We start from the raw sequence: 53,982 nt of genomic DNA, 5'->3' as shown, positions 1-53,982 counted from the left end.
TTCCCCGCGCGGGGGGCGGGTCTCGCTAACGGGCCCTCCGCCCGGCGGGTCGTGCGACCTCCGGCGCTAGGCGCCTACGGCCGCACGACCCGTGACCCCGGCTGAGGCCTTGCCCAGGAAGCGCGAACGGGGGTGGGTTCCTGAATTGGACACATGGGGTGAACTGGGTCTTCCTGCTTGATCAGGCTGGTAGCTTCGGCGCATGACCGCCCGAGATCTTCCTGGCGCGCCGGCGTCGCAGCCGTCCGGCGAGGGGCCGCCGCCGGCCGCTGAGCCGAGCGCGCCCGGTGCGTCCGGTGCGCCCGGCGCACCCGGGACGGAGGACGCGGAGAACGCGACCTTCTGGGGCGGTACCGCCAGCGACGCCGGCGATACCGGGGACGAGGGCGAGCTGAAGCGGAAGCGCCGCTGGCCCCGGGTGCTGATCGCGATCGGCGTCTTCATCGTCCTCGTCGTGGCGGGGATCGGCGGGCTGGCGTGGCAGCGGCAGTCGTCCTACAACGGCAACATCGACCGGATCCCCGGCGTGATGCCGGACGACGGCGCGCAGCGCCCCGGCCCGAACATGAAGGGCACCGAGAACTGGCTGCTCGTCGGATCGGACTCGCGGGCCGACGCCGCCACGACCGGTGAGGGCAACCAGGTCTGGAAGCCGGGGCAGCAGCGCACGGACACGATCATGCTGCTGCACCTGCCGGCCGACCGGAAGAAGGCGTACATCGTCTCGTTCCCGCGCGACTCGTGGGTCGACATCCCCGGCTACGGCAACCAGAAGATCAACGCGGCGTTCTCGTTCGGCGGGCCGAAGCTGCTGATCGAGACGATCGAGAACCTCACCGGCGTCCGGGTCGACCACTACGGGGCGATCGACTTCGAGGGGTTCGAGTCGATGACGGACGCGCTAGGCGGCGTCACCGTCAACATCAAGCAGAGCGTGTACGACCCGGCCCGCAAGAAGCAGTGGACGGCCGGGAGGCAGAAGCTCAACGGCGAGGAGGCGCTGCTGTTCGTGCGCCAGCGCTACAACCTCCCGAACGGCGACTTCGACCGGATCAGGCGGCAGCAGGCGTTCCTCGGCGCCCTCGCCAAGCAGGCAGCGGACCGCGGGACGCTCACGAACCCGCTCAAGCTCGACCGGTTCCTGTCCGCGCTCACCAAGTCGATCAGCGTGGACGAAGGCGTCTCGGCGGGCGACCTGCGTTCGCTGGCGGTGAGCATGCGGAGCGTGCGCGCGTCGGACGTGATGTTCCTGACCGCCCCGCACAAGGGCACGGGCAGGCGCGGCAAGCAGAGCGTCGTCCTCCTCGACGGGACGAAGGCGCCCGCGCTGTTCGACGCCGTCAAGACCGCGCGCATGGCCGATTACGTGCGGCAGCACGGCGGCGGCAACAGCCTCGGCACGGTCTCCTGAACGCGGTGCCCTGATCGCCGGATTTCCATACGGGCATAACCTGGTCATTGGGAGGGCCCTCCTCGACCGGTGAAAAGGCCCGCCGGACAGGGGCCGTCGGACAAGGGGTTCGCAGAGTGCTTCGTCAGGCGTTGCTCGTCGCGTCGCGCAGCGGCGGCGCACGCAGGGTTATGGAGACCGCTCCGTTCACGGGCGATGTCGTCCGCCGGTTCATCGCCGGTGAGACGATCGAGGACGCGGCCCGCGTCACCACCGACCTCACCAGCGAAGGCTTGCTCGTGACCCTGGACGTCCTAGGCGAGGACACGCAAGACAAGGGCCACGCAGAAGCGAACGTCCAGAACTACGTCGAGCTACTGGAACGGCTTGGCGCGGCCAGTCTCGGTACACGCGCTGAGGTGTCGCTGAAGCTCTCCGCCATTGGCCAGACGTTCGGCGAAGACCTCGCCTTGGAGAACGCACGCCGCATCTGTGCCGCCGCCCGTTCAGCCAGTACGACGGTGACCCTCGACATGGAGGAGCACACCACCGTCGACTCGACGCTGAGAATCGTCCACGAACTGCGGCGCGATTTCCCCGACGTTGGGGCCGTCATCCAGGCGTACTTGCGGCGGGCAGAGGAACACTGCGCGGAACTGGCCTACGAGGGTTCGCGCGTAAGGCTGTGCAAGGGCGCCTACGGGGCACCCACCGCGGTCGCGTTCACCGACAAGGAAGAGATCGACAGGTCCTTCGTGCGGTGCATGAAAGTGCTGATGGCAGGCAAGGGCTACCCGATGCTCGCCACGCACGACCCACGGCTCATCGACATCGCCGGTGCGCTGTCCGTCCTGAACGAACGCGACGCGGACACGTTCGAGTACCAGATGCTTTACGGCATCCGTCCGCAGGAGCAGCGCAGGCTCGCGGCCCACGGCGCGCAGGTCCGCGTCTACGTCGCGTACGGCCGCGACTGGTACGAGTACTTCATGCGGCGCCTCGCGGAGCGTCCCGCCAACCTCCGCTTCTTCATGCGCTCCCTGGTCGGACGCTCCTGAACCGTCCCGCCTGGGCCGAGCCGTCCCGCCCACCACCACGGCTATAGGCTGGACGCGTCTTTGAATCCCCACGTCAAGGTATGTCGATGATCGCGATTCTGGGTGCCGGGAAGATGGGCGAGGCGCTGCTGTCCGGGGTGCTCCGGGCCGGCCGCCGCCCGTCCGAGCTGATGGCGACCGCGCGCCGGGAGGAGCGGGGCGCGCTGCTGCGCGAGCGGTACGGGATCGAGATCGTCCCGAACGCGGAGGCCGCCGCGACGGCCGGCACGCTGGTCCTCGCCGTGAAGCCCCAGGACATGGGCGTCCTGCTGGACGAGATCGGCCCGCACGTCCCGTCCGGCCGGCTGGTGATCTCGATGGCGGCGGGCATCACGACCGGGTTCATCGAGGCGCGGCTGCCCGAGGGCCTGCCGGTCGTGCGCGTCATGTCGAACACGCCCGTCCACGTGGACGAGGCGATGAGCGTGATCTCGCCCGGCTCGCACGCGGGCGAGGAGCACCTGAAGCTGACGGAGGAGCTGCTGTCCCCGGTCGGCAAGGTGCTGCGCATCCCCGAATCGCTGCAGGACGGCGCGACGGCCCTGTCCGGCAGCGGCCCCGCGTACTTCTACTACCTCGTCGAGGCGATGGTGGACGCGGGCATCCTGCTCGGCATGCCGCGCGCCGTCGCGCTGGAGATGGTCATCCAGTCGGCCGTGGGCGCGGCCGTCATGCTCCGCGACTCCGGTGAGCATCCGGTGCTGCTGCGCGAGGCCGTCACGTCCCCGGGCGGGACGACGATCTCCGCGATCCGCGAGCTGGAGCGGCACGGCGTCCGCGCCGCCGTCCTGGAGGCCATCGAGGCGGCCCGCAACCGGGGCAGCGAACTCGCGAGCGGCTAACCGGCCGAAAGTTCACCCTTGAACCATTGAGCCGATCCGGGGTCCCCACCCGTGTAGGAAGTATGGGACTCATACTCCGCCTGCTCGTCGCCGCCGGACTGGCGGCGGACGCCATCGTGCACTGGAGGTTCGCGCCCGAGATGGCCTTCGTCCAGGGCGGCTCCATCGACGGCGAACTGCTCTTCCGCGTCCAGGCGGCGGTCGCCGGCGTCGTCGCGGTCGTGATCCTCACCTACGCGACCCGCTGGGCGTACGCGCTGGCCTTCCTCGTGGCGGCCAGCGCGGTCGGCGCGATCGTCTTCTACTACTACGTCGACGCCGGCGCGCTCGGACCGCTGCCCGACATGCACGAACCCGTCTGGTACGCGGAGAAGACGATCAGCCTGGCAGGCGAGGGCATAGCGGCACTCGCCGCCCTAGCTGGCTTCGTCACCGCGTCACGCACGAAACGCGAGGACGAAGACGCCCGCACCCCGGAACCCGCGACCCGCCTCTGACCGAGCCGGTTTTGGCGGCCGCGATACCGTGAGGTCATGAGCAGCGCCGCGTCCTCCCCCCGGTCCGGTCCCGAGAACTGCGGGCTGGAGATCTTCTGGGACGAGCGGCTCATCTCCTACGACTTCGGTCCCGGGCATCCCATGAACCCGGTGCGCGTCGAGCTGACGATGGCGCTGGCGCGGGAGCTCGGCGTCCTGGACCGTCCCAACGTGACCGTGTCCGGGTTCGAGGCCGCGGACGACAAGCTGCTCGGGCTCGTCCACGAGGAGGGTTACATCGCGGCGGTCAAGCACGCCGGCGCGACCGGGACGCCCGACCCCCGGCACGGCCTCGGCACCCCCGACAACCCGGTGTTCCTCGGGATGCACGAGGCGTCGGCGCTGGTCGCGGGCGCGTCCGTCGCCGCGGCAGAGGCCGTCTGGACGGGACGCGCCGAGCACGCCGCCAACATCTCCGGCGGCCTGCACCACGCGCTCAGCGGCGGCGCCAGCGGGTTCTGCGTCTACAACGACCCGGCCATCGCGATCGCGTGGCTGCTGGACAACGGCGCCGAGCGCGTCGCGTACGTCGACATCGACGTCCATCACGGCGACGGCGTCCAGGCCGCCTTCTACGACGACCCGCGCGTCCTGACGATCAGCCTGCACGAGACGCCGCGGACGCTGTTCCCCGGCACCGGCTTCCCCGACGAGACGGGCGCGGACGGGACGTCCGTCAACATCTCCCTGCCGCCCGGCACCGGCGACGGCCCGTGGCTGCGCGCGTTCGACGCGATCATCCCGCCGCTGCTGCGCCGGTTCCGCCCGGAGGTCCTCGTCACGCAGCACGGCGCGGACGGCCACGCGCTCGACCCGCTCGCGCACCTGACCCTCAGCGTCGACGGCCAGCGCACCGCGTACGGCCTGCTGCACCGCCTCGCGCACGAGACCGCGGGCGGCCGCTGGATCGCCACCGGAGGCGGCGGCTACGAGCTGGTCCAGGTCGTGCCGAGGGCGTGGACGCACCTGCTCGCGGAGGCGGCGGGCGGGCCGATCCCGCCCGACACCCCGACGCCCGAGAGGTGGCGCGAGCTCGCCCGGCACAGAACCGAAGAGATCGCCCCCCTCCGCATGACCGACGGCACGGACGAGGTGCGGATCAGCAGATGGGGCGACGGCTACGACCCGGGAAGCCCCATCGACCAGGCGGTCCTGGCGACGCGGCGCGCGGTGTTCCCCGAGCACGGCCTCGACCCGATGACGGACGAGTGAGCGCGCACGTGAACCCGGCACCGACGCGGGACGAGCTGCGCGCCCACCTGGTGCGGACGATGATCGCCGGCGATGTCGCGACGCCGCGCCAGAACAACCTGCTGCACTACCGGCGGATGGCCGCCGGCCACCCGTACTACCAGTTCGGCCTTGAGCTCAAGCCCTCGTGGACGGAGCAGACCGTCCTGGAGATGATGGTCGAGCGCTGCGGCGTGGACGCCGACCCCCGGCACGTGTACGGGGACGACACCATCGACCCGGAGATCACGCTCGACACCCTGGAGGCGATGGGCGACCGCGTCGGCCTCGCCGCCCGCCGCCGGGAGAGCGTGGTCCTCGCGACCGGCCATCCGTCGACGCTGGCGCCGCTGTACCAGGCCGTCGCGCGGGCACTGGCCGAGGCGGGCTGCCGGCTCCTCACCCCCGCCGCCGGCTGGACGTACGAGATCGAGACCGGCTACGGCGGCTCCGACCTGCGCCGCATCGTCTACGCCGAGCCCGGCGTGGCGATGCTCGAAGGTGACGACCAGCGGACGCACCACACGCACGACTCCCGCCCGATGGAGACCATGCTCCGCGAGCTTGCCACTACCGCTTCAGCGGACTCTCCGGAGGCTAAACCTGATTTTTGGCCGGATCTGGCCATCGCCGATCACGGCTGGGCCGGAGCCGCCGGTCAGGCGGGCATCGACACCGTCGGTTTCGCGGACTGTAACGATCCCGCGCTGTTCGCCGGCGCCGCAGAAGGCAAGATCGACGTCGCCGTCCCGCTCGACGACGGCGTTGCTCCGCAGCACTACGCGCCCCTGACCGCCTACATCCTCGGCCGTGCGGGGCTCGGCCCGTCCGCCTGACCTTCCTCGTCCCGGGCCGCCCGGCCGTCCTTCCCCGCGTGCCGGGCCTTGTCGGGGCGTCCCTGCTGTCACTGCGTGTGACAGGGCGGCCGTAACGGGACGCATGGGCTTGCGCGACGCCATCGGGAGCATCGGAACCGCAGGTCAACACGGGGTTTCGGTTGACAACCGTTCGCCGCGCCACGCGTGGTGCCGTCAGCTCCACCCTCCGTAGGGGATTAGCACTGTGTCCTCCTGGTCAGGTCGGGATACGGAAATGTGCGGAACTCCCCTCTTGCGACTGCCGATACGCGATTTACGCTGGAGGAAGTACACGTGCGTGATCAAAGTCACCCGAAGGGCCGGTGCGCGGCACGTGTGGAAGAGGGCGTCCGATGACCTCAGGCGAGCGACCTCTGAGCGAGGTCAGGTTCCTGACCGTGGCCGAAGTGGCGGCGGTGATGCGGGTGTCCAAGATGACCGTCTACCGCCTCGTCCACTCGGGCGAGCTTCCCGCGATCCGCGTGGGCCGCTCGTTCCGGGTTCCCGAGCAGGCCGTTCACGATTACCTGCGCGACGCGTACATCGAAGCCGGATAACGGGTAAGGGCGGGGGATGACCTCGCCGCCTACTCCATACCCGGCCGTGCAGGGGGCGTCGGGACGGTTCCCAGGAACCGTCCCGAAGCTGGGGAAGCAAGACGAGGACCGGGACGACGGTCCGGACACCGGGCGGGACGGGCGGTGGCGCGTACAGCGGCCACCGGACCGCCCCGTCCGCGCGAAACGGTGCCCGGCGCCGCGCGACGCGCGGCGCCAGGCTCCGCACGCCAGGTGCTTGGCTCTGCACGCCCAAGGCGCGGGCCACCGGCGTGACCCGCCCCGTACAGCGGTACCCTTGGGCGGCGGACCGTGCGCGCACTTCGAGCGAAGCTCGCCGGCGGCACGCCCGCCTCCTGCACATCACCCGAAATGCCGAGCGAGGTCCCGTGGGCTCTGTCATCAAGAAGCGGCGCAAGAGGATGGCCAAGAAGAAGCACCGCAAGCTGCTGAAGAAGACGCGCATCCAGCGTCGCAACAAGAAGTAGTCGTCACGCCGGCCATTCAGCCGTAAGGGGTGGGGCGCACCATGTCCTCCATGCCCGCCGCCGCGGCCCGTGTCGTCCTCGTCACGGGCGTCTCCCGTTTCCTGGGGGCGCGGGTCGCGAACACCCTTCAAGCCGACCCCGGCATCGAACGCGTCATCGGCGTCGACACAGTGCCGCCGGACGCGTCGCTCGGCGTACCGCTCGGACGCACCGAGTTCGTCCGCGTGGACATCCGCACCCCGAGCATCGCGAACCTCATCGAGTCGGCCGGGGTCGACACCGTCGTGCACCTCCATCTCCTCACCTCCTCGTCCGCCCCGCGGGCGAAGGTGAAGGAGCTCAACGTCATCGGCACGATGCAGCTGCTCGCGGCCTGCCAGCGCTCGCCGGACATGCGCAAGCTCGTCGTGCGGTCCTCGGCCGCCGTGTACGGCTCCTCGCCGATGGACCCGGCCGTGTTCACCGAGCTGGACGAGCCCGTCGAGGGCCCGAAGTCCGGGTACGCCAAGGACGCCGTCGAGGTCGAGGGGTACGTGCGCGGGCTGACGCGGCGCCGGTCCGACCTGACGGTGTCGGTGCTGCGGTTCGCGAACGTCCTCGGGCCCGGCGTCGACTCGCCGCTGACCCGGTACCTGCGGCTGCCCGTCGTCCCGACGGTGCTCGGCTTCGACCCTCGGCTGCAGTTCGTCCACGAGGACGACGGCGTCGAGGTGCTGCGCCGCATGACCGTCGAGGACCATCCCGGCTGCTTCAACGTCGCGGGCGACGGCGTCCTGCTGCTCTCCCAGGCGCTCCGCCGCGCCGGACGCCCCTACGTGCCCGTCCCGTCGCCGTCCCTCTCGATGCTCGGCGACATGGGACGCCGCTTCGCCGGCCTGTCCGGCTTCTCGCCGGAACTGCTGCGCTGGCTGACGTACGGCCGCGTCATCGACACCACGGCACTGGCGGACGAGCTGTCCTGGCACCCGAAGTACAGCTCCGAGGCCGCCTTCGCCGACTTCGCCGCCGCCCAGGGCTTCGGCGCCAACCCGCTGATCGCGCTCTTGGGACGGCCCGGATGATGAACGCCCACCACAAGGACCACGAGGACCACGACGAAGGCGATGGCGACGGCGACCAGGACGCGCAGGTCATCCGCCTCGACACCGCCCGCCACCAAGACGACGACGATGCCACTGACGAACGCAGCCCCTTGGAACGAGGCATAGCCTCCGGCCTGGCATTTCTGCGCCGCCGCCTGGCCGGCGAGTACGAGGTGGACGAGTTCGGCTACGACCCGGAATTCAACTCCACGCTCCTCCTGCCGGCCGCCCGCGCCCTGTACGAGCACTGGTTCCGCGTCGAGCTCGCAGGCGTCGAGAACGTCCCGGACGGCGGCGCCCTCGTCGTAGCGAACCACTCCGGCGTCATCCCCCTCGACGCGCTCATGCTGTCGGTCGCCCTGCACGACCACGCCGACCGCCAGATCCGCCTGCTCGGGGCCGACCTCGTCTACCAGATCCCGATCCTCGGGCACCTGTCCCGCAAGGCCGGGCACACCCTCGCCTGCCAGGCCGACGCGGCCCGCCTCCTCGGCAAGGGCGAACTCGTCGGCGTGTTCCCCGAGGGCTTCAAGGGCGTCGGCAAGCCGTTCGCCGAGCGGTATCGGCTCCAGCGCTTCGGCCGCGGCGGCTTCGTCGGCACCGCGCTGCGCGCCGGGGTCCCGATCGTCCCGTGCGCCATCGTCGGCGCCGAGGAGATCTACCCGAAGATCGCCGACGTGAAGCCGCTGGCCCGCCTGCTCGGCCTCCCGTACTTCCCGATCACGCCGACGTTCCCGCTGCTCGGGCCCGCCGGGCTCGTTCCGCTGCCGTCCAAGTGGATGATCCAGTTCGGCGAGCCCATGACCCTGGACGAGTACGACGCCGACACCGCCGACGACCCCATGACGGTGTTCGACATCACCGACCACGTCCGCGAGAACGTCCAGCAAATGCTCTACGAGACACTCCTGCGCCGAGGCCCCGCCTTCCTCTGACGGCCACACCTCCGCCACCTTAGAGTGAGCGAATGAAGGCGTTCCGTAGCCGCATGGTCGCCCGCGACGTGGACGAGCCGCACCGCGCGTCCAGCCCGCTAGAACTGCTCTTCGACCTGACGTTCGTCGCGGCCGTCTCCCAGGCCGCCGGACGGCTGGCGCACGCCACCGAGGAAGGGCACGTGGGCGACGCCGTCCTGCCGTTCCTCATGGTGTTCTTCGCAATCTGGTGGGCGTGGATGAACTTCACCTGGTTCGCGTCCGCGTACGACGCCGACGACGTCCCGTACCGCGTCATGACGTTCGTGCAGATGGCGGGCGTCCTCGTCCTGGCGGCCGGGGTGCCGGACGCGTTCGACGGCGACTTCACCACCGTCACCATCGGCTACCTCGTCATGCGCGTCGGCCTGGTCGGCCTGTGGACACGGGCCGCGATCGCGCATCCGGAGACGCGCGCCACGACCGTCCGGTACGCGGTCGGGGTGTCGTTCGTCCAGGTGTTCTGGCTGTCGCGGCTCGCGCTCCCGGGCGACGGGCCGAGCTGGGTGTTCCCGCTGCTGGTGCTGCTCGAACTCTCCGTCCCGCAGATCGCCGAACGCGCGGGCGCGACGACCTGGCACCCGCACCACATCGCCGAACGGTACGGGCTGTTCACGATCATCCTGCTGGGGGAGAGCGTCCTCGCCTCGACCAACGCCGTCCAGGACGCCGTCGAGCATGGCCTCAGCACCGAACTGGTCACCATCGCGATCGCGGGCCTGGCCATCCTCTTCACCCTTTGGTGGATCTACTTCTCCGAACCTGCGGGCGAGGGGCTGGCCGCGCGCCGCGAATGGTCCTTCATCTGGGGCTACGGCCACTACGTGATCTTCGCGGCGCTGGCCGCCGTGGGCGCCGGGCTGGAGGTCGCGGTCATGTGGGCGGGCGACCACATCAAGGCGGACGAGAAGACCGTGATCGCCGCCGTCGCCGTCCCCATCGCCGTGGTGCTCGTCATGCTGTGGGCCCTGCACGCCCCGATGCGGCGCACGGCCGCCCGTCCCGAGCTCATCGGGATCACGGCCGTCCTGGCCCTGCTCACCACGTTCGCCGCTCCCGCCATCGGCGTTGCCGCGAGCCTGGTCGTCCTCGCAGCCCTCCTCGCCCTCCTCATCGCCGCCACGATCGTCACCAGGTCGATGGGAAGAGCCGGTGCTTGAGCAGGCGGTCGACCTGCGCGGCGGCCGCCCCGGCGTCTCCGCACAGGCACAGGTAGCCGTGCCGCCCGAACTGCGCCTCGTGGTAGCCCCACGTGCACCCAGAGGTGGCGAGGACGCTGACCACCATGCCGACGTCCTTGGTCGCGCGCGCGTGAACCCACAGCAGCGGCACGGGGACGGCGAACTCCTCGCGCCGGTAGAACTTCATGAACCGCCAGCCTTCCGGCGCGAGTTCGGCGGCGAGATCGTCCAGGTAGCGCACCGCCGTCTCGCGTCCCCAGCGCGTCCGCAGGCGCAGCAGCCGCCGCTCGGCCCGGACGGCTAGATCCCGCACTTCGCCCACGCCACCTTCCCTCCCTCCACCAGCGGCCGGGTACCCCAGTCGCGCGCGAGGCAGGCCACCATCAGCAGCCCGCGCCCGCCGATGGCGGCGTGGTTCTCCACCTGGATGACCGGCTGCCCGTCGCCGCCGTCCCGGACCTCGATCATGGGCAGCCCGTCGCGCTCGTCCTGGAACACCCGCAGGACGATCGGCCCGTCCCCGTGCACCAGCGCATTCGTGACGAGCTCGGAGACGATGAGCCGCCCGTCGTAGTCGTCCGCGATGCCCCACTCGGCGAACCGCCCCGCCAGAAACCGCCGCGCCTCGGCCACTGCCTCCTCCGTGCGTTCGAGGACGCACTCACTCTCATCCCGCTCCTGAACGGCTTCTTTTGTGAATTCATACATCGCCACGCGCTATCCCTCCTGCCCGATTTGCGTTGGAGATGGCGAAAAGGCATTCCGCTTTGACCGATTCGGGGGGAACCGTCAAAACGATCGCCTCGAACATCGCGACCTCCATTTCCGCCATCCCTCTGGCCGAGCATCGCGCAAAGTGTCATGCTTATGAATGTGTACTCCACGTCATGAAGCAACCTCGGAGCATGGCCCGGAATCCACTGGTCGTCATGGGTCATGACTGGTCATCGGGAGGACGAAATGCCGCAGCCCCCAAAGCGCCTCACCCCGTCGAACAGCGCCCTCGACCTGTTCGGATCAGAAGTCCGCAGATACCGCGTGCTCGCGAATTACAGCATCAAGCAGCTCGCGGCCAAGATCCCCTACAGCCCGTCGTTCATCGGCGCGGTCGAACGCGCCGAATCGCACTGCGAACGCTCCTTCGCCGAACACTGCGACGCCGTCCTCGACACCAAGCAGGCCCTCGCCCACCTCCACGACGGCCTCTTCGGCAACAAGAAGGACGGCATCCCTGAGTGGTTCCGCAAGTGGCCCGGAGTCGAAGAGGAGTCGAGCACTCTCAAGGTGTACGAGCCCCAGGTCGTCTACGGTCTCCTCCAGACGGAGGAGTATGCCAGCACACTCCTTTTCGGTAATCGGGAGTCGGTCGAGGCTCGAATGGCTCGGCAAGCCATCCTTACGCGGACGGGTCCTAACCCTCCTCGCCTGGTGTACGTCCTGCCCGAGGTCGTACTCTGGTATGACGTTGGAGGGCCGAGTGTTATGCAAGCCCAGCTCAAACACCTTGCAGACTCCATCGGAGACCGCCTCAGTGTTCAGGTCATCCCGAACGGTGTTCCCCACCCCGGCAATGAGGGGGCATTTGTGGTGGCGACTCTTCCCGATGGGAAGGAGGTCGCCCTGGTTGAGACCGCCGCACGTGGGATCATGATGGACAGCCGAGAGGACATCTCCAGGCTCAAGGACACGTTCGATGCGATCGGCACACAGGCCCTCCCCACGCGCATGAGCGCCGACCTGATCAACCACACAGCCGAAGAGAAGTGGACAACATGAACCGAGAGCTCACCTGGCGTAAGTCGAGTCGTAGCGGCAGCTCCGGTGGCAACTGCGTTGAGTTGGCCAGCATGGACGAGAAGGTGGCCGTTCGGGACTCGAAGGACCCCCACGGGCCGGTCCTCTTCGTGACGCGCGCAGCGCTGCGTGCCGCCATCCGCTCGGCGCACGAGTGAGAATGCCATGCATCAGCTGACCTGGCGTAAGTCCAGCCGCAGTAGCAGCGACGGTGACATGTGTGTCGAGTTGGCCGGGCTTGAAGCCTCGATCGCGATTCGGGACTCGAAGGACCCGGACGGCACCGTCCTCGTCGTCCACTCGGCCACCTTGCGCGAGGCCATCCGGGCGGCGGACGGTATCAGTACCGGTTGAGGAGTTCGCTCGCCGCAAGGGCGTCCGGCCCGTGGAGTCGGTGGAGGACAAGGCCCAGGACGGGTCTTGAGTCGGACGAAGAACCGGCGTGCCCGTTTAGCGAACTGGGGTGGCGGGTGTGTCCAGCCAGAGGTGTTGGCCCTTGTCGGTGATGGTGATTCCGTAGCGGGTGCAGTCGGGCCTACCGGCGTTGATCCATCGTTGTTCGGTCTCGTGGATCACCGACTGTGGTAGGCGCTGGCTGCGGAGTGGCATGAATGATGCGGGGCCGATGAATTTGCCGGTCGCCGTGCCGTCTGAATGAACGGTCAGGCGGCACAGCGGCCAATCGGGGTGGAAGGTCGGCCCCCAGGGCACCACGATCAGGCCGCCGGGTTTGGTCTGGCGAACCCAGGCATAGGGGATTTGGTGGGCGGCGGCGGTCACGATGACGCGGTCGTAGGGTGCGTTCGGCGGGTGCCCCTGCGTCCCGTCAGCGACGACGAGGTGTACCGAATACCCGCCGTCGTGGAGTGCGGTGCGGGCGTGCGCGGCGATCGCTGGATCAATCTCGACGGTGGTGACGTTCTGGGCTCCGGCAATGGTCGCCAGGACGGCGGCGTTGTATCCGGTGCCAGTGCCGATCTCCAGAACACGCATGCCGGGGTGAACGTCAAGCGCGTTGAGCATGTCGGCCATGACTTCGGGTGAACTGCCCGACGATGTCGGCCACGTTCCCCGGTCGGTGGCCCCGTCATCCACCTGGGTGATGACGGCTTCGTCGTCAGCGCCGACGATGCGTTCCCAGTCGTCCGGCTGGTTCTGGCGAGTGATGGGAACCGCCCAGCCATCGTCTTGTCTGATCCATATCGTGTCGGGGACGAACAGCTCCCTCGGGACGGCGCGGCGAATGTCGTCTGGGTTCACCCCTGTTCCCCGCTGCCATTGCAGCCCGTGCACTGGACCTCTTGTTGCCGCCCCTTGCCGTTGGTTCCGGTCTTGATCTTTCCCGTGCCGTTGCACATGCCGCATTTTTCCTTCTTGCCGTGCTTGCCCATGGTCCGCGCCTCTCCGCTCGGGTCTAGTTGACGCTAGTGATTGGGCGTGCGTCGGATCTGCGGAGAATTACCGGCAGAAGGCTAACCTGTCGCGCCCGCCACCTGTTGCGGGCTGCACCCGCCCGTAGGTTGATCAGAAGTTGAGCCCTCCGGCCTGGATCCGGACGACGATCTCGTTCATGGCGGTACGGGAGACGTTCAGGTGACCGGCCTCCGGCGCCTGGCTGTCACGCACCCCGATGCCGACGCCCAGGTCCGCGACCTCGACGCACTGGGCCTTGTTGGTCTCGTCCTCGCTGTACGAGGACTTGCGCCATCCCTGTGTTGTCGGCGATCGGGCTGTGTTTGGCGACCTCGGCCAGCGTGCCTGGGTCGGTCATGGTCGTGCCCTGGAACATGAAGTCCCCGGTCTCGGGATCCACGAACACGGCCGGGGTGCCCAAAGGTGACATGCCGCCCACAACCTCACCGGGATGCCCGCACGGAGTTAAGGAAAGTAGCGTCAGCGCCTACGAAGACGCTCTACAACCCCGACCTATCGTGGTGATGCCCAGATGATCGTGAACGCGCACGGGTTCGGTTGCCGAGCGGTCAAGGAGTAGTGCAATGGCGCGTACTGAGTATTACGACGATCCGGCCGCGCCGGACGCGAATTCGATGGTGGTCGCCGCGTCGGCTGTCGTCCTCAACGAGCGCGGTGAGGTGCTGTTGCAGCGCCGGGCTGATTCGGGTCTTTGGGCGTTGCCGGGTGGGGGGATGAATCTGGACGAGTCCCTGCCGGGCACGGCCGTCCGGGAAGTCAAGGAAGAGACCGGGTACGACATCGCGGTCACGGGGCTTGTCGGTACCTATACCGACCCGCGCCACATCATCGCTTATTCAGATGGCGAGGTTCGTCGGCAGTTCAATGTCTGCTTCAGGGCTCGCCTGCTCGGAGGCGAACTCCAAGTGAGTGATGAGTCCCTGGAGGTCCGTTGGGTGCCGGTCGAGGAACTGGACGAACTGCCCATGCACCACACCCAGCGCTTGAGGTTAAGTCACTACCGCGAAGGGCGAGACACGCCCCACCTCGGTTGAGAGTCAGCGGCCTCGGAAGTACGGCGGACGAGCGCGGCTGGGATTCACCAGCTGTTTTGGAAGAAGGCTAGGAGGGCCGGGGTCGGGTCGGTTGCGGTGGTGATGTTTGCTACGGCGACGACGATTCCGGCCAGGGAAAGCAGGGCTGAGAGGGCGCCGAACGAGCTCAGGACTCGCCTTGTTCGTCTGGCTGACCGCTCCGTCTGTGTGAACCGCCTCCACAGGAGCGCGCTGAGGGCTATGAGGGCGGCCGCCGCGATTGTGGCGATTACGGCCATGGCCACGTGGTAGCGGGCGAAGTCGTCGGTCATCAATTGCAGGGCGGGTGCGGTGTGGCCGTCCGTGTCCAAGGAGTTGGCCAGTTGCAGTTTGATTTGATCGAGCGTGCCGGTGAGTTGGGCGTCGGGCGCGTCCGCTGTCAGCATCGGCAGCATGGAGGCGTAGGGGGCGACCATGCCCTGGAGGTTGGCCATCACCGCTACCAGTGAGAACAGCGCGAGCATGGTGATGAGAACGCCGGTCGAGGCCAGCGCGACGTTCTTTCCCGTCCCGAGACCGTCGGCCTTCGCGAATGTTTTCCAGACGCGGACGCCGAGTGCGACGAGCACGATCAGCAAGAGTGCGGCGATCGCTGCTTTGGCCAGGTGATAGCGGAACCAGTAGTCGACGACCCCTTCCAGGGTCGGGGACAGATCCCGGTCGCCAGAACTCCAGTATCCGGTGAACGACGTCCGGAGAGCTTCGACGAGGTCGTGCTCTCCGGTGAAGGCGCTGCCCGGCCCGATGCCCGCCAGGAAGCCAGGGGCGACGACGAAGGCGGCCGCCAGAGCCAAGGTGAGCACCGCAAGGGCGCGACCGGGAACCCTGGGCGGGCGCATCAGGGCTGTATGAGCTGACATGAGGTTCCTTAGGCGATAGCGGGTGGGACCTCCATGGAGCATGTCGTTTCGGGGACCGGCCCACATCGGTCCCCAGCGTGATCCGGCATCGGTGCCTGGTGTGATTTCTCAGGACCTGGTCGTCTCGCGGGCGGGGAGTGGGGCCGGGGTGGTCGGAGTCGTTGGGCGCATGGTCAGGACCAGGACGGCCAGGCCAGCGAAGATCACTGCGGCTATGGCGCCGGTGACGTGGAGGCTGGTGGTGAAGGCGTCCTGGGCGGTGTGCAGCAGTTCGGCGGCCTGGGCGGCGGGGAGGTGCTCGCTGGTGGCGACGGCGGCGGGTAGCGAGTCGGACGTGCCGTCCATCCGGTCGCGGTAGACCACGGTGGCGACCACGCCCAGCAGGGCGAAGCCGAGCGAGCCGCCGATATAGCTGCCCGTCTCCGACATCGACGCGGCCGACCCGGCGCGCTCCGGTGGCGCGGACCCGATGATCAGTCCGGTGCCCAGCGCGAACAGCGGGCCGGTGCCCAGTGCCAGGACCGTGATGCCGGTGATGACGAGCGGGAGGGCACGGCCGTCGTCCACGCCGATCAGCAGTAGGCCGCCGACCGCCGATGCCGCCAGCCCGGCGGCGATCGCGGACGTCTGCTTCATCCGGTGGGCGAGCAGGGGCGCGGTCAGGGTGCCCGCCGCCACGCCCAGGCCCATGGGGGCGAATAGCATCGCCGACGCGAACGGCGAATAGCCCAGCACGCCTTGCAGGTATTGCGTCACCAGCAGGCCCGTTCCGGCCATCGCGATGCCTGCGAAGACCAGCGCGACGAGCACGGCCGTGAACGGGCGGTTGCGGAGCAGCCGCAGGTCGAGAAGTGGGGTGTCCAGGCGCAGTTGGCGGCGTACGAACACCCATCCGATCGCGCCGCCGGTGACGAGAGCCACTGCGGGCAGGGCGCGGACGTCCTCGACGGTCAGCTGCTTGATGCCGTACACGATCAGCAGCATCGACGCCAGCGACAGCGCGACGCTCGCGGGGTCGAGCCGTCCTGCCTTCTCGCTTCGGAACTCCGGCAGCAGGACGGGCCCGGCGAGCACCAGCAGCAGCATCGCCGGGACGGCGGCCAGGAACACCGATCCCCACCAGAAGTGCTGGAGGAGGAGCCCGGCGAGGACGGGCCCGAGCGCGCCGCCGGTGAACTGGCAGGTGGCCCAGGCCGCGATTGCCTTCCCGCGCCGGTGCTCGTCCCGGAACATGGTGGTGAGCAGGGCGAGGGTGGACGGCGCGAGCGTCGCACCGGCGACGCCGAGCAGCGCGCGGACGACGATCAGCATCAGCGGGCCGGTCGCGAACGCCGCCACGACCGACAGCGCCGCGAACGCCGCCGCGCCCGTGAGCAGCAGCCGTCGGCGGCCGATCCGGTCGCCGAGCGTGCCCATCGTGATGACCATGCCGGCCACCAGGAACCCGTAGCCGTCGCTGATCCACAGCTGCTGGACGCTCGTGGCGCCCAGGTCGGCGGTCAGCTGCGGCAGGGCGAGGAGCAGGGCCGTCGTGTCCATGGCGACGATGAAGGTCGGGAGCATGAGGAGGGCCGCTCCCAGCCACGCGCGGTCGATTCGCATATCCGAAGCACTCTGCCGTTCTGTCGAGGACGTCCTTCGCTGGTCGGTCGGAGCGGCCGGGCGCTTCTCGACATCAGGGCGGAGAAAATCTTCGGGGTTTGACGATTTTCACTACGGCGGGTAGTACTACTTGCCGTAGTGACACTGGGGACGCGGAGGTTCCATGCCGGCGAAGAGCAGCAGCTTGACGAACCTTGGCGAGCGCAATTCGGTGTTCTGGTTCCGGGTGATCACGCTTGCGGAGGGGTGGTCGTTCGTCGTCCTCCTCATCTTCGGCTCGCTGCTGAGCCGCGTCTCCGACATCGACCTGGTGCAGCCGCTCGGCCTCCTGCACGGCGCGCTGGTGATCGCGTGGGTGCTGGTGTTCGTGGCGGCGCGCCGCAGGCTCGCCTGGGGCGTCGGGCCGAGCCTGCTGGCGGTGCTCGCCTGCCTGCTCCCGCTGACCCCGTTCGTCTTCCACCGGAGCAAGCGCGCGGAACTGCTGCGCGCCGAAGCGCGGGCCTGAACGCCGTCGCTCGCTCGTCGGATTACGCATCGTTCCCTATACGCCCCTAAGATGGGGAACGATGGCGGAGAAAATGTACTCTGTGGAGGAGGTCGCCGACCTCCTCGGTCTCCATGTGCGCACCGTCCGCGGCTACATCCGCGCCGGACGGCTCGCGGCCGTCCGGATCGGCAAGCAGTACCGGATCTCCGCCGCCGACCTGGAGGCATTGACCGGTCGGCGGCCGCCGCCCGCGAACGCGGCGTCCCCGGTCGAGGTGTCGAGCATCGTGCAGGTCGACGGCGTCGACCGGGTCGCGGCCGACCGGCTGAGCACGCTCGTGCTGGCCGGGGTGAACACGGGCGGCGGCGCCGGGCCTCCGCTGCGGGTGCAGGCCGTCCATGACGAGGAGCGGAGCCGGATGAAGATCGTGATACTGGGCGGCGCCGCCGCGACCGCCGACGTGCTGCGCCTGATCGACGCCGTCATCGGCGGCGAGAACGGCCTGCTGGCCTCGGAGGACGACCATGCCTGACGTGGTGGAGGAGCGGGCCGGGGCGCAGGTGCTCGTGTGCGACCCGGACGGCCCGCCGATCGCCACCGAGCAGGACGCGCTCGACCTGATCGGCGCGGCCTTCCTCGGCGCGGAGGTGGTGGCCGTGCCCGCGAGCCGCCTGGACGAGCGCTTCTTCGCGCTGGGCACTCGCTTCGCAGGCGATGTCATGCAGAAGTTCGTCAACTACCGGCTGCGTTTGGTGGTTGTGGGCGACATCTCGCGGCATGTGGAGGCCAGTTCGGCGTTGCGGGCTCTCGTCCGGGAGTCGAACTCGTCCGGTCACGTGTGGTTCGTCCCCGATCTCGACGCGCTCGACGCCCGCCTCCGCACCGTCGCCTGAGCCGCCCGAGCCCCGGGCGCCGCGATGACCTGGACGACGGCGCCCGCCGCCAGGAGCCCGGCGAGCCACATGACCGAGGCGGTGCCGAGACCGTCGGCCGCGCGTCCGCCGAGCAGGGCGCCGAGCGCGATCGCGGCGTTGAACACGGCGACGAGCAGCGCGGACGCCGCCTCCTCGGCGTGCGGGGCCGCCGCGAGCAGCCAGTTCTGCACCGTCACCGACACGCCGCCGTAGGCGAGCCCCCACAGCATCAGCAGGGCCGCGCCGCCGCCGAGGGATCGGCCGAGCAGCGGGACGAGCAGCACCGTCAGGGCGAGCGTCGCGCCGAGGACCAGCAGGGTGGCGCGCGGCGACCGGACGGCCCCGGCGCCGCTCGCGAAATTCCCCGCGACGCCCGCGACGCCGTAGCCGAGGAGCAGCGCGCCGATCTGCCCGGCGTCCGCGCCGGAGACGTCCTCCAGCACGGGACGGACGTAGGTGTACGCCGCGAAATGCCCGCTGACCAGCAGCGCGGTGGCGACCAGGCCGGCCCGGACGCGCGGCTCCGCGGCCAGCCGGGCCGTGCCGCGCAGGCCGGTCGCCCGCGCCACGGGCAGCGGCGGCAGCAGCACCGCCATGACCACCGCGAGGACGGCGGCGAGCCCGGCGGACGCCGCGAACGCGGCCCGCCAGCCGGCGGCCTCGCCGAGCAGCGTCCCGGCGGGCACGCCCAGCACCGACGCGATCGCGACGCCGCTGAAGGCGACCGCGATGGCGGTCCCTCTCGACCGTCCGGGGACGAGCCGGGCCGCGAGGGACGCGGCCAGCGCCCACACCCCGCCCATGCCCGCGCCGACGAGGACGCGCCCCGCCATCAGCGTCGCGACGTTGGGCGACCAGGCCGCCAGGGCGTTCCCGAGCGCGAGCGTCAGCAGCAGCGCCACCACCACGGGACGCCGGTCCATCCGGCCGAGGACGGGGACGATGAACGGCGCGGACACGGCGGCGACAAGGCCCGTGACCGTCAGGGCCAGTCCGGCGACCCCCTCGCTGACGCCGAGCGTCCGCCCCATCGGGGTGAGCAGGCCCACCGGGAGCATCTCGGAGGTGACGACGGTGAAGGTGGCGGCGGCGACGGCACCGACCGCCGCCCAGGCCGCGATGCCCGCGCCGTCCGGGGAGGTCACGTGTCTCATGGCCCGAGTCAACCGGCGGCCCGGCGGCCGGAACAACGACGTATGTCTCACGGCTGCATTAGTGACGCTCATCGATCACGGAGGCGGGATGTCCGGTCTGGAACTGCGCGAACTCGAATGCTTCCTCGTCCTGGCCGAGGAACTGCACTTCGGCCGGGCCGGTGAACGGCTCTACATCTCGCAGGGCAGGGTCAGCCAGCTGCTGCGCTCGCTGGAGGACCGCGTCGGCGCCCGGCTGGTGGAGCGGACGAGCCGCCGGGTCGACCTGACCCCCCTCGGGGAGGCGTTCCGGCGGGACCTGCGTCCGGCCTACGACGGCCTCCGCCAGGCGGTGGACGGCGCGCGCCTGGCCGCGCGCGGCGTCGAGGGGACGCTGCGGGTGGGCTTCCAGTGCTTGGCGAACGACCAGGTGACGGAGGCCGCGTCGCGCTTCCAGGAGCGGCACCCGGCCTGCGTCGTCGAGCTGGCCGAGCTGCCGCTGCACGACCCGTTCGGGGCTCTGCGGCGAGGCGACCTCGACGCGGCGATCGTGCTCGGGCCCGTGCTGGAGGACGACCTGGTCGTCGGCACGATCTTCTCGCGGCAGCCGCAGACGGTCGCGCTGTCGGTGCGGCATCCGCTGGCCGCGCGAGACTCGCTGTCCGCCGAGGAGCTGGCCGGATGCGCGTTGGTCCAGGTGGGCGGCCCGGCGCCCGGCTACTGGCGGGAGAGCTTCGCGCCGTCGACGACGCCTGGGGGCCGTCCGATCGGGGCGGGCCCGGTGGTCGGCACCCTTCAGGAGGGGCTCGCGCTGGCGGCGGCGGGACGGGGACTGATGCTGCTGTGCAGGGCGACCGCCGAGGACCACGACCGGGGGGCCGTCACCTACGTCCCGGTCACCGGGCTGCCCGAATCCACGCTGGCGCTCGTCTGGCGCCACGACCACGAGACCGCCCGGGTCCGCGCCTTCGCCGCCGAGCTGGCGGACGTCGCGCGCCGCGCCGAGTCGGCCGACGTCGCGAGCCGCGCCGAGTCGGCCGACGCCGCGCGCCGGGTCGAGCAGGCGGACGTCGCGCGCCGCGCCGGGCGGGCGGACGTCGCGCGCCGCGCCGGGCGGGCGGACGTCGCGCGCCGCGCCGGGCGGGCGGTGCCCGAGGACGCGCCGCGTGCCGAGCGTCGGGGGATGCGCCGCGTGCCGGGTGGGTGAAACCGGGGTGAAAGCGGCCTGAAGGCGGGGCCGTGCAGGGTGCGGGCATGAACAGAGAACCGGCGCAGACGGCCATTCAGGCGATCGGTCTGCGGAAGGCGTTCGGGGAGAGGGTCGTCCTCGACGGGATAGACCTCGACGTCCCGCGCGGGACGGTCTTCTCACTGCTGGGCCCGAACGGCGCAGGGAAGACGACGGCTGTGCGGATCCTGTCCACGCTGATCCCTGCGGATGGGGGCGTCGTGCGGGTCGCGGGATGTGATCTGGCCAGGGACCCCGACGGGGTGCGCAGGGCGATCGGCGTCACCGGGCAGTACTCGGCGGTGGACGGCCTGCTCACCGGCCGCGAGAACCTGATCCTGATGGCCGACCTGCACCACCTCGGCAAGACCGAAGGCCGCCGGGCGGCGGACGAGCTGCTGGAGCGGTTCGACCTGGTGGAGGCGGCGCGCACGATGGTCGCGACGTACTCCGGCGGGATGCGGCGGCGGCTGGACCTCGCGATGACGCTGATCGGCGCCCCGCGGATCATCTTCCTGGACGAGCCGACCACCGGCCTCGACCCGCGCAGCCGCCGCACCATGTGGGAGATCATCCGCGGCCTGGCCAGGAACGGCGTGACGATCTTCCTGACCACGCAGTACCTGGAGGAGGCCGACCAGCTCGCCGACAAGATCGCGGTGCTGGACGGCGGGCGGCTCGTGGCCGAGGGCACCTCGGACGAGCTGAAGCGGCTCGTCTCCGGCGGGCACGTCCGGCTCCGGTTCCATGATCTGGCGGCGCTGGACGCGGCGGCGCGGACGCTCGGCGCGGTGACGCTCGGCGCGGTGACGCGCGACGACGACGCGCTCGCCTTGCAGGTGCCGAGCGACGGCGGCGTCCGGTCGCTGCGCTCGCTGCTCGGACGGCTGGAGGACGAGTCGATCGAGGTCGACGAGCTGTCCGTCCACACCCCCGACCTGGACGACGTGTTCCTCGCGCTCACCGGACGCCCCCAGCCGCAGCGGAACGAGGTGACCTCCGTATGAGCACGCTCTCGCACGCGGCGGCGGACTCGGCGACGATGCTGCGCCGCAACCTGCGGCACGCGCTGCGCTACCCGTCCCTGTCGGTCGGCATGATGATGATGCCGATCCTCATCATGCTGCTGTTCGTCGGCGTCTTCGGGAACGCGCTCGGCGCGGGCGTCGGCGGCCCGGCGAAGGGCGACTACATCAACTACGTCGCGCCGGGGATCATCCTGATGGCGATCGCGTCCGGGTGCCTGACGACGTCGGTGTCGGTGTCCCTCGACATGACCGAGGGCATCGTCGACAGGTTCCGGACGATGGCGATCGCGCGGGTGTCGCTGCTGACCGGGCACGTGGTCGGCAGCATGATCCAGACGGTGATCAGCACGGCCGCGGTGATCGGGGTCGCGGTCGCGCTGGGCTTCCGGACGCACGGCGGCGTCCTGGACTGGCTCGCCGCGATCGGCCTGCTGGTGCTGCTCACGTTCGCGCTGACCTGGGTGGCGGTCGCGCTGGGGCTGCTGGCGAAGAACCCGGAGGGCGCGAGCAACTCGCCGCTGATCATCCAGTTCATGCCGTTCCTCGGCAGCGCGATCGTCCCGCCGGAGTCGATGCCCGCCGGGGTGCGGTGGTTCGCGGAGTACCAGCCGTTCACGCCGATCATCGAGACGGTCCGCGGCCTGCTGGTCACCTCGCCGAGCGGGAAGGACGCGGCGGTCTCGCTCGCGTGGTGCGCCGGGCTGGCGATCGGCGGCTACGTCTACGCGAAGTTCCTGTTCAACCGGAAGGCACCCCGCTAGCCCCGCCGGCCCCGCCGGGCGCAAACTCGCGGGCGAGTTTGCGCACCTCGTTCCGCAGGGCCGCGCCGTCCAGGCCAGCGTACTCCGACACCGCGGCGGAGTGCGCCGGCGCGTCGGCGTCCTCGGCCTCGCGGCGCGCGGCCGAAGCGGACATGGTCGGCTGGAACGACCGGACGTGGTGCAGCCGCTCCGCCAGCGCGATCGTCCGCGCGGCCCGGGACCGGACGTCTGGTGGGGCCGCATCGCCCCGGCGCGCGAGGTCGGCGACGGCCAGGGCGAGGAGGACGCCGCCGCAGAACGGCAGGTCCATGAAGAAGGACGGCATCGTGTCCTGCGGCAGCGCGAGCAGGTCGGACAGCTTGGCGGGCAGCCCTGCCGCGAGGTCCTCGACGAGGTCGAGCCGCCCGTGCCGCGCGTGGGCGACGACGGTGGCGCAGTGGGCCTCCAGCGTCCACGGGTCGAGGCCGGGCGCCGCCATGGGGTCGTCGGTGTCCGCCAGCCGTTCGACCGCCTGCCGCCAGAGCCGCAGGCCCGCGTCGGCGTCGCCGCGCACGAGGGCGACCTCCGCGCGGGCGCCGAGGTTGAACGCGGCGACGCCGGACGTCTCGTCCGGGCCGGACACGAGCGCCTGGTCGAGCCACCGTTCCGCCGTGTCGTACTCGCCGAGGCTCGCGTGGGCGGCGGCGAGCGCCCACAGCAGCCCGAAGTTGTCGGGCCATCCGTGCCGCTGCACCAGGTCAAGCGAAACGTGGAGGTGGTGCACGGCCCGTTCGCCCTGGTCGAGCTGCATCAGCAGCTCACCGAGCCGCGAGTGGACGAAAAGGCTGAGCCACGGGGTGTAGGTGTCACCGGCCACCGCCAGCATCGTCTCGGTGACCGCGAGCGCCCCTTTCAGGTCGCCGTCCCGTTCCCGGACGTAGCCCGCGACGCAGTTCGCGATGGCGGCGAGGGCCGGTTCGTCGCTCGCGCACATCCGGTCGAGGAACTCCGCGCCGCCGTCCGGGTCGAGGAGCTTCGGCCCGGACGCCGTCACGAACGCCAGCGCCCGGACGACGCTGGTCGGCGGGACGGGCGGCAACCGGCGCAGCGCGACGAGCGTGCGCGTCGCCCGCGGGCCCTTCAGCATGGACGAGGTCAGGACGCTGAGCGCGAGGGCCGTCCGGGTCGTCTCGGCGTCCTCGGGACCGGGACGGAAGCGGCTCAGCAGCCCGGCCGTCTCCTCGGTCAGGACGATCATCCTGCTGTACGCGGACTCCAGCGTCCACAGCCCGCTGAGGACGGCGGCCACCGCCGCGACCGCCGGGCCGTCGTCCCTGGCGAGCCCATGGCGCAGCGCCTGCAGCAGGTTGTCCTGCTCGACCCGGACGCGCGCCAGCGATCCGAACGGCTCGGCCCCGAACAGCGCCTCGTGGTGCGCGGCCCCGAACTGCCGGGCCCAGGCGAGCAGCCCGCCGACCGCGCGCTCCGTCTCGCCCGCCGCCTCGCGGTGCGCCGCGCTGAACTCCCGGACGCTCTCCAGCATCCGGAACCGCGTCCCGGCCTGCCACTCGGTCATTTCGAGGAGCGACTGGCCGACGAGGTCTTCCAGGGTTTCCAGGGCGTCGCCGTCGAGGAGGATGCGCGCGGCGTCCGCGGTGAAACCGGCCGAGAAGACCGACAGCGACCGCATCGCCGCCCGCCTGGACGGGTCGAGGAGAGTCCAGCTCCAGTCGACGACGGCGTGCATGGTCCGGTGCCTGGACGGCGCGTCCCGCACGTTGCCGCGCAGGAGGGCGAACCGGTCGTCCAGGCCGCGGGCGATCTCGGGCACCGACATGACGCGGACGCGCGCCGCCGCCAGCTCCACGGCGAGCGGCAGCCCGTCCAGGTGGCGGCACAGCTCCGCGGCCGCGTCCGCGGGGACGTCGGCGCTCGGCCGCGCCGCGTGCGCCCGCTGCCGGAACAGCTCGACGGCCGTCGGCAGGTCGAGCGCGGGCAGCGGGTACACCGACTCCGACGACAGGCCGAGCGGCGCGCGGCCCGTGGTGAGGACGCGCAGGTCCCGCGTCCGCGACACCAGCGCGCCGACCAGGGCGGCGACGCCGTCCACCACGTGCTCGCAGTTGTCCAGGACGAGCAGCACCGGGCCGGGACCGAGCGCCTCCACGATCCCGCCGACCCGGTCGGCCGCCCCGCCGAGGCCGCGCGGCGCGGCCGCCGAGCGCAGGTCGCTGACGCCGAGGACCGACGCCACCTCGGCCGACACGTCCTCGTCCCGCGCGACACCGGCGAGCGGGACGAGATGCACGGCCCGCTGCGGCGCGTCGCGCGCCACGGTGTTCGCGAGCCGGGTCTTGCCGAGCCCGCCCGTCCCCACGATCGAGGTGACGCGGGACGTGCGCAGCAGCCCGAGGACGGCCGCGATGTCGCCGTCGCGGCCGAGCAGCGGGTTCGGCTCGTGCGCGACGCCGCGCCGGACGGCCGGGGCCTCGTCCCGCAGCAGCTCCTGCTGGACGGCCCGCAGCGCGTCCCCCGGATCGGTGCCGAGCTCGTCGCGCAGGGAGCGCCGGTAGGACTCGAACCGGGCCAGCGCGGCGGACGGTCCCGCGGTCGCCGCCTCGCAACGCAGCAGCCAGGCGAGGACCTCCTCGTCCCGGGGATACTCGCGGGCCACGGCGGTCAGCGCGTCGAACGCCTCCGCGTGCCGGTCGAGCCGCGCCAGGGCGAGCGCGCGGGCGCGGGCGAGCGTCCAGTACGTCGAGACCCTGCCCGCGCGCAGCACGGACAGGGGGTCGTCGTCGCCGTCCGGCTCCGGGGGAGCGTCCCACAGAGCGAGGCCCTGCTCGGCGTGGGCGAGCGCGGCCGCGTGGTCGCCGTCGCGGGAACCGCGGGCGCTCGCGGACGCGGCGAGCAGCACGGCGGACGCGTCGACCTCGTCCTCGCGCAGGCCGAGCCGGTATCCGGCCGGGGTGCTGGCGATGACGTCCGCGCCGAGCTGCGACCGGGCCCGCGACACCACGACCTGCAGCGCCTTCGCCGGGTTCTCGGGACGTCCGTCCGGCCAGAGCCCCTCCACGAGGCGCACGATGGACGCGCCCGCGCGCGGTTCCTCGGCCAGCAGCGCGAGGAGGCCGCGCATCCGGGGGCTCGTGACGTCCCGGCCGCGGCAGGACACCCGCGTCAGCAACGTCAGCTCGACGGTCACGGGGACAGGCTAATCCCGGCGCCGTCCTGGACGGGCAGGTCAGTTCGCGCGGTAATGGCGGCGCAGCGCGATCCCGGCCGCGACCCCGCCCGCGAGCGCGCCCGCCCCGGCCGCCGCGGGCAGCGCGATCATCGTCACCCTGCGGCCGGTTCGGAAGTCGTGGATCGGCCAGCCGTTCTCCTTGGCGTGCTCGCGCAGCTCCGCGTCGGGGTTCACGGCGTGCGGCTGGCCGACCGCCGTCAGCATCGGCAGGTCGTTGATCGAGTCGCTGTAGGCGGCGCAGCGCGCCAGGTCGAGGCCCTCCCGCTGTGCGAGCGCGCGGACGGCCTCCGCCTTCGCGGGCCCGTGCAGCAGGTTCCCGACGAGCCGTCCGGTGTAGACGCCGTCGCTGGTCTCGGCGACGGTGCCGAGCGCGCCGGTGAGGCCGAGGCGGTGCGCGATCGTCCGGGCGACCTCGACGGGCGTGGCGGTGACGAGCCAGACCTGCTGGCCCGCGTCCAGATGCTGGAGGGCGAGGGTGCGGGTGCCGTGCCAGATCCGGTCGGCCATCACCTCGTCGTAGATCTCCTCGCTGAGCGTGACGATCCCGGCGACCTTCTGCCCGGCGACGAACGCGAGCGCGGCCTCCTTGGCGCTGCCGATGTGCTCGGAGTTCTCGGTGCCGCGCAGCCGGAAGGTGGCCTGCCCCCACGCGAACATGGCGAGGTCGCGCATGGTGAACAGCTTCCGCGCGGCGAGCCCGCGCGCGAAGTAGTAGATGGACGCGCCGCGCATCATCGTGTTGTCGACGTCGAAGAACGCCGCCGCGGCGGGATCGGGCTCCGGCAGCGGCTCGTGCTCGGCCGCTGCCGCCGCGGCGGCCTCTCCGGCGCTCACATGATCTTCGTCCTTGCCCCGCTGCCAGAAAGGAAGCTGCCAGAACGAGCCCCGCCGAAGCGGGCCCTGCCGAAACGACCGCTGCCTTATCTGAACCATGGGGCGACTCTAGTCAACCGCCTCCCTCGCACCGTCGCCTCGCCCGTGATTGCGACGGCCGTCACTCCGGTCGCCCGCCGCCGCGACGAGCCGCTCGCGCAGCACGGCACGGAACCGCGGGTCGGGCCCGGCTTCGCTCGCCCGCAGGCGGGCGAGCGCGTTCCCTTGTTCGATGATCTTCCCTCGCCTGGTTCTCACTGGCTCTCCTTCTGGAGTCCAGGCGTAAACGCTCTCCTGACCGCACAAACGATCGGGCGGCGCGGAGGGTTACGGCCGCGCCGCGAATAGACGATCAATTCAATAGAGCGAGCGGCGGGGGTCAGTGGCGCAGGTCGTCCGGGAGCATGCGGCCCAGCGACCGGACGGCCCGGTACTGCAGCGCCTTGATCGCACCCGTCTTCTTGCCCATGACCAGCGCCGTCTCGGCGACCGACAGGCCGTGCAGGAACCGCAGGACGATGCATTCCTGCTGCTCCGACCCCAGCCGCCGGACGGCCTCCAGCAGCGTCCGGTTGGTCATCGAGTCCAGGACGGCCCGCTCGGGCCCCTCCTGGTGCCGGTCCGGCTCGACCAGCTCGGCGGTGCAGACCTCCAGCCGGTAGCGGCTGGACTTGAAGTGGTCGGCGACGAGGTTCCGGGCGATCGTGACCAGCCAGGCCCCGAAGTCCTTGCCCTGCCAGTGGAAGTCGCAGATGCGGCGCAGCGCGCGGAGGAACGTCTCGCTGGTGAGGTCCTCGGTGAGCGAGTGCGTCCCGACCCGGTAGTAGACGTAGCGGTAGACCAGCTCGACGTAGTGGTCGTAGAGGGAGCCGAACGCCTCGGCGTCGCCGTCCCGCGCCCGCAGGACGAGCGCCTTGAGGATCTCCGCGCGTCCGGCGTCCTGCTCGGCCGCGCGGTCGGCGGCGCGGTCGGCGGCGTCCCGTCCGGGCAGGGTCCGGTCGGCGCCGCGGAGGCCGGCGGAGCCCAGCGGGCCGAAGCCTCCTCGTGGGGGCCGGGGCCGCGGGAGGACCCCGGCATCGAGGGACAAGCTGCTCATGCAGTTCTCCTCGGGGCTTACGCGACCTCCGGCGTGATTTGCCACTCTAGATACCGCCAGGTACCAGAGGCAATGCCGCACGCGACCCCCAAATGGCGTACCTCAGCCACTGGCGATGACATGCCACTTGACGTATGCGCACTGGCCGGGCGGTGTAGGCGCGCACGCCACCGGCGCGTGCCGCGCGGGCGCGTTCACCTGGAGGCGGGTTACCCCTCCGCCGCCGCCATCGGGCACCATGGGGCGCGATGGTCGACGCTCTTCTCGCGCTGGTGGCGACCCTTGGTGCCTTAGTGGCCACGGGGTTGCTGATCTCGCGCGCCAACAAGGACCGGCTGCTCTACCTCATCGCCTGGTCGTTCACGCAGGTGGGGCTGTCGCTGTCGCTGCTGTGCATGACCGTCGGCTTCCTGGCCGGGTTCAACGGCGTGCTGTTCCGCGTCGCGGAGCTCGGCGCGGCGCTCATCGGGCCGATCTGGCTCGCGCTCGGAATGATCGAGCTGATCGCGCGGTACGTGCAGGTGCGGTTCGCCGGCTGGCTGTTCGCGATCTCCTACACGGTCGTCGCGACCGTCATCCTCGTCCTGGACCCGCTCAAGGGCGACCTGTCCAAGAAGCTGCCCAAGCCGGGCTCCACCTACGACGCGCTGCCGCTGCTGCTGATCGACGGCGCGCACGTCGTCGCGGTGCTGGCGCTCGCGGCGTGCACGGGCGTCACCGCGTGGCTGGCGAGCAAGCGCGACCAGGAGGCCGCCGAGCTGCTGATCCCGGTCGCGCTGGTCGCGCTCGCGGGCGTGCTGGTGGTCAGCGGCACCCGCGGGTTCCTGCCCGCGCCGCTCGCGGTGATCGCGCTCGGCGGCGCGGCCGGGCTCGTCTGGTACGGCGCGATACGCACGATCCCGGTGTACGAGGACGAGGAAGGCTACGAGGGCTACGAGGGCGGGGACGAGTACGGCGACGGGTACAGGGACGAGCCCGCGACCGGCTACGAGGAGCAGGGCTACGCGGGTGCGCGGCACGAGCCCGTCTCGGCGCCGACGCCCCCGGCCCAGGACCCGCGGCGTGGAGAGCTCCGGTTCCCCGACCCCGTCCCGGCGGCCCCGGTCGACGACTTCCGGTTCCGGGAGAACCCGGCCGGGCCCACCGCCGTCGACGGCGTCGGCGGCGTCGGCGGGGCCGCCGGTGTCCCGGGCATCGGCGGCGGGCTCGTCCCCGAGCAGGCGCGTCCCGCCGGGGCGCCGAAGGGCGGGCTGGGCCGGCTGGCCGACGCGTGCGGCCAGATCACCGTCTACACGCTCCTGGACGGCCGCGAGGACGCCTTCGACCGGCTCGCCACCGACCTGGTGAAGGCCGCGCTGGCCGCCGAGCCCGACACGGTGATCTTCGCCTGCCACGAGGTGGTCGGCGCCCCCACGCAGCGGATCTTCTACCAGCTCTTCCGGGACGAGGCGGCGTTCGCCTCCCACCGGCAGCAGCCGCATCTGCAGCGGTTCCTGGCCGAGTCCCGCACGCATGTGCTGGCCACCAACGTGATCGAGCTGCGGCTCGGCCCGGCCAAGGTGCCGCTCCCGGCGCCGGAGTTCCCCGGACGGTGACGGCGATGGGCTCCTCGGCGGGCGGCGACGTCACGATCACCCTGCTCGGCAAGCCCGGCTGCCACCTGTGCGACGACGCCCGCGCGGTGATCGAACGGGTCGCCCGCGAGCTGGACGTCCCCTGGGAAGAGCGCGACATCACGAAGTCGGAGCGGGACACCGAGCAGTACTGGGAGCAGATCCCCGTCACGCTGATCAACGGCGTCCAGCACGACTTCTGGCGCGTCGACGAGGACCGCCTCCGCGCGGCGATCGGCGCGCTGCGCGCCTCCTGACGCGGCCGCCGGGTGTCTGGTCGGTCACATCCGGGCCCGGGGCCCGGCGTGCGCCCAGGACGCCCGCCCGCGCTGGAAGTCCCTGGTTTATGGACCTTCGCGGCGTACCCGTCCGTACCGCCGGTGGGGCTACGGAGGGGGGCGACTTTGTGCGCGTATTCACAAAGGCTTAACCTGGTGGACGGCCCCGAGGCGGTCAGGCCGCGGCCGTGCGGCCGTCTCCCGGCCGTCCGAGCGGTGCCGGGGGCCTCGCGGCCTCCATCCCAGCGTCCGTCCCAGCGAGCCCGAAGAAGCAGGCCGTGACACCTCGACAGAACCGCCAGCGCGACCGCGCAGGACGCGGCATCCCCGAAGCCACCGTGGCGCGGCTTCCGGTGTACCTGCGGGCCCTCACCGGGCTGCAGGAGCGCGGCGTCGCGACCGTGTCGTCGGAGGAGCTCGCCGCGGCGGCCGGCGTCAACTCGGCCAAGCTCCGGAAGGACCTCTCCCACCTGGGCTCGTATGGCACGCGCGGCGTGGGGTACGAGGTCGAATACCTCGTCTACCAGATCTCCCGGGAGCTGGGGCTGACGCAGGACTGGGTCGTGGCGATCATCGGTGTGGGTAACCTGGGCCGTGCGTTGGCCGGCTACGGCGGTTTCGCGTCCCGCGGGTTCCGCGTGGCGGGCCTGCTCGACGCGGACGACTCCATCGTCGGCCAGGAGATCGCCGGCATGACGGTGCAGCACATCGACCGGCTGGAGGACATCATCGCGGGCCACGGCGTCTCCATCGCCGTGATCGCGACCCCCGCGGGAGCGGCCCAGGGGGTCTGCGATCGCGTCGTGGCGGCGGGCGTGACGAGCGTCCTGAACTTCGCGCCGGCCGTGCTCTCGGTGCCCGACGGCGTCGACGTGCGCAAGGTCGACCTGTCCATCGAACTGCAGATCCTCGCGTTCCACGAGCAGCGCAAGGCCGGCGGGCCCGACGGCCCCGCCGACCTGCCCGGCGGCGGTGCGCCGCCGGGCACGAAGCAGTACGTGGAGACGGTCGAAGCATGAGCGCAGCGGGAGACACGGGAGGCAGGGCGTGAGCGTTCTGGTCGTAGGGCTCAGTCACCGGAGCGCTCCAGTCGCGGTGCTGGAGCGGGCGGCGGTGGCCGGGGACGACCTGGTGAAGCTGCTGCACGCCGTGCACGGCTCCGCGCACGTGGCCGAGGCCGCGATCGTCTCGACGTGCAACCGGGTCGAGATCTACACGGTGGTCGACAAGTTCCACGGCGGCGTCTCGGCGGTCTCCGAGGTTCTCGCGCAGCAGTCCGGCGTCGCGCTGGACGAGCTGTCGCGGCACCTGTACGTCCACTACGAGGAGCGGGCCGTCCAGCACGTGTTCGCGGTTGCGTGCGGGCTGGAGTCGATGGTCGTCGGCGAGGGGCAGATCCTCGGGCAGATCAGGCAGGCGTTCCGCGTCGCGCAGGACGAGGGCACGCTCGGCCGCGAGCTGCACGACGTCCTGCAGCAGTCGCTGCGCGTCGGCAAGCGCGCCCACCACGAGACGGGCATTGACCGGGCGGGCGCCTCGCTGGTCAGCGTCGGGCTGGACGTCGCCGCCCGGCATCTCGGCCCGCTGGACGGCGCTCGCGCGCTGGTCGTCGGCGCCGGGTCGATGAGCTCGCTCGCCGCGGCGACGCTGAGCCGCGCCGGGGCGCGCGAGGTCGTGATCGCGAACCGCACCCACGAGCGGGCGGTGCGGCTGGCCGAGTCGCTGGACACGCCGTCCCGCGCGATCGAGCTGTCGGCGATCGACTCCGCGGTGGCCGCGGCCGACCTGGTGGTGTCCTGCACGGGCGCGACCGGGCTGGTGCTGACGGCGGCGCAGCTTCAGGCGCAGGGCGTCGGCGCTGACGGGCGGAACCGGTTCTTCCTCGACTTGGCGCTGCCGCACGACGTCGAGCGGTCCGTCCGCGACCTGCCGGGCGTGGGCCTGGCCGGGCTGGACGACCTGCGGACGGCCGAGGAGGCCGCGCACGCCATCGGCCCGAAGGCGGTCGAGGCCGTCCGGCGGATCGTCTGCGACGAGGTGGAGGCGTTCCTCAGCGCCGCCCGCGCCGCCGCCGTGGCCCCGACGGTCGTCGCGCTGCGCAGCAAGGCGGCCGACGTCGTCGAGGCCGAGCTGGCCCGGCTGGCCGGACGGGTGTCCGGGATCGACGACCGGGCCCGCGGGGAGATCGAGCAGACCGTCCGGCGCGTGGTGGACAAGCTGCTGCACGCGCCGACCGTCCGGGTCAAGGAGCTCGCGTCGGCGCCGGGCGGCGACTCCTACGCCGACGCGCTGCGCGAGCTGTTCGACCTGGACCCGAAGGCGCCGGAGGCGGTGGCCCGCGCTGACATGCGCGACACCGAAGTGAGCAACGAAGGGGAAGGCGCGTGGACGGGCTCCGCCCGTACGGTGGACCCGGAATGCGCTGAAGCCGACTGCGTGAGCACCATGCCCGCGACGGACGGTCCGAGTGCGCGGGAACTGAGCGACCACGGGCTGCGCGCGGAGACGGTGAACGCGCAGGCCGCGAACGTCCGGGCGGTGAGCGCCCGCGACACCGTGGCGGGGCGCGGAGGAGACCAAGGATGAGCGGTAGCGAACCGGGGGGTGTGGGGCGTCCGCTGCGGCTCGGCACTCGCAGGAGCCTGATGGCGACGACCCAGTCGCAGCAGGTCGCGGACGCGTTGACCCGGCTGACCGGGCATGCGGTGGAGCTGGTGGGGGTAACCACGGAGGGTGATGTCTCCAAGGCCCTGCTCGCCCAGATCGGCGGGACGGGAGTCTTCGTCAACGCCCTCCGCGACAAGATCCTGTCCGGCGAGGTGGACTTCGCCGTGCACTCGCTGAAGGACCTGCCGACGTCCGCGACGCCGGGGATCGCCATCGCCGCGACCCCGCACCGCGACGACCCCCGCGACGCGCTCTGCGTCGCCCCCATGGCCACACCCCACCACCCCCGGGGCGGCCCCGCGAAGCTCGCCGACCTGCCGCGCGGGGCGCGCATCGGCACCGGCTCCCCGCGCCGGGTGGCGCAGCTGCGCGCGATGCGGCCCGACCTGGAGATCGTCCCGATCCGCGGCAACGCCGACACCCGGCTCCGCAAGGTCGCCGACGGCGAGCTGGACGCCGTCGTCCTCGCCCATGCGGGCCTGAAGCGGATCGGCCGCCTGGACGCGGTCGGCGAGGTCTTCGACCCCAGCCTGATGCTGCCCGCTCCCGGGCAGGGGGCGCTCGCGCTCGAATGCCGGGCCGACCGGCCCGACCTCCGGGAGATCCTTGGAACGGTCGATGACGCCGCGACCAGGCGGGCCGTCACCGCCGAACGGACGGTCCTCGCCGTGCTCGAGGCGGGTTGCTCAGCGCCCGTGGGGACGTACGCTGCCGAAGTAGATGAAAAGCTCCATCTGACGGCGACCGTCGTGGCCTACGACGGGACCCGGCAGGTGCGGCTGTCCGCAAGCGGCCACCCGGACGCCGCGGAACAGCTCGGACGCGATCTCGCGGACCGGCTGCTCGCGCAGGGGGCCGACCAGTTGATGGGGGAGCGCGATTGAGCCCCGCCGCTAAGAGCACCACCGCAGCGAGCATGCCGAGCGAACCGGCCGAGGGCGCGGCCGAGGAGGCCGTGCCGATCGAAGAGGCCGTGCCGATCGAGGACGGCGCGTCGGCCCGGGAGGCCGGGCCCGGCGGCGTCGTGATCGTCGGGATGGGTCCGGGCGATCCCGGCCTGCTGACGCTCCGTGCCGCCGCCGAGCTGGAGCGCGCCGACACGGTCGTCGTGAGCCGCGCGCACTGCCCGGCGGAGATCCTGTCCCACTGCCGTCCGGACGCCGAGATCATCGACTCGGCGGACGGCGACCCCGTCAAGATCGCCGCGCGGGCCGCGAAGGCCGGGCGCCGCGTCGTGCGGCTGCTGCAGGGCGATCCCGGACTGGCGTGCGATCTGGCCGCCGAGGGCAGCGCGCTGGCGAAGGCCGGGGTCGCGTTCGAGGTCGTCCCGGGCGTGTCCGCCGTGACGGGCGTCCCCGGCTACGCGGGGATCCCGCTGACCGACGCCAAGCACCGCGAGGTCAGGGTCATCGACGCGGCCGAGGGCGGCGTCGACTGGGAGCGCTTCTCCGACCCGGACGCCACCCTCGTGATCATCGGCGCGGAGGCCGCGGTCGCGGAGGTCTGCAAGGGCCTCGTCGCCGCCGGACGCCCCGACTCCACCCCGGCGGCGATGACGAGCCTCGGCACGACCACCGAGCAGGAGACGGTCGTGTCGACGCTGCAGAAGCTGGCGTCCGACGCCAAGGGCATGGAGGCGCCCGCGCTGATCATCGTCGGGGACGTGGTCGGCTGGCGCGACGAGCTGTCCTGGTTCGAGACGAAGCCGCTGTTCGGGTGGCGCGTCCTGGTGCCGCGGACGAAGGAGCAGGCCGCGTCGCTGTCGGACCAGCTGCGCAGTTACGGGGCCGTCCCGGACGAGGTCCCGACGATCTCCGTCGAGCCGCCGCGCACCCCGCAGCAGATGGAGCGCGCGGTCAAGGGCCTCGTCACCGGACGGTACGAGTGGGTGGTGTTCACGTCCACCAACGCGGTCAAGGCCGTCCGGGAGAAGTTCACCGACTACGGGCTCGACGCCCGCGCGTTCGCCGGGCTGAAGGTCGCCGCGGTCGGCGAGCAGACCGCCGCCGCGCTCGTCGAGTTCGGCATCCAGCCCGATCTGACGCCGTCCGGCGAGCAGTCCGGCGAGGGCCTGGCGCGCGAGTGGCCGCCCTACGACGAGGACCTCGACCCGATCAACCGGGTGCTGCTGCCGCGCGCCGACATCGCCACGGACGTGCTCATCGCCCGGCTGACGGAGCTGGGCTGGGAGTGCGAGGACGTGACCGCCTACCGGACGGTCCGCGCCGCGCCGCCGCCCGAGCCGATCCGGAACGCGATCAAGGGCGGCGGGTTCGACGCCGTGCTGTTCACCTCGTCGTCCACGGTGAAGAACCTGATCGGGATCGCGGGCAAGCCGCACAAGGTGACGGTCATCGCGGTGATCGGCCCGCAGACCGCGAAGACGGCCGAGGAGTACGGGCTGCGCGTCGACGTCATGGCGGACAAACCGTCCGTCTCCGCCCTCGCGGACGCCCTCGCCGAGTACGGTGCCAGGTGGCGGACGTCCCGGGCCGAGGCGGGGGAGCCGCCCCGCAAGCCCAGCCAGATGCGCCGCGGCGCCCGCCGCCGCAAATGACGCGATCGCGGTAGCGCCTCACCTCACGGGGAGAAGGATCATGTCTGCTCAGTTTCCGGTGGCGCGGCCGCGCCGGCTGCGCCGCACGCCCGCGCTGCGCCGGATGGTGGCCGAGACGCGGCTCAGCCCCGCCGACCTGGTGCTGCCGATGTTCGTCAAGGAGGGCATCGCCGAGCCGCAGCCCGTCTCGTCGATGCCGGGGGTCGTCCAGCACACCCGTGACAGCCTCCGCAAGGCCGCCTACGAGGCGGTCGAGGCCGGCGTCGGCGGCCTCATCCTGTTCGGCATCCCGGCGGTGAAGGACGGCACCGGCTCCGCCGCGGACGACCCGGACGGGATCGTCCAGCGCGCGCTGCGCGACCTGAACTCCGACCTGGGCGACTCGACCGTGATCATGACGGACCTGTGCCTGGACGAGTACACCGACCACGGGCACTGCGGCATCGTCACCGCGTCCGGCGAGATCGACAACGACGCGACGCTGGAGCGGTACGCGTCCATCGCGGTCGCGCAGGCCGAGGCGGGCGCGGCGGTCGTCGGCCCGAGCGGCATGATGGACGGCCAGGTCGCCGCGATCCGCGCGGCGCTCGACGGCGCGGGTCACCCCGACCTCCCGATCATGGGGTACTCGGTGAAGTACGCGTCGGCGTACTACGGCCCGTTCCGCGAGGCCGCCGAGTGCGCGCCGCAGTTCGGCGACCGCTCCACCCACCAGCAGGACCCGGCCAACGCCGACGAGGCGATCCGCGAGGTGCTCCTCGACCTGGACGAGGGCGCCGACATGGTCATGGTGAAGCCCGCCGGGGCGTACCTCGACATCGTCCGCCGCGTCCGCGACACGGTGGACGTCCCCGTCGTCGCCTACCAGGTGAGCGGCGAGTACGCGATGATCGAGGCCGCCGCTGAGAAGGGCTGGATCGACCGCGACCGCACGATCATGGAGTCGCTGCTGGCGATCCGCCGCGCCGGCGCCGACATCGCCCTCACCTACTGGGCCACCGAAGTAGCGCGTGCCCTCTAGTGGTGGCCGGAGTCCCGCCGTGGCGGGACGGGTTCTAGTTACTTAGGGTCGTTTCCGGGGGTTGCCGTGCCCGGGTTTTCGCCCGCCGGGCATCATCGGTAACCAGGAACCCACGTTCGACCTTGGGTAATTGGGGGGCGGAAATGCTGGCGGTCTCGGGGAACAGGCGGCTGAAAGCGGCGCGTGACCGGATGTCCTCGGCGGCGCGGGAGTACGCCGCCCTCGGCTGGCCCAGCTTCCCCGGCGCCCATCCGCCGAACGCCGCCGACCGCAAGGGCGGTGACAGGGCGTGTTCGTGCGACCGGATCGGCTGTCCCGACCCGGGCGCGCATCCGGTGTCGGCGGCCTGGGCGCACCAGGCCAGCGTGGACGCGACCGTCATCGGGCGCTGGTGGGACGAGCGCCCGCAGGCCAACATCATCCTGCCGACCGGCCGCGTCTTCGACGTGTTCGACGTCCCCGCCGCCGCGGGCACCCTCGCGCTCGACCGGATCTCCCGCGACGACCTGCCCGTCGGGCCGGTCGCGTCCGTCGGCGGCGACCGGAGCCTGTTCTTCGTCGCGACCCGCGGCGCGCCCGTCGACGAGGACGAATGGTGGTCCTGCCACCTCGACTGCTCCCCGGAGGACGTCGCGGAGACGCCCGGCATGCGGTGGCACTGCCGCGACAGCTATGTGGTCGCGCCGCCGTCCATCCTGCCGTCCGGGCGGGAGGTCAGCTGGCTGCGGCCGCCGTCCAGCGGACCGCTGCCCGACCCGCTGCGGCTCCTCGAAGTCCTTTCCGACAGCTGCGACCTCGCGGGCTAGTCAGCGCGGCCGGGCGCCTGGATGGCGGGCTTGCGGCCCCACTTGGTGAAGGAGCCGCGCATGGTCTGGTTGCGGCCCTTCTCCGGCCCGGCGCGCACCCAGAACTTGACCGGACGGTAGCCCGCGTCGAGCTTGACGGCGAACGCGATCCGCTGGACGCCGGTCGCCTCGGCCATCCGCGCGTACATGGGCCCGACCTCGGGGACCTGCGCCAGCGCCGCCGCCGGGGCCTCGCCCTCGTAGATCGCGCCGGTCCTGGTGAGCTTCGTCGCCGACCGCAGCAGCGCCGTCAGGTTCGCGACCGAGCTGCCCTGGCGCACCTGGTCGGCCGCCGCCGGGTAGCCGCGCCCGCTCAGCGGCGACGAACGCCACTTCTTGCCGACGCGCACGTAGAACCGGTCCTGGACGATGACGGCGCGGATGGGCTTGCGGGCCGCGCCCGCCCCCGACAGCGTCAGCGAGTACGACGGCAGCGCGGCGGACGCCTGCCCGCCCGGGGCCAGGCCGAGCGTCCCCTTGCCCCCGGCGGGGAAGCCGCAGCAGCCCGTCTGCCGGTAGCTGAACAGGGCGCCGGGCGCCTGCGCGACGGCCCGGTCGATCCGCGTGACGAGCGCCTTCGGGTCGACGCCCCCGGCCGGCGGCGTCGGCTGCGGGGTGCTGCTCTGCGCCGTCGCGGGCGCGGCGGGCTGCTTCTTGTCGCTGTTCAGCAGTGTCGCGGCGCTCGCCCCGGCGCCCGCGACGACGAGGACGGCGACGGCGGCGAGGACCCAGCGCGTCCGGGAGCCTCCGCCGCCCGGCTGCTTGGCCGCGACGACGGGATTGCGGCCGCTGCTGCGGGCCGGCTTGGGCTTCGGCGGCTCGGGCTGGAGGGCGGCCTGCGTCGCCAGTTCGGTGAGGCGTCCGCGGCCCTGCGCCTCCCAGGACGGCCCGTACGCCGACACGGCCGCCTCTTCCAGCGCCGCGAGGTAGTCGGCGGCGGAGGCGGGGCGCCGGGCCGGGTCCTTCGCGAGGCCCTGGTGGACGAGGTCGCGCAGCGGCCCGGGAACCCCGTCGGCCGGGATCGGCGCCTCCCGGTGCTGCCGCGCCATGTTCCGTCCGGCGAAGGGAGAACGTCCGGTGAGGCACTCGTAGAAGACCGCGGTGGCGGCGTAGAGGTCGGTGGCGACTGTCGCGGGCACGCCGTCCCACAGTTCGGGCGCCGCGTACGCCGGGCCGGACTGCGCCTCGGTGCCGGGCGGGGTCGTCGCGAAGTCGGTGAGCCGCGCGTTGCCGTCCGCGTCGATCATGATGTTCGCCGGACGCAGCGCGCCGTGCACGGGCACCCCGTGCTCGCCCGCTGACGCGAGCCCGAGCAGCGTCCCGCCGAGCATGGACAGGGCGGCGAGCGGACCGGCGGGGCCCTGCGCGGCGAGCACGCGCCGCAGGCTGACGCCCTCCACGCACTGCATCACGATCGCGGCGCCGTCCGAGGTCTCCACGAAGTCGTACAGGTCGACGACGTTCGGGTCCTCCAGCTGGGACAGGCTGCGCGCGGCCGTGCGGAACCGCGTCAGGAACGCCTCGTCGGCGAGCAGCCCGCCGGCGAGGTACTTGATCGCGACCCTCGTGCTGGTCAGGTCGTCGACCGCCAGCACCACCCGGCCCGCGGCGCCGCCACCCAGCTCCCGTTCGTGGGTGAAGCCCGGGACCGTCCAGCCGTTGACCACGGTGTAAGCCATCCCTCCGATACGCCTGTCCCGGTGAGCCGCCCGGGGGTTCGGCGGCGCCGTGAGACCGCGGGCAGAGACAGGGCGCCATGTCGTACTTGGTGGAATATCGGCCCGTACCCGGCGAGGTCAAGGCAAGTTCCCGAACTGCAACTGAGAGACTGAATCAATGACAGGTATTGATCGCTCCCAGGACTTGTTCGATCGTGCCTCCCGGGTGGTGCCGGGCGGTGTGAACTCCCCGGTGCGGGCGTTCGGCGCCGTCGGCGGGACGCCCCGGTTCATCGCGTCGGCGCGCGGCCCGTACCTGACGGACGCCGACGGCAACGAGTACGTCGACCTCGTGTGCTCGTGGGGCCCGATGATCCTCGGGCACGCCCACCCGGCCGTCGTCGAGGCGGTGCGGGACGCGGCGGGACGCGGCACGTCCTACGGCGCGCCGACGCCCGGCGAGGTCGAGCTGGCGGAGGAGATCACGTCCCGGACGCCCGCGGAGAAGGTCCGGCTCGTCAACTCCGGCACCGAGGCGACGATGTCGGCGATCCGGCTCGCGCGCGGCTTCACCGGACGCACCAAGATCGTGAAGTTCGCGGGCTGCTACCACGGGCACGTCGACGCGCTGCTCGCCGCGGCCGGGTCCGGCGTCGCCACGTTCGGCCTGCCCGACACCCCCGGCGTGACCGGCGCGACCACCGGCGACACGCTGATCCTGACCTACAACGACGTCCCGGCCCTGGAGACGGTGTTCGACGAGCACGGCACCGACATCGCCTGCGTCATCACCGAGGCCGTGCCGTGCAACATGGGCGTTGTGCCGCCGCTGCCGGGGTTCAACGCGCTGCTGAAGCGGCTCTGCGAGCGGTACGGCGCGCTGCTGGTGATGGACGAGGTGCTCACCGGTTTCCGCGCGTCCCCGTCCGGCTGGTACGGGATCGAGGGCGTCCCGGGCGACCTGATGACGTTCGGGAAGGTGATGGGCGGCGGGCTGCCCGCGGCCGCGTTCGGCGGGCGCGCCGACGTCATGGACCAGCTCGCCCCGGCCGGGCCCGTCTACCAGGCGGGCACCCTGTCGGGGAACCCGCTCGCGACCGCCGCCGGGCTCGCCACGCTCCGGCACGCGACCGGCGAGGTGTACGCGGCGGTCGACCGCGCGGCGGAGACCGTGTCGAAGGCCGCGTCGGAGGAGCTGGCGCGGGCGGGCGTCCAGCATTCGATGCAGAACGCCGGGAACCTCTTCTCGATCTTCTTCACCGAGGGGAAGGTCGGCGACTTCGCGGCCGCGCAGCGCCAGGACGCCAAGGCGTACGCCGCGTTCTTCCACGCCGCGCTGGAACGCGGCGTGTACCTGCCGCCGTCCGCGTACGAGGTGTGGTTCCTGTCGGCGGCGCACGACGAGGAGGCGCTCGGACGCGTCCTGGACGCCCTCCCGCACGCCGCCCGAGCCGCGGCCCAGGCGTCGTCCTCCTAAAGGGACCTGAACGCCCTCAGCGCCGCGGCGACCGATTCGGGACGCGGTGCGTGCAGCGGAGCGCGCACCGCGGCCTCGTCGATGAGCCCCTCCTCGACCAGGCACGCCTTGAGGACGCTCGGGGACGGCTCGCCGAACAGCGCGTCCGCCATCGGGAGCAGCGCGTTGTGCAGCGCGAGCCCGCGCGGCGCGTTGCCGTCGCGCGCCGCCGCGGCCATCGCGGCGTACGCGGCGGGCGCGAGGCAGGCGGACGCGGCGATCCCCCCGGACGCGCCGAGCTGGAGCATCGGATAGACGTACATGTCGTCCCCGCACAGGATCGCCTTGCCGGAACCGGCGGCGAGCACGGCGAGGGTGTCGTGGTCGACGGCGCCCGCGCAGTGCTTGATACCGGCGACGCAGTCGAGTGCGAGGATCTTCAAGAGCGTGCCGGCGGACAGCGGCTTCCCCGTCCGGTACGGGATGTTGTACGGGACGAGCGGCACGTCCACCGCGGCGCCGATGGCAGCGAAATGGTCGATGACGCCCTCGTCCGACGGCCGCAGGTAGTACGGGACGACGACGAGCAGCGCGTCGGCCAGCGGGGCCCGCTCGCGGGCCTGCCGGATCGAGTCCTCGGTGCCGATCGTCCCGGCGCCGACCGTCAGCCGCGTCCCGTGCTCGATCGAGACGGCCCGGCACACCTCCAGGACCGTCCGCTGCTCGGCGGGGCTCAGCATGGCGGCCTCGCCGGTCGTGCCCAGCGCGACCAGGCCGTCCGCGCCGTTGTCCAGGCAGTGGACGGCGAGCCGTTCGAGCGACTTGGCGTCCACCTCGCCGGAGCGGGTGAACGGCGTCACGAGCGACGCGTGGATTCCGTGCACGGGTCTCACCTTGTCTCAGCCGGTTGCGGTTCGGGCCGGGGCAGTTCGACGCGGGGCCGCGGGCGGACGCTGCCCGCGGCGACGCCCGCGATGATCAGGGCGGCGGCGGTGAGCCGGACCGCGTCCACGTGCTCGCCGAGCAGCAGGCCCGCCGAGACCAGCCCGAACGGCGGGACGAGCAGCGAGTACATGGCGACCGTGCTGGCCTCGTACCGGCGCATCAGCCATCCCCACACGCCGAATCCGAACAGCGTGGAGATGTAGGCGATGTACGCCATCGAGCCGAGCCCGGCGAGGGACAGCTCGCGTGCCGCGTCCGGCACGGCGCCGGGTCCCTCGAAGATCAGCGACAGGGCGAGCAGCGGGAGCGGCGGCACCAGCGACACCCACACCATGAAGCCCAGCGGGTCGACCCTTCCGGTGGCGGCCTGGTTCATCCGCCGCATGGCGACGTTCGCCAGCCCCCAGCTCGCCGCCGCGAGCAGGCAGACGAGGAACGCGCCGACCGGGCTGCCGCCCTCGGCCTGGGCCACGCCGAGCAAGGTGACGCCGCCGAACGCGACGGCCATGCCCGCGACCTGCCGGACGCCGAGCCGCTCGCGCAGCAGCAGCCCCGCGAACAGCGCCGTGAAGATCGCCTGGACCTGCAGCACGACGGACGCCAGGCCCGCGGGCATGCCCATGTCCATGCCGATGAACAGCAGGCCGAACTGCCCCACGCCGAGCGGCAGGCCGATCAGGATCAGCCAGCGCACCGGAATCGGCGGACGCCGGACGAAGAACACCGCGGGCACCGCCGCGAGGACGAACCGCAGCGCCGCCATCAGCAGCGGCGAGATGTCGTCGAGCGCCCAGTGGATGGGTACGAAGTTGAAGCCCCACAGCGCGGCGACCAGCGTGGCCAGCAGGACGTGGCGCGATCTCATGCCCCGATCGTGGGCGAGGAACTCGCTTTAGGACAAGCGAGAACTTCTTGACACATCGCTTTAGTATTACTACATGCTTGATTTGGAGCGGCTGCGCGCCCTGCACTCCGTCGCGACGTACGGCTCGGTCAGCGCCGCCGCCGACGTCCTGCACGTGACCACCTCGGCGGTCTCCCAGCAGCTCGCCAAGCTGGAGCGGGAGACCGGCCAGAAGCTTCTCGAACGCAACGGCCGCGGCGTCCGGCTCACCGACGCCGCCGAGCTGCTCGTCGCGCACGCCGAGCGGATCCTGTCGCTCGTCGAGCAGGCGCAGGCCGACCTGGAGGCCCACCGCGGCTCCGTCGTCGGGCAGCTCACGGTCGCCTCGTTCCCCACCGCGATCCGCGGGCTGATGCCCGCCGCGCTGCGCGCCCTCCGCGCCGACCATCCCGACCTGCGCGTCCAGCTCCTCGAAGAGGACCCGCTGCGCAGCATGCCGCTCGTCTCGCGCGGCGACTTCGACATGGCCGTCGTCCAGGACTGGAACAACGAGCCGCTGCCCATGCCCGAGGGCCTCCACAAGGGCGTCATCTGCGACGACGTCGCCGACGTGGCGCTCCCGTCCACCCATCCGCTCGCCGGGCGCGACACCATCGACCTCAAGGAACTCGCCGGCGACCCGTGGATCAGCTCGTCGCCCGACAGCATCTGCTGCGACTGGCTCCTGCGGACGCTCCGCGCCGTCGACAGCGAACCCAGCATCGACCACATGGCCTACGAGTTCGCCACGCAGCTCTCCCTCGTCTCCGCCGGGCTCGGCAACGCGATCCTGCCGCGGCTCGGGCGCTGCGACGTCCCGCCGGGCGTGGCGATCGTCCCGCTGTCGGACCCGCTGTCGCGCCGCGTGTACGCGCTGTGGCGCGAGGAGGCCGCCCGCCGCCCCGCGATCCGCGCCGCGCTCGGCGCCCTGCGCGCCGCCGTCCCGGCCGACCTTCCTGCCGTCTCCGCCATCTCCCACTGACCCCCGCGGGCAAAGGCCATGCCGGTGGACGGAAGCGCAGATGCGCGTAGGTAATCTTGCTGGCGATGACCGAGAAAACGACCGTTCACCTGTTGCGGCACGGTGAGGTGCACAATCCCGAGGGGATCCTGTACGGGCGGCTGCCCGGCTACCGCCTCAGTGAGGACGGCGTCCTCATGGCGAAGGCCGTCGCCAAGTGGTTCGCCGACCGGGACGTGACCGCCATCCTCTCCTCGCCGATGCAGCGGGCGCTGGAGACGGCCGCGCCGCTCGCCGACGCGTTCGACCTGCCCGTGACGGTGGACGACCGTCTGATCGAGGCCGGCAACCACTTCGAGGGGATGGCGTTCGGGGCCGGGGCGGGCTCGCTGCGCCGTCCCGAGCACTGGCGGCACCTGGTCAACCCGTTCAAGCCGTCCTGGGGGGAGCCCTACGCGGAGCTCGCCGCCCGGATGCGCTCGGCCGTGATCAGGGCGCGGGAGGCGGCGAAGGGCCACGAGGCCGTGTGCGTCAGCCACCAGCTGCCGATCTACGTGCTGCGCCTGCACGCCGAGCGCCGCCGCCTCTGGCACCACCCGAAGCGGCGCGAGTGCGGGCTGGCCAGCCTGACGAGCCTGACGTTCGAGGGCAGCCGCCTGGTGGAGGTCGCCTACTGCGAGCCCGCGGCGGGAATCGCCAAGGGCCCCAGTGTCGCCGGTGCCTGACCCCACCGCTAAGTTGTGTACTACGTCTTGTAGTAGCTCGCCCTGAGCCGCCCGAACTCGCCCTGAATTGGAGGGTCTGTTGAGCCCCCGAGTCTCCCCCCTGCGCGCCGTCGCCGCTGCCGCCGCGCTGTGCGGGCTGCTGGCCGGGTGCGCCGGGACGGGCGCCTCGGAGAGCGGGCAGGGCGGCGACGACACGCGCTTCGTCTCCGGCGACGGGAACGTGACCGAGTACAAGCCCGCCGACCGCAAGAGCGTCCAGGACGTCGGCGGCGAGGGCCTCGACGGAAAGCCGTTCAAGCTCAGCGACTTCAAGGGCAAGGTCGTCGTCGTCAACTTCTGGGCGTCGTGGTGCGCGCCGTGCCGCGGCGAGGCGCCGTCCCTCCAGCAGGTGTACGACCAGAACAAGGCCAAGGGCGTCGAGTTCCTCGGCGTCAACTTCAAGGACTCCAAGGCCAACGCGCAGGCGTTCGAGCGCAAGTTCAAGGTCACCTACCCGAGCCTGTTCGACGACGGCGGGCAGGTCACGCTGGCGTTCCGCGAGGTCCCGCCCAGCGCGATCCCGAGCACGCTCGTCCTGGACCGGCAGGGCCGCGTCGCCGCCCGGATCATCGGCGCGACGACGTACTCCAAGCTGAACCCGCTGGTCGCCAAGGTCCTCGCGGGGACGTGAGCCGATGAGCGCGCACGGATGAGCCCGGTCAGCGAGACCGTCGTCAGCGGGTCTCTGGTGGCGGCGGCGCCGCTGGCGGCCCTGGCCGGGCTCGTGTCGTTCGCCTCGCCGTGCGTGCTGCCGCTCGTCCCGGGCTACCTGTCGTACGTGACGGGCATGTCCGGCGCCGACCTGGCCGACCAGCGGCGCGGCCGGCTCCTCGCGGGCGCCGTGCTGTTCATCGCCGGGTTCAGCGCCGTGTTCGTCAGCTACGGCGTGATCTTCGGGGGGCTCGGACGGTGGCTGCTGGAGTACCAGGACCCGATCACCCGCGCCCTCGGCGTCATCACGATCGTGTTCGGCCTCGCGTTCATGGGCTTCATCCCCGGCCTGCAGCGGACCATGAAGTCCGGCCACCTGCCCGCCGCCGGGCTCGCGGGCGCGCCGCTGCTCGGCGTCCTGTTCGGGCTCGGCTGGACGCCCTGCATCGGCCCCACGCTCGGCGCGGTGCAGGGCCTCGCGATCACCGAGGCCAGCGCCGGCCGGGGCGCCCTCCTTTCCCTGGCGTACTGTGTGGGCCTTGGCCTGCCGTTCGTGGCCACCGCGGTCGCCTACCGATGGGCGCTCGGCGCGTTCGGCGCGGTGAAGCGTCACTACCCCCTGGTCATGCGGACGGGCGGGGGCATGCTCGTCCTGCTCGGGGTGCTGCTGGTGAGCGGCCTGTGGGGCGACCTGACCATCGAGCTGAGGTCGTGGATCAGCGGCTTCGAACCGGTTATTTGAGATGACTGACACCAAGGACACTGACATCAGGGACGGGGTAAGGGAATCGGGCCCCGAGTCCGGCACGCAGGCCCCCGCCGCGCGCCAGGCGCCGGAGGAGGTGCCGCGCCCGAAGGGCCTCGGCCCCGTCGGCTGGCTGCGCTGGGGATGGCGGCAGCTCACCACGATGCGCACCGCGCTGATCCTGCTGTTCCTGGTGGCGCTGGGCGCGGTGCCGGGGTCGATCCTGCCGCAACGGGGCCAGGCTCCCGAGGACGTCGCGGTCTACCTGGACGAGCACAAGACGCTCGGCCCGTGGCTCGACAAGTTCTCCATGTTCGACGTGTTCGCCGCGCCCTGGTTCGCGGCGATCTACATCCTGCTGTTCGTGTCGCTGGCCGGGTGCGTCATCCCGCGCGCGGGGAAGCACTACCGGTCGATGCGGGCCCGTCCGCCTGCCGCGCCCCGGAACCTGGGACGGCTGCCGCAGTCCGCGACGTACGAGACGGACACGTCCCCGGACGACGTCCTGGCCGAAGCCCGCACGGTCCTGCGCGGACGGCGCTTCCGGGTGGACATTTCCGGCAGTGCCGCGTCCGCCGAGAAGGGCTACCTCGGCGAGACGGGCAACCTGCTGTTCCACCTGGCGCTGCTGGCGCTGCTGTTCGCGCTCGGCATCGGGAACCTGTTCGGCTACCGCGGCGACGTCCTGCTCATGGAGGGCCGGACGTTCGCGAACTCGCTGAACCAGTACGACCAGTTCACGCCCGGACGCGCCTTCGACGACGGCGAACTGGCCCCCTTCACCGTCAGCCTGGACGACTTCAAGGCCGAGTACGAGACGAGCGGCGACAAGCGCGGCCAGGCAACCGAGTTCAACGCCAAGATCCGCTACCGCGCCGCGCCTGACGGCGGGGAGAAGACGCACGACCTGCGGATCAACCATCCGCTGAAGGTCGGCGGGACGAAGGTGTACCTGCTCGGCCACGGGTACGCGCCGACGTTCACCGTCCGGGACGCCAAGGGCAACGTCGCGTTCCAGGACTCGGTGCCGTTCCTGGAGATGGAGCCGCGGAACCTGACGTCCGAGGGCGTCATCAAGGCCCCGGACGCCGAGCCCGATCAGCTCGCCTTCTACGCGATCCTGTGGCCGACCGCGATGGCCAGCGAGGACGGCAAGCAGATCATCTCCGCGTTCCCGGCGCCGCTCCGCCCCGTCATCACGATCACCTCGTTCAAGGGCGACATCGGCCTGGACTCCGGCTCCCCGCAGTCGGTCTACAAGCTGGAGGGCATCGGCAAGACGCTCCAGCCGGTCAAGGACGGCCAGAAGCTGCTGGAGCCGGGCGAGACGTTCACGCTGCCCGGCGGCGCCGGCTCGGTCACGTTCGACGGCCTCAAGGAGTACGCGACCCTGTCGGTCAACCACGACCCGGGACGCATCCCCGCGCTGGTCGCGGCCATCCTGGCGGTGCTGGGCGTGGCGGCGTCGTTCATGGTCAGGCGGCGCAGGGTGTGGGTCCGTGCGAGCGCCGCGGAGGGCGGGCGTACGGTGGTCGAGGTCGGCGGTCTCACGCTCGGGAGCCCGGCCTCGGAGTTCGACGACATCGTGACCGCCCTGCGCGGTTCCGAGCAGGCGCCCGGCCCCGGTGCACCGGACGAGCCAGGTGAACCGGATGAGCCAGGTGAACCGAACGGGTCCGGGGAACCGGACGGGCCCGGCGAGCCGGATGGCCCGGCGACCGAATCGAAGGAGTGACGAGGTGAGCACCAGGTGAGCAACGCCGACCTCGCGAACCTGAGCGACAAGCTCATGCTGACCACGGTGGTGATGTACATCATCGCGCTGGTCGCGTACGCCGCCGACATGGGCTTCGGCCGCCGCGGCGCGGCGACGGCCGCGGCCGCCAGGACGGCGGACGCGGCGGTTCAGGAGAAGGCCGCGGCCAAGGTCCTGGTCGGAGCCGGCGGCGCCGCCGACGTCGGCGACACCGAAGTCGCCAAGGCCGACGCCACCACCGACGACGACGCGGAGCGTCCTCAAGTCGACTGGGGCAGTCTCGCGATCCTGCTGAGCGTGCTGGGCGTCGGCGCGCACCTCGGCGTCCTGGTGTCCCGCGGGCTGGCCGCGAGCCGGTGGCCGTGGGGCAACATGTACGAGTTCCTCACCGCCATCTCGTTCGCCGCCGTCGCCGCGTTCATGGTCGTGATGTTCCGCCACAAGGCGCGCTTCCTCGGCGCGCCCGTCATGTTCGCGGCCGTCATCGCGCTGGGCGCGGCGAACATCTGGCTGTACGACTCGGTGGGCCCGGTCACCCCGGCGCTCAACTCGTACTGGATCGCCATCCACGTGTCCGCCGCGATCATCGCGACCGGGGCGTTCACCGTCGCGGGCGCGGCCACGATCCTCTACTTCCTGAAGTCCCGCGAGGAGGCCCGCGAGGAGGCCCGCGAGGAGGCCCGCGAGGAGGCCCTTGCGGGGGCCGGTGCCGGGGCCGGGGCTGGAGTCAAGGTCCGGGGCGGTGCGCTGGCGCGCGTCCCGTCCGCGGAGACCCTCGACCGGCTCGCGATGCGCGTCACGATGTTCGCGTTCCCGATCTGGACGGCCGCGATCATCATGGGCGCGATCTGGGCCGACCAGGCGTGGGGCCGCTACTGGGGCTGGGACCCGAAGGAGATCTGGTCCTTCGTCACCTGGATCATCTACGCGGCCTACCTGCACGCCCGCGCGACGTCCGGCTGGAAGGGCCGCAAGGCGGCGTTCCTCTCGCTCCTCGCGTTCGCCGCGCTGCTGTTCAACTTCTTCGGCGTGAACTACATGTTCTCCGGCCTGCACTCCTACGCCTGAGAAGACTTCACGCCCGAGAAGAAACCGGGAGATCCGTGACTCCCGGAGATGACGGCGTGTCGGGTTCCGGCTTACCCTTCCTCAGGGACCCGGTCGCGCGGCGGACGCCGCTCGCTACCCCCGCGGGTCCGCTGACAGAGGAGCCCGATGCGCTTCAAAGGCGTCCATCGCAAGCCCCGCCCCCGGGAGCTGTGGCATCGCGAGCCGTCCCGCGGCGGGCGGATGCGCGGGGACGGCGCGGCCCAGGACCGCACGCTCCGGCGAGACGACGCGGCGTACTCCCCGTCGCCGCCCGACTCGGGGCAGGTGCGCCCGCGCAGCAACCAGCCGCGCGACCGGTTCGGCCGGTTCCGCAAGGCGGGCCGCGACGACGACTTCGCGCTGGGCCCCGGCGGCATGGAAGGCGACCGCGACACCCCTGAGAACGGCGAAGGACGGGACGCGGCGGGCGTGCTCGCCGGCCGGTTCGGGCGCCGCAGGCGGGGCCGTCCGCGGGCGGGCGACTACTCGTGGAGCGACTTCGAGCTCGACGACGACCGGCTGCGCGTGGAGCCGTACCCGCCGGGCATGCCGCATGTCTCCGACGGCCGCCGTAACTGCGGCGTCCTGGAGAACGTCCTGTACCGGCAGTGGGACGTCCGGGACGGGCCGCCGAGCGCCGAGGTGATCGGCGCGGTGGACAGCCTCGCGGCCCTGCCGGAGCAGCTCAAGGAGAAGCTCGCGGCCGGGCTCGACGGCATCTACGTGGGGCCGGGCGGCGTCCCGCAGCTGGACGACATGGGCCATCTGCGCGACCGTCCGCTGCCGTCCGGCCGCGCCACCTGGGACATCTGCGCGGGCGCGTACGGCGACCACAAGATCGTCGTCGGGGACCGGCCGTCGCCGACGCCGGACGTGATGCTGCACGAGGTCGGGCACGCGCTCGACGACATCGACGGCGACGACGGCGAGTGGACGTCCGACAGCCCCGCCTTCCAGCGGCTGTACGAGGAGTGCCTGCCGCATCTCGCGAGCGACTTCCACCGCCAGCCGAACGCGCTCGGCCGCCGCGAGTTCTTCGCGGACGCGTTCGCCGCGATCTCCTCCCGGCAGCGCCCGGCCCTCGTCGATATGCTCGCCGGCAACATCCGGATGGCGCTGGAGGTCATGCTCTTCTTCAACCGCAGGTACGGGATCTAGGACATCCTGATGGCAGGGCGCGCACAAGCGAATCGCGAGGGTGGACGACGATGTACGTGATCCGGCTCCCGGACGGCACGCTCCGGGTTCCGCACAGCGTTCTCGCCGACGGCGGCGAGGGCGGGTCCGGGCCCGAGCCGCGCGAGGGACGGATCATCGCCGACGCCTACGTCGAGATCGGGCCCGGCGACCCCGACTACGACCGGCTGCTCCGCGAGTCGCTGACGGAGGACGAGCTGGAGGAGAAACGGCGCCGCTGGCGGGACGAGGACGCCGACCTGCTCCGCCGGTTCGAGGAATGGAAGTCCGACGCGCCGGGGGAGCCGGACGCCGCCGGAGAGAACGGCGACTGAGCGGGAACGCCCGGGAAATGCGAAAGGGTCTCGGAAACGGCGCGGCCCCGGAAACGGAACGGCCCCGGCCGCCCGGGCGAGGGTCTCCCCCGGGGGACTACCACGACGCGGCGGTCCGGGCGGCTGAGGCCGGTGGCGGGCCCCGAAATCGGCGGGCGGGCCCTGCGATCAGCGAGGTTCAGGCAGGTCAGCGGGCCGAATGCTCGGCGATGGGCTCATCGCCGCGCAGCAGCGCGTGCACCTCGGACTCGCGGAAGCGCCGGTGGCCCCCCGGAGTGCGGATGCTGCTGATCCGGCCCGCGGCGGCCCACCGGGTGACCGTCTTCGGGTCGACCCGGAAGAGGGCGGCGACCTCTCCTGGGGTCAGCAGGCGCTCGCTCGTGCTCTCCACGTTTTCTCTCCCCCTTTGTCCCGCTCTCGGCGCGGGTGGACTGTTTAACAGTGTGGCGGGTCAAGACCGATTTCTCCCTTGTTTTCGGAAAAGATCACGGACCGTAGTTTTCCGAGCAGGACCGATCACCCTCGGTGCGGGCGAGTTTCCGGGCATGCCTCCCGCTGACCCCGTTTGACCTGCCAAGTAACGCTTTGAACGGGGGTGTGAAAGCGTCCCGTCCGACACGCCGCGGCCGCCGCGCGCGGCCCCTGGGAAGTAGTCTCCGTCCATGTCCGATCTTGTATCGCTCCCGGAGATCGAACGGGCCGCCGAACGCGTCGCGGGCGTCGCCGTCCGGACGCCCCTCGTCCCGTTTCCGCACGGTCCCGCCGGCTCGCCCGGAGGCGGACCGGCCGGGGAGCCGGCGCTGCTGGTCAAGGCGGAATCGCTGCAGCCGGTCGGCGCCTTCAAGGTGCGCGGCGCCTACTCCGCCATCGCCTCCCTCCCGCCCGAGCGGCGCGAGCGCGGCGTCGTCACGCACTCCAGCGGCAACCACGCGCAGGCCGTCGCGTACGCGGCCCGCGTGCTCGGGATCAAGGCCGTCCTGGTCATGCCGCACACCACGCCGGGCGTGAAGGTGGACGCGTGCATCGCGCTCGGCGCCGAGGTCGTGTACGTCGAGCCGACCGCGCAGGCCCGCTCGGAGACCGCGGCCAAGCTCGCCGACGCGCACGGCTTCACGATGATCCCGCCCTACGACGACGCGCGGGTGATCGCGGGGCAGGGCACGGTGGGGCTGGAGATCGTCCGGGACCGTCCGGACGTGGACGTGGTGCTCGTCCCGATCAGCGGCGGCGGCCTCATCTCGGGCGTCGCCGCCGCGGTCAAGGCGCTGCGGCCCGAGGCCCGGGTGGTCGGCGTCGAACCGGAGCTCGCCGCCGACGCCCGCGACTCGATGGCCGCGGGACGTCCGGTCGCGTGGGGCGCGGAGGAGACGGGCCGCACCATTGCCGACGGGCTCCGCGTCCAGCAGGTCGGCGACCTGCCGTTCGCGCACATGCGCGCGCTCGTGGACGGCGTCGTCACGGTCACCGAGGACGAGATCCGCCTGACGATGCGCCGCCTCGCCCGCGAGACCCGCCTCATCGCCGAGCCCGCGGGCGCCGTCGCGACCGCCGCCTTCCTGTACCACCGCGCCGAACTCCCCGAGGGGCGCCTCTACGTGTCCGTCCTGTCGGGCGGCAACGTAGACCCGGCCCTCTTCCTGGACGTCCTGAGGTAGGCGTTACGCTCGAAGGGCCATGAGTTCCGTCATCCTTTACACCCTCGCGCGGCTCGCGATCTTCGCGGTGACCGCGGGCGTGCTGGCGCTGCTGGGGGCCCGCGGGTTCCTGCTCCTGCTGCTGGCGCTGCTGGTCAGCGGCGTCGTCAGCTTCGTCCTGCTGTCCGGGCAGCGCGACCGGATGTCCGCCGCCGTCGCCCGCGGCGCCCGCGCCCAGCGCGCGAAGTTCGAGAAGTCCGTCACCCGCGAGGACGCCTGACCCACCCGGGGTGCGGGAGCGGTGAACACGGCTTTTAGGGTGGGGGCATGAGCCGCGCCTCCCTGGAGAAGAAGCCCGCCGACGTCGCGGCGATGTTCGACGGCACCGCCGAGCGGTACGACCTGCTGAACACGCTGATGACCGGCGGGCGCGACCGGCGGTGGCGGCGCGAGGTCGTGCGGGCGCTGGCGGCGCGTCCGGGCGAGCGGGTCCTGGACCTCGCGGCGGGGACGGGCACCTCGTCGGTGCCGTTCGCCGAGGCGGGCGCCGAGACGGTGGCGTGCGACTTCTCGCTCGGCATGCTCCGCGTCGGGGCGCGCCGGCAGGCGGACGTCCGGGGGCTGAGCTTCGTCGCGGGGGACGCGCTGCGGCTGCCCTTCGCGGACGGATCGTTCGACGCGGTGACGATCTCGTTCGGCCTCCGCAACGTCGCCGACACCGGCAGGGCCCTGCGCGAACTGCGGCGGGTCGCGAAGCCCGGCGGACGGCTGGTGGTCTGCGAGGTGAGCCACCCGCCGAACGCGCTGCTGGCGTTCGGGCACAGGACGCATCTGCGGTACGGGCTGCCGCTGCTGGCGCGGGTCAGCTCCAATCCCGACTCCTACCGCTACCTCGCCGAGTCGACGCTGGCCTGGCCCGACCAGGCGGCGCTGGCCCGGCTGATCCAGGACGCGGGCTGGGGGAACGTGCGCTGGCGCGACCTGACGTTCGGCGTCGCCGCGCTGCACCACGCCGTCAATCCGGGCTGATCCGGGTGATCCCGGGCCTGGTCCGGGGCGATCTTCGGCTGGTGGGACGGGACCGGTCCACGCTCGACCGGCCCCGAAGTACCCACCAGTCGTGATAAAGGAATAGACTCCCCACCGGACCCTTGTGAAGTACTTCACAAGCGAACGAGCTGAAGAGGAAACGCCGTGACCGACTCCGCCCGGCACGCAGACGTCCGACACGCAGATGTGGTCGTCGTCGGGGCAGGCCCCGCCGGCGCGTCGACCGCCTACTGGTTGGCGCAGGCCGGCCTGGACGTGTTCCTGCTGGAGAAGGCCACCTTCCCGCGCGACAAGATCTGCGGCGACGGCCTCACCCCGCGCGCCGTCCGCGCGCTCATCGGGATGGGCGTCGACGTCAACGACCCCGGCTGGGGACGCAACCGGGGCCTGCGCATCTACGGCGGCGGCGTCAAGGTGGAGCTGCCGTGGCCGGAGCTCGCGAGCTTCCCCGACTTCGGGCTCGTCCGCAGGCGCACCGACTTCGACCAGTTCCTCGCCGAGCACGCCGCGAAGGCGGGCGCGCAGCTGTTGCAGGGCTGCAACGTCACCGGCCCGATCCTGGACGACCGCACCGACCGCATCACCGGCGTCACCGCCCGGTACGAGGGCGAGGACGTCGAGTTCCACGCGCCGCTCGTAGTCGCGGCCGACGGCAACTCGACCCGGCTGTCCCTCGCGATGGGGCTGCGGCGGCGCGAGGACCGTCCGATGGGCGTCGCCGTCCGGCGCTACTTCCAGACCCCGCGGCACGACGACGACTTCATGGAGGCGTGGCTGGAGCTGTGGGACGGCGAGCGCCTCCTGCCCGGCTACGGCTGGGTCTTCGGCGTCGGGGACGGGACGTCCAACGTCGGGCTCGGGCTGCTCAACACCAGCAAGCAGTTCCAGAGCGTCGACTACCGCGCCATGCTGAAGCGCTGGTGCGCGCAGATGCCCGAGGACTGGCAGTTCGACGAGGACCACGCCACGTCCAAGATCGGCGGCGCGGCGCTGCCGATGGGCTTCAACCGGCAGCCGCACTACACCCGCGGGATGCTGCTCGTCGGCGACGCCGGCGGCATGGTCAACCCGTTCAACGGGGAGGGCATCGACTACGCGCTGGAGTCCGGCCGGCTGGCCGCCGACATCATGGTGCAGGCCCTCGCGCGCCGCACCCCCGCGCAGCGCGAGCGGACGCTCTACGAGTACCCCCGCATCCTGAAGGACGAGCACGGCGGCTACTTCACCCTGGCGCGGCTGTTCGTCCAGGCCATCGGGGACCCGCGGATCATGAAGTTCCTCACCGCGCACGGCCTGCCGCACCCGACGCTCATGCGGTTCACGCTCAAGCTCCTCGCCAACCTGACCGACCCCAAGGGCGGGGACGCGATGGACCGCGTCATCAACGCGATGCAGAAGGTGGCTCCCGCGGCATGAGGCACGGCATGAGGCACGCATTGAGAACCAAGCTTCCGCAGGTGAGCGGACTAGTGTGCATTACCCGACCCCCTGGAGGGGAGTGCTATTGATCGCCTTGGCTAGGGTGGCGGCGGCTCGCGGAGGGCCGAACGCGTACAACCCTGTCCCGTACAACGCCGTACGTCGCGAGGAGAGGCTGTAGAGACATGGATCTCTATATTCCGGTCATCGTGCTGGGGGTGCTGGCCTTCGGCTTCGCCGCGTTCTCCGTGGTGATGGCCTCGCTCACCGGGCCGAAGCGGTGGAACCGCGCGCGGCTGGACGCCTACGAATGCGGCATCGAGCCGACTCCGCAGCCGGTCGGCGGCGGGCGCTTTCCGGTCAAGTACTACCTGACGGCGATGCTGTTCATCGTCTTCGACATTGAGATCATCTTCCTTTACCCCTGGGCGGTCGCTTTCGACCGGATGGGCATTTTCGGTCTTGTGGAGATGGTCCTTTTCATCGTCACCGTGCTTGTGGCGTACGCCTACATTTGGCGGCGCGGCGGTCTGGAGTGGGACTGACATGGGTCTTGAGGAGAAACTCCCCAGCGGCTTCCTGCTGACCACGGTCGAGCAGGTCGCGGGGTGGGCGCGGAAGAGTTCGGTGTGGCCGGCGACGTTCGGCCTGGCGTGTTGCGCGATCGAGATGATGGCGACCGGCGACCCCCGGCACGACTTCTCCCGGTGGGGCATGGAGCGCGCCTCGGCGACGC

At 71.7% G+C, this 53,982-nt stretch carries 59 protein-coding genes and 1 pseudogene (1 of these 60 cut by a window edge); 44 read left to right on the top strand and 16 right to left on the bottom strand.

Going from position 1 to position 53,982, the window contains the following annotated elements:
- Positions 1-202 precede the first annotated feature (202 nt).
- From ACH35V_RS21900 to ACH35V_RS21850, 11 genes are all read left to right on the top strand, one after another.
- Positions 203-1,411, top strand: a complete 1,209-nt coding sequence (locus ACH35V_RS21900; protein WP_395974738.1) for an LCP family protein — start codon at positions 203-205, stop codon at positions 1,409-1,411.
- A 116-nt stretch (positions 1,412-1,527) separates the two neighbouring features.
- On the top strand, positions 1,528-2,448 hold the full coding sequence (locus tag ACH35V_RS21895; protein ID WP_395974737.1) for a proline dehydrogenase family protein: 921 nt from the start codon (positions 1,528-1,530) through the stop codon (positions 2,446-2,448).
- A gap of 86 nt (positions 2,449-2,534) precedes the next feature.
- Positions 2,535-3,329: a pyrroline-5-carboxylate reductase gene (proC, locus tag ACH35V_RS21890; RefSeq protein WP_395974736.1), complete on the top strand. Its 795-nt coding sequence runs from the start codon at positions 2,535-2,537 to the stop codon at positions 3,327-3,329.
- A gap of 62 nt (positions 3,330-3,391) precedes the next feature.
- On the top strand, positions 3,392-3,826 hold the full coding sequence (locus tag ACH35V_RS21885) for a hypothetical protein (protein WP_395974735.1): 435 nt from the start codon (positions 3,392-3,394) through the stop codon (positions 3,824-3,826).
- Between the two features lie 36 nt (positions 3,827-3,862).
- Positions 3,863-5,077, top strand: a complete 1,215-nt coding sequence (locus ACH35V_RS21880; protein ID WP_395974734.1) for an acetoin utilization protein AcuC — start codon at positions 3,863-3,865, stop codon at positions 5,075-5,077.
- 8 nt (positions 5,078-5,085) lie between these two features.
- Positions 5,086-5,931, top strand: a complete 846-nt coding sequence (locus tag ACH35V_RS21875) for a phosphatase (RefSeq protein WP_395974733.1) — start codon at positions 5,086-5,088, stop codon at positions 5,929-5,931.
- 374 nt (positions 5,932-6,305) lie between these two features.
- Complete coding sequence (locus ACH35V_RS21870) at positions 6,306-6,509, top strand: helix-turn-helix domain-containing protein (RefSeq protein ID WP_021591693.1); 204 nt, start codon at positions 6,306-6,308, stop codon at positions 6,507-6,509.
- 389 nt (positions 6,510-6,898) lie between these two features.
- Positions 6,899-6,997, top strand: coding sequence for a 30S ribosomal protein bS22 (locus ACH35V_RS21865; protein ID WP_018654693.1), 99 nt, complete (start codon positions 6,899-6,901; stop codon positions 6,995-6,997).
- 50 nt (positions 6,998-7,047) lie between these two features.
- On the top strand, positions 7,048-8,058 hold the full coding sequence (locus ACH35V_RS21860) for an NAD-dependent epimerase/dehydratase family protein (RefSeq protein WP_395974732.1): 1,011 nt from the start codon (positions 7,048-7,050) through the stop codon (positions 8,056-8,058).
- Complete coding sequence (locus ACH35V_RS21855) at positions 8,055-9,014, top strand: lysophospholipid acyltransferase family protein (protein WP_395974731.1); 960 nt, start codon at positions 8,055-8,057, stop codon at positions 9,012-9,014. Before ACH35V_RS21860 ends, ACH35V_RS21855 begins: the two co-directional genes overlap by 4 nt.
- A gap of 32 nt (positions 9,015-9,046) precedes the next feature.
- A complete protein-coding gene (locus ACH35V_RS21850) occupies positions 9,047-10,213 on the top strand; it encodes a low temperature requirement protein A (RefSeq protein WP_395974730.1) in 1,167 nt (388 codons plus the stop codon).
- Here the strand turns inward: ACH35V_RS21850 and ACH35V_RS21845 are convergent.
- Positions 10,182-10,556 (bottom strand): hypothetical protein, encoded by a 375-nt coding sequence (locus tag ACH35V_RS21845; RefSeq protein ID WP_395974729.1) that lies wholly within the window; start codon positions 10,554-10,556, stop codon positions 10,182-10,184. The two genes, ACH35V_RS21850 and ACH35V_RS21845, sit on opposite strands and share 32 nt — an antisense overlap.
- Positions 10,535-10,867 (bottom strand): ATP-binding protein, encoded by a 333-nt coding sequence (locus tag ACH35V_RS21840; protein ID WP_395974727.1) that lies wholly within the window; start codon positions 10,865-10,867, stop codon positions 10,535-10,537. Before ACH35V_RS21840 ends, ACH35V_RS21845 begins: the two co-directional genes overlap by 22 nt.
- A gap of 327 nt (positions 10,868-11,194) precedes the next feature.
- Here ACH35V_RS21840 and ACH35V_RS21835 point away from each other — a divergent pair, with 327 nt between their 5' ends.
- The 3 genes from ACH35V_RS21835 to ACH35V_RS21825 are packed head-to-tail and all read left to right on the top strand — an operon-like array spanning position 11,195 to position 12,382.
- On the top strand, positions 11,195-12,010 hold the full coding sequence (locus ACH35V_RS21835; protein ID WP_395974726.1) for a Scr1 family TA system antitoxin-like transcriptional regulator: 816 nt from the start codon (positions 11,195-11,197) through the stop codon (positions 12,008-12,010).
- Positions 12,007-12,186, top strand: coding sequence for a DUF397 domain-containing protein (locus tag ACH35V_RS21830; RefSeq protein ID WP_395974725.1), 180 nt, complete (start codon positions 12,007-12,009; stop codon positions 12,184-12,186). Before ACH35V_RS21835 ends, ACH35V_RS21830 begins: the two co-directional genes overlap by 4 nt.
- A gap of 7 nt (positions 12,187-12,193) precedes the next feature.
- On the top strand, positions 12,194-12,382 hold the full coding sequence (locus ACH35V_RS21825; protein WP_395974724.1) for a DUF397 domain-containing protein: 189 nt from the start codon (positions 12,194-12,196) through the stop codon (positions 12,380-12,382).
- 96 nt (positions 12,383-12,478) lie between these two features.
- On the opposite strand, the gene ACH35V_RS21820 is transcribed toward ACH35V_RS21825, so the two are convergent.
- The 3 genes and pseudogenes from ACH35V_RS21820 to ACH35V_RS21810 all read right to left on the bottom strand — a co-directional run.
- The gene (locus ACH35V_RS21820) at positions 12,479-13,288 is read right to left on the bottom strand and encodes a methyltransferase domain-containing protein (protein ID WP_395974723.1); all 810 of its coding nucleotides are present in this window, start codon (positions 13,286-13,288) and stop codon (positions 12,479-12,481) included.
- Positions 13,285-13,419, bottom strand: coding sequence for a hypothetical protein (locus tag ACH35V_RS21815; protein ID WP_395974721.1), 135 nt, complete (start codon positions 13,417-13,419; stop codon positions 13,285-13,287). The genes ACH35V_RS21820 and ACH35V_RS21815 overlap by 4 nt, the downstream gene beginning before the upstream one ends.
- A 133-nt stretch (positions 13,420-13,552) precedes the next feature.
- A pseudogene (locus tag ACH35V_RS21810) lies at positions 13,553-13,678 on the bottom strand (DUF397 domain-containing protein); the annotation flags it as partial.
- 347 nt (positions 13,679-14,025) lie between these two features.
- On the opposite strand from ACH35V_RS21810, the gene ACH35V_RS21805 reads away from it, so the two are divergent.
- Entirely contained in the window at positions 14,026-14,496 is a 471-nt protein-coding gene (locus tag ACH35V_RS21805; RefSeq protein ID WP_395974719.1) for an NUDIX hydrolase, read from the top strand.
- Between the two features lie 44 nt (positions 14,497-14,540).
- Here ACH35V_RS21805 and ACH35V_RS21800 read toward each other — a convergent pair whose 3' ends face one another.
- Together ACH35V_RS21800 and ACH35V_RS21795 are read right to left on the bottom strand one after the other, a co-directional pair.
- Complete coding sequence (locus ACH35V_RS21800) at positions 14,541-15,374, bottom strand: hypothetical protein (RefSeq protein WP_395974718.1); 834 nt, start codon at positions 15,372-15,374, stop codon at positions 14,541-14,543.
- 129 nt (positions 15,375-15,503) lie between these two features.
- Complete coding sequence (locus ACH35V_RS21795; RefSeq protein ID WP_395974717.1) at positions 15,504-16,997, bottom strand: MFS transporter; 1,494 nt, start codon at positions 16,995-16,997, stop codon at positions 15,504-15,506.
- Positions 16,998-17,160: 163 nt separating this feature from the next.
- On the opposite strand from ACH35V_RS21795, the gene ACH35V_RS21790 reads away from it, so the two are divergent.
- The 3 genes from ACH35V_RS21790 (at position 17,161) to ACH35V_RS21780 (ending at position 18,377) form a co-directional block, all read left to right on the top strand.
- Entirely contained in the window at positions 17,161-17,502 is a 342-nt protein-coding gene (locus ACH35V_RS21790; protein WP_395974716.1) for a DUF3817 domain-containing protein, read from the top strand.
- Positions 17,503-17,563: 61 nt separating this feature from the next.
- Positions 17,564-18,016 carry a helix-turn-helix domain-containing protein gene (locus tag ACH35V_RS21785; RefSeq protein ID WP_395974714.1) on the top strand — a complete coding sequence of 151 codons (453 nt, stop codon included), beginning with the start codon at positions 17,564-17,566 and terminating at the stop codon, positions 18,014-18,016.
- Positions 18,009-18,377 (top strand): DUF4180 domain-containing protein, encoded by a 369-nt coding sequence (locus tag ACH35V_RS21780; protein WP_395974713.1) that lies wholly within the window; start codon positions 18,009-18,011, stop codon positions 18,375-18,377. The genes ACH35V_RS21785 and ACH35V_RS21780 overlap by 8 nt, the downstream gene beginning before the upstream one ends.
- On the opposite strand, the gene ACH35V_RS21775 is transcribed toward ACH35V_RS21780, so the two are convergent.
- Positions 18,317-19,552: an MFS transporter gene (locus tag ACH35V_RS21775; RefSeq protein WP_395974711.1), complete on the bottom strand. Its 1,236-nt coding sequence runs from the start codon at positions 19,550-19,552 to the stop codon at positions 18,317-18,319. The genes ACH35V_RS21780 and ACH35V_RS21775 overlap by 61 nt on opposite strands.
- An 88-nt stretch (positions 19,553-19,640) precedes the next feature.
- Here ACH35V_RS21775 and ACH35V_RS21770 point away from each other — a divergent pair, with 88 nt between their 5' ends.
- From ACH35V_RS21770 to ACH35V_RS21760, 3 genes are read left to right on the top strand one after another with little or no spacing between them, the layout of a single operon-like run.
- Positions 19,641-20,738 carry a LysR substrate-binding domain-containing protein gene (locus ACH35V_RS21770; protein WP_395974710.1) on the top strand — a complete coding sequence of 366 codons (1,098 nt, stop codon included), beginning with the start codon at positions 19,641-19,643 and terminating at the stop codon, positions 20,736-20,738.
- A 47-nt stretch (positions 20,739-20,785) separates the two neighbouring features.
- A complete protein-coding gene (locus ACH35V_RS21765) occupies positions 20,786-21,766 on the top strand; it encodes an ATP-binding cassette domain-containing protein (RefSeq protein ID WP_395974708.1) in 981 nt (326 codons plus the stop codon).
- The gene (locus tag ACH35V_RS21760) at positions 21,763-22,548 is read left to right on the top strand and encodes an ABC transporter permease (RefSeq protein ID WP_395974707.1); all 786 of its coding nucleotides are present in this window, start codon (positions 21,763-21,765) and stop codon (positions 22,546-22,548) included. The genes ACH35V_RS21765 and ACH35V_RS21760 overlap by 4 nt, the downstream gene beginning before the upstream one ends.
- Here the strand turns inward: ACH35V_RS21760 and ACH35V_RS21755 are convergent.
- From ACH35V_RS21755 to ACH35V_RS21740, 4 genes are all read right to left on the bottom strand, one after another.
- Complete coding sequence (locus ACH35V_RS21755; RefSeq protein WP_395974706.1) at positions 22,526-25,732, bottom strand: ATP-binding protein; 3,207 nt, start codon at positions 25,730-25,732, stop codon at positions 22,526-22,528. The two genes, ACH35V_RS21760 and ACH35V_RS21755, sit on opposite strands and share 23 nt — an antisense overlap.
- Positions 25,733-25,771: 39 nt before the next feature.
- Positions 25,772-26,608 (bottom strand): HAD family hydrolase, encoded by an 837-nt coding sequence (locus ACH35V_RS21750; protein ID WP_395974755.1) that lies wholly within the window; start codon positions 26,606-26,608, stop codon positions 25,772-25,774.
- 108 nt (positions 26,609-26,716) lie between these two features.
- Positions 26,717-26,905, bottom strand: a complete 189-nt coding sequence (locus ACH35V_RS21745) for a hypothetical protein (protein ID WP_395974704.1) — start codon at positions 26,903-26,905, stop codon at positions 26,717-26,719.
- A gap of 121 nt (positions 26,906-27,026) precedes the next feature.
- Positions 27,027-27,743 (bottom strand): sigma-70 family RNA polymerase sigma factor, encoded by a 717-nt coding sequence (locus tag ACH35V_RS21740; protein ID WP_395974703.1) that lies wholly within the window; start codon positions 27,741-27,743, stop codon positions 27,027-27,029.
- 248 nt (positions 27,744-27,991) lie between these two features.
- Between ACH35V_RS21740 and ACH35V_RS21735 the strand changes: the two genes are divergently transcribed.
- The 8 genes from ACH35V_RS21735 to ACH35V_RS21700 all read left to right on the top strand — a co-directional run bounded on the left by ACH35V_RS21735 (position 27,992) and on the right by ACH35V_RS21700 (position 36,685).
- Positions 27,992-29,338 carry a putative quinol monooxygenase gene (locus tag ACH35V_RS21735; protein ID WP_395974702.1) on the top strand — a complete coding sequence of 449 codons (1,347 nt, stop codon included), beginning with the start codon at positions 27,992-27,994 and terminating at the stop codon, positions 29,336-29,338.
- A gap of 5 nt (positions 29,339-29,343) precedes the next feature.
- Positions 29,344-29,613, top strand: coding sequence for a glutaredoxin family protein (locus ACH35V_RS21730; protein WP_395974701.1), 270 nt, complete (start codon positions 29,344-29,346; stop codon positions 29,611-29,613).
- Positions 29,614-29,912: 299 nt separating this feature from the next.
- Positions 29,913-30,653, top strand: a complete 741-nt coding sequence (locus ACH35V_RS21725) for a redox-sensing transcriptional repressor Rex (RefSeq protein ID WP_395974699.1) — start codon at positions 29,913-29,915, stop codon at positions 30,651-30,653.
- A gap of 28 nt (positions 30,654-30,681) precedes the next feature.
- A complete protein-coding gene (locus ACH35V_RS21720) occupies positions 30,682-32,220 on the top strand; it encodes a glutamyl-tRNA reductase (protein ID WP_395974697.1) in 1,539 nt (512 codons plus the stop codon).
- Positions 32,217-33,185 carry a hydroxymethylbilane synthase gene (gene hemC / locus ACH35V_RS21715; protein WP_395974696.1) on the top strand — a complete coding sequence of 323 codons (969 nt, stop codon included), beginning with the start codon at positions 32,217-32,219 and terminating at the stop codon, positions 33,183-33,185. Before ACH35V_RS21720 ends, hemC begins: the two co-directional genes overlap by 4 nt.
- A gap of 32 nt (positions 33,186-33,217) precedes the next feature.
- Complete coding sequence (locus ACH35V_RS21710) at positions 33,218-34,858, top strand: uroporphyrinogen-III synthase (protein WP_395974694.1); 1,641 nt, start codon at positions 33,218-33,220, stop codon at positions 34,856-34,858.
- A gap of 40 nt (positions 34,859-34,898) precedes the next feature.
- A complete protein-coding gene (gene hemB / locus ACH35V_RS21705) occupies positions 34,899-35,879 on the top strand; it encodes a porphobilinogen synthase (protein ID WP_395974693.1) in 981 nt (326 codons plus the stop codon).
- 143 nt (positions 35,880-36,022) lie between these two features.
- Positions 36,023-36,685, top strand: coding sequence for a bifunctional DNA primase/polymerase (locus ACH35V_RS21700; protein WP_395974691.1), 663 nt, complete (start codon positions 36,023-36,025; stop codon positions 36,683-36,685).
- Here ACH35V_RS21700 and ACH35V_RS21695 read toward each other — a convergent pair.
- Positions 36,682-38,403 carry a serine/threonine-protein kinase gene (locus ACH35V_RS21695; RefSeq protein ID WP_395974690.1) on the bottom strand — a complete coding sequence of 574 codons (1,722 nt, stop codon included), beginning with the start codon at positions 38,401-38,403 and terminating at the stop codon, positions 36,682-36,684. The genes ACH35V_RS21700 and ACH35V_RS21695 overlap by 4 nt on opposite strands.
- Positions 38,404-38,560: 157 nt before the next feature.
- Between ACH35V_RS21695 and hemL the strand changes: the two genes are divergently transcribed.
- Positions 38,561-39,859 carry a glutamate-1-semialdehyde 2,1-aminomutase gene (gene hemL, locus ACH35V_RS21690; protein WP_395974689.1) on the top strand — a complete coding sequence of 433 codons (1,299 nt, stop codon included), beginning with the start codon at positions 38,561-38,563 and terminating at the stop codon, positions 39,857-39,859.
- Here hemL and ACH35V_RS21685 read toward each other — a convergent pair.
- The gene (locus tag ACH35V_RS21685; RefSeq protein WP_395974688.1) at positions 39,856-40,722 is read right to left on the bottom strand and encodes a dihydrodipicolinate synthase family protein; all 867 of its coding nucleotides are present in this window, start codon (positions 40,720-40,722) and stop codon (positions 39,856-39,858) included. The two genes, hemL and ACH35V_RS21685, sit on opposite strands and share 4 nt — an antisense overlap.
- 5 nt (positions 40,723-40,727) lie before the next feature.
- Positions 40,728-41,648 carry an EamA family transporter gene (locus tag ACH35V_RS21680; protein ID WP_395974687.1) on the bottom strand — a complete coding sequence of 307 codons (921 nt, stop codon included), beginning with the start codon at positions 41,646-41,648 and terminating at the stop codon, positions 40,728-40,730.
- Between the two features lie 73 nt (positions 41,649-41,721).
- Here ACH35V_RS21680 and ACH35V_RS21675 point away from each other — a divergent pair, with 73 nt between their 5' ends.
- The 8 genes from ACH35V_RS21675 to ACH35V_RS21640 all read left to right on the top strand — a co-directional run bounded on the left by ACH35V_RS21675 (position 41,722) and on the right by ACH35V_RS21640 (position 49,143).
- The gene (locus tag ACH35V_RS21675; protein WP_395974686.1) at positions 41,722-42,648 is read left to right on the top strand and encodes a LysR substrate-binding domain-containing protein; all 927 of its coding nucleotides are present in this window, start codon (positions 41,722-41,724) and stop codon (positions 42,646-42,648) included.
- A 65-nt stretch (positions 42,649-42,713) separates the two neighbouring features.
- A complete protein-coding gene (locus ACH35V_RS21670) occupies positions 42,714-43,352 on the top strand; it encodes a histidine phosphatase family protein (RefSeq protein ID WP_395974685.1) in 639 nt (212 codons plus the stop codon).
- A 79-nt stretch (positions 43,353-43,431) separates the two neighbouring features.
- The gene (locus ACH35V_RS21665) at positions 43,432-44,022 is read left to right on the top strand and encodes a TlpA family protein disulfide reductase (protein WP_395974684.1); all 591 of its coding nucleotides are present in this window, start codon (positions 43,432-43,434) and stop codon (positions 44,020-44,022) included.
- Positions 44,023-44,040: 18 nt separating this feature from the next.
- A complete protein-coding gene (locus ACH35V_RS21660) occupies positions 44,041-44,784 on the top strand; it encodes a cytochrome c biogenesis CcdA family protein (protein ID WP_395974683.1) in 744 nt (247 codons plus the stop codon).
- Between the two features lies 1 nt (position 44,785).
- The gene (locus ACH35V_RS21655; protein WP_395974682.1) at positions 44,786-46,522 is read left to right on the top strand and encodes a cytochrome c biogenesis protein ResB; all 1,737 of its coding nucleotides are present in this window, start codon (positions 44,786-44,788) and stop codon (positions 46,520-46,522) included.
- Positions 46,523-46,537: 15 nt separating this feature from the next.
- The gene (gene ccsB, locus ACH35V_RS21650) at positions 46,538-47,611 is read left to right on the top strand and encodes a c-type cytochrome biogenesis protein CcsB (protein WP_395974681.1); all 1,074 of its coding nucleotides are present in this window, start codon (positions 46,538-46,540) and stop codon (positions 47,609-47,611) included.
- Positions 47,612-47,758: 147 nt separating this feature from the next.
- Positions 47,759-48,790, top strand: coding sequence for a hypothetical protein (locus tag ACH35V_RS21645; protein ID WP_395974680.1), 1,032 nt, complete (start codon positions 47,759-47,761; stop codon positions 48,788-48,790).
- 50 nt (positions 48,791-48,840) lie between these two features.
- Complete coding sequence (locus tag ACH35V_RS21640; protein WP_395974679.1) at positions 48,841-49,143, top strand: hypothetical protein; 303 nt, start codon at positions 48,841-48,843, stop codon at positions 49,141-49,143.
- Between the two features lie 187 nt (positions 49,144-49,330).
- Here the strand turns inward: ACH35V_RS21640 and ACH35V_RS21635 are convergent, their stop codons facing one another.
- Entirely contained in the window at positions 49,331-49,534 is a 204-nt protein-coding gene (locus ACH35V_RS21635) for a BldC family transcriptional regulator (protein ID WP_131964461.1), read from the bottom strand.
- Between the two features lie 271 nt (positions 49,535-49,805).
- On the opposite strand from ACH35V_RS21635, the gene ACH35V_RS21630 reads away from it, so the two are divergent.
- From ACH35V_RS21630 to ACH35V_RS21605, 6 genes are all read left to right on the top strand, one after another.
- A complete protein-coding gene (locus tag ACH35V_RS21630) occupies positions 49,806-50,798 on the top strand; it encodes a threonine/serine dehydratase (protein ID WP_395974678.1) in 993 nt (330 codons plus the stop codon).
- A 19-nt stretch (positions 50,799-50,817) separates the two neighbouring features.
- On the top strand, positions 50,818-51,057 hold the full coding sequence (locus tag ACH35V_RS21625) for a DUF4229 domain-containing protein (RefSeq protein ID WP_395974677.1): 240 nt from the start codon (positions 50,818-50,820) through the stop codon (positions 51,055-51,057).
- Positions 51,058-51,104: 47 nt separating this feature from the next.
- The gene (locus ACH35V_RS21620) at positions 51,105-51,806 is read left to right on the top strand and encodes a demethylmenaquinone methyltransferase (RefSeq protein WP_395974676.1); all 702 of its coding nucleotides are present in this window, start codon (positions 51,105-51,107) and stop codon (positions 51,804-51,806) included.
- A 165-nt stretch (positions 51,807-51,971) separates the two neighbouring features.
- Positions 51,972-53,243 carry a geranylgeranyl reductase family protein gene (locus ACH35V_RS21615; protein WP_395974674.1) on the top strand — a complete coding sequence of 424 codons (1,272 nt, stop codon included), beginning with the start codon at positions 51,972-51,974 and terminating at the stop codon, positions 53,241-53,243.
- 188 nt (positions 53,244-53,431) lie between these two features.
- Positions 53,432-53,791 carry an NADH-quinone oxidoreductase subunit A gene (locus ACH35V_RS21610; RefSeq protein ID WP_131964456.1) on the top strand — a complete coding sequence of 120 codons (360 nt, stop codon included), beginning with the start codon at positions 53,432-53,434 and terminating at the stop codon, positions 53,789-53,791.
- Between the two features lies 1 nt (position 53,792).
- Positions 53,793-53,982: the beginning of an NADH-quinone oxidoreductase subunit B family protein gene (locus ACH35V_RS21605; protein ID WP_132168353.1), read on the top strand. 356 nt of this gene lie beyond the right edge of the window; the window shows 190 of its 546 coding nt (coding positions 1-190); the start codon lies at positions 53,793-53,795; its stop codon lies beyond the right edge, outside the window.

The sequence above is a fragment of the Actinomadura sp. 1N219 genome (assembly GCF_044326405.1).
In the GTDB taxonomy this organism is placed as follows: domain Bacteria; phylum Actinomycetota; class Actinomycetes; order Streptosporangiales; family Streptosporangiaceae; genus Spirillospora.
The sequence above is the reverse complement of the archived record's forward strand: the minus strand, read 5'-3'. Positions and strand labels throughout refer to the sequence as shown.

Excerpts from the sequence above, each read along its gene's own strand:
- ACH35V_RS21900 (WP_395974738.1), top strand. The coding sequence starts at position 203 with ATGACCGCCCGAGATCTTCCTGGCGCGCCGGCGTCGCAGCCGTCCGGC.
- proC (WP_395974736.1), top strand. The coding sequence starts at position 2,535 with ATGATCGCGATTCTGGGTGCCGGGAAGATGGGCGAGGCGCTGCTGTCC.
- ACH35V_RS21885 (WP_395974735.1), top strand. The coding sequence starts at position 3,392 with ATGGGACTCATACTCCGCCTGCTCGTCGCCGCCGGACTGGCGGCGGAC.
- ACH35V_RS21880 (WP_395974734.1), top strand. The coding sequence starts at position 3,863 with ATGAGCAGCGCCGCGTCCTCCCCCCGGTCCGGTCCCGAGAACTGCGGG.
- ACH35V_RS21870 (WP_021591693.1), top strand. The coding sequence starts at position 6,306 with ATGACCTCAGGCGAGCGACCTCTGAGCGAGGTCAGGTTCCTGACCGTG.
- ACH35V_RS21860 (WP_395974732.1), top strand. The coding sequence starts at position 7,048 with ATGCCCGCCGCCGCGGCCCGTGTCGTCCTCGTCACGGGCGTCTCCCGT.
- ACH35V_RS21855 (WP_395974731.1), top strand. The coding sequence starts at position 8,055 with ATGATGAACGCCCACCACAAGGACCACGAGGACCACGACGAAGGCGAT.
- ACH35V_RS21850 (WP_395974730.1), top strand. The coding sequence starts at position 9,047 with ATGAAGGCGTTCCGTAGCCGCATGGTCGCCCGCGACGTGGACGAGCCG.
- ACH35V_RS21835 (WP_395974726.1), top strand. The coding sequence starts at position 11,195 with ATGCCGCAGCCCCCAAAGCGCCTCACCCCGTCGAACAGCGCCCTCGAC.
- ACH35V_RS21830 (WP_395974725.1), top strand. The coding sequence starts at position 12,007 with ATGAACCGAGAGCTCACCTGGCGTAAGTCGAGTCGTAGCGGCAGCTCC.
- ACH35V_RS21825 (WP_395974724.1), top strand. The coding sequence starts at position 12,194 with ATGCATCAGCTGACCTGGCGTAAGTCCAGCCGCAGTAGCAGCGACGGT.
- ACH35V_RS21815 (WP_395974721.1), bottom strand. The coding sequence starts at position 13,419 with ATGGGCAAGCACGGCAAGAAGGAAAAATGCGGCATGTGCAACGGCACG.
- ACH35V_RS21805 (WP_395974719.1), top strand. The coding sequence starts at position 14,026 with ATGGCGCGTACTGAGTATTACGACGATCCGGCCGCGCCGGACGCGAAT.
- ACH35V_RS21800 (WP_395974718.1), bottom strand. The coding sequence starts at position 15,374 with ATGCGCCCGCCCAGGGTTCCCGGTCGCGCCCTTGCGGTGCTCACCTTG.
- ACH35V_RS21795 (WP_395974717.1), bottom strand. The coding sequence starts at position 16,997 with ATGCGAATCGACCGCGCGTGGCTGGGAGCGGCCCTCCTCATGCTCCCG.
- ACH35V_RS21790 (WP_395974716.1), top strand. The coding sequence starts at position 17,161 with ATGCCGGCGAAGAGCAGCAGCTTGACGAACCTTGGCGAGCGCAATTCG.
- ACH35V_RS21785 (WP_395974714.1), top strand. The coding sequence starts at position 17,564 with ATGGCGGAGAAAATGTACTCTGTGGAGGAGGTCGCCGACCTCCTCGGT.
- ACH35V_RS21780 (WP_395974713.1), top strand. The coding sequence starts at position 18,009 with ATGCCTGACGTGGTGGAGGAGCGGGCCGGGGCGCAGGTGCTCGTGTGC.
- ACH35V_RS21775 (WP_395974711.1), bottom strand. The coding sequence starts at position 19,552 with ATGAGACACGTGACCTCCCCGGACGGCGCGGGCATCGCGGCCTGGGCG.
- ACH35V_RS21770 (WP_395974710.1), top strand. The coding sequence starts at position 19,641 with ATGTCCGGTCTGGAACTGCGCGAACTCGAATGCTTCCTCGTCCTGGCC.
- ACH35V_RS21765 (WP_395974708.1), top strand. The coding sequence starts at position 20,786 with ATGAACAGAGAACCGGCGCAGACGGCCATTCAGGCGATCGGTCTGCGG.
- ACH35V_RS21760 (WP_395974707.1), top strand. The coding sequence starts at position 21,763 with ATGAGCACGCTCTCGCACGCGGCGGCGGACTCGGCGACGATGCTGCGC.
- ACH35V_RS21740 (WP_395974703.1), bottom strand. The coding sequence starts at position 27,743 with ATGAGCAGCTTGTCCCTCGATGCCGGGGTCCTCCCGCGGCCCCGGCCC.
- ACH35V_RS21735 (WP_395974702.1), top strand. The coding sequence starts at position 27,992 with ATGGTCGACGCTCTTCTCGCGCTGGTGGCGACCCTTGGTGCCTTAGTG.
- ACH35V_RS21730 (WP_395974701.1), top strand. The coding sequence starts at position 29,344 with ATGGGCTCCTCGGCGGGCGGCGACGTCACGATCACCCTGCTCGGCAAG.
- hemC (WP_395974696.1), top strand. The coding sequence starts at position 32,217 with ATGAGCGGTAGCGAACCGGGGGGTGTGGGGCGTCCGCTGCGGCTCGGC.
- ACH35V_RS21710 (WP_395974694.1), top strand. The coding sequence starts at position 33,218 with ATGCCGAGCGAACCGGCCGAGGGCGCGGCCGAGGAGGCCGTGCCGATC.
- hemB (WP_395974693.1), top strand. The coding sequence starts at position 34,899 with ATGTCTGCTCAGTTTCCGGTGGCGCGGCCGCGCCGGCTGCGCCGCACG.
- ACH35V_RS21700 (WP_395974691.1), top strand. The coding sequence starts at position 36,023 with ATGCTGGCGGTCTCGGGGAACAGGCGGCTGAAAGCGGCGCGTGACCGG.
- ACH35V_RS21695 (WP_395974690.1), bottom strand. The coding sequence starts at position 38,403 with ATGGCTTACACCGTGGTCAACGGCTGGACGGTCCCGGGCTTCACCCAC.
- hemL (WP_395974689.1), top strand. The coding sequence starts at position 38,561 with ATGACAGGTATTGATCGCTCCCAGGACTTGTTCGATCGTGCCTCCCGG.
- ACH35V_RS21680 (WP_395974687.1), bottom strand. The coding sequence starts at position 41,648 with ATGAGATCGCGCCACGTCCTGCTGGCCACGCTGGTCGCCGCGCTGTGG.
- ACH35V_RS21675 (WP_395974686.1), top strand. The coding sequence starts at position 41,722 with ATGCTTGATTTGGAGCGGCTGCGCGCCCTGCACTCCGTCGCGACGTAC.
- ACH35V_RS21670 (WP_395974685.1), top strand. The coding sequence starts at position 42,714 with ATGACCGAGAAAACGACCGTTCACCTGTTGCGGCACGGTGAGGTGCAC.
- ACH35V_RS21660 (WP_395974683.1), top strand. The coding sequence starts at position 44,041 with ATGAGCCCGGTCAGCGAGACCGTCGTCAGCGGGTCTCTGGTGGCGGCG.
- ACH35V_RS21655 (WP_395974682.1), top strand. The coding sequence starts at position 44,786 with ATGACTGACACCAAGGACACTGACATCAGGGACGGGGTAAGGGAATCG.
- ACH35V_RS21645 (WP_395974680.1), top strand. The coding sequence starts at position 47,759 with ATGCGCTTCAAAGGCGTCCATCGCAAGCCCCGCCCCCGGGAGCTGTGG.
- ACH35V_RS21640 (WP_395974679.1), top strand. The coding sequence starts at position 48,841 with ATGTACGTGATCCGGCTCCCGGACGGCACGCTCCGGGTTCCGCACAGC.
- ACH35V_RS21630 (WP_395974678.1), top strand. The coding sequence starts at position 49,806 with ATGTCCGATCTTGTATCGCTCCCGGAGATCGAACGGGCCGCCGAACGC.
- ACH35V_RS21625 (WP_395974677.1), top strand. The coding sequence starts at position 50,818 with ATGAGTTCCGTCATCCTTTACACCCTCGCGCGGCTCGCGATCTTCGCG.
- ACH35V_RS21620 (WP_395974676.1), top strand. The coding sequence starts at position 51,105 with ATGAGCCGCGCCTCCCTGGAGAAGAAGCCCGCCGACGTCGCGGCGATG.
- ACH35V_RS21610 (WP_131964456.1), top strand. The coding sequence starts at position 53,432 with ATGGATCTCTATATTCCGGTCATCGTGCTGGGGGTGCTGGCCTTCGGC.